This window comes from Leptospiraceae bacterium (assembly GCA_025059995.1).
Classification (GTDB): Bacteria; Spirochaetota; Leptospiria; order Leptospirales; family Leptonemataceae; genus SKYB61.
In genome coordinates this window covers 173,015-230,685 of the sequence record JANXCF010000001.1, presented here as the reverse complement: position 1 = coordinate 230,685, position 57,671 = coordinate 173,015, and the positions used below count along the sequence as shown (strand labels likewise).

Genomic DNA, 57,671 nt, shown 5'->3' with positions numbered 1-57,671 from the left:
AGAAAAGTATAATCTACGTATATTTTGTATTCTCTCTGTTGTTTTGGGTCCTGAGTTTTCTTCTTTATGAGATTGAGGACGTATTTTCTTATGATGAGAAAAAAAGAAATAATGACGAGCACATAAACAAAGTTCAAAGATAAATCTAAAATAAACTTGACCATTTCTAAATTCAGAATCTCCACCATAAAATCTTTTTTATAACAGAACTTACTGAAACAAGGAATTTTTACCAGCGCGCTCAAGTTAACTCATAAAGACCAATAAAGATTTTGATTTTCCAAACAACATACAGAGATATTGACAGATTGATTTTTTTATCATTAATAAACTCAACAAATATATACAAAGGGATTACTATATTTATCACAAATAGCAAATCAACAAAATTAGAATTAAGAGAACGGCTCAAGCAACTAATTTATAAAATTAGGGAATTGAAGTTTTTAGTGGTTTTTTTTATTTTTCGGGACTCCAAGAGCTTTATGAAACCCTCAAAAAACTCTACGAAGAAAGAAAATTAAACGATGAGCATATAAAAATTTTAGTTAGGTTCAAGTTAATAAAGGTTTGTATAGAATCCAAGAAGTTGCATGGAAAAATGAAATTCAGGAGTCATCTATTGAAGATTCTTGTTGTCTTAAAGAGATGCCATGAGTGAAGTTCGTGTCGATGACAAAAACACCCATGAACAAAATCGGTTTTTCGCAAAACTTCTGAAAGAAAGAAAACTCGTATCAAAAAAACGAAAGATCCCAACCATGCAAAACTCTATATTTTCATAATGAATGAAGAAATAAAGATAGTAAACAAAGAAATCACTACCTTCACGTTATTTTTATTTGCTCAACTTTACGACCTCACCGAAGAAGAAATCCTATTCGTCATGGTAAGATAACACCACAAAAAATCCAACTCAGCTCAAAAAAAACATCAAGTTCAAACAAAAGCCAAAAAAACGTGTTTCATCAAAATCAGGACGGCGCATTTTTACTTAATGCGAAACCTACGAAAGTTTGTTTTTGCTGTATGAAAATCCAACCAAACCTGACTTTACACAAAAAACGGAAAATTATGACAAACTCCCAAAAGAAGCACGAAATAGTTTAGATTTTTTATAAATTTTTTTATTTTTTCGTATGGATGCAACAAAATGCAAACGAATCCTGCGAGCTCACGTGAAATCATCATGGTTCAACAAAAGTGATCAGAAGAGTAAGGAATGATATTCCAGCAATTACAATCCATTGAAGAAAATCAAACCTCTTCTCTATCGACTCAAATCGCTGACTCATCACTTTAATCAACGACTCGAAGCGTGTATCCATCGCATGAAATCGATCATCCATCACTCTCATCAATGACTCGAAGCGTGCATTCATTGCATGAAATCGCTCATCCATCGTCCTCTGCAATGACTCAAAACGCTCATTCATCGCCAAAAATCGCTCCTCTATCGCTTTAAATCTCCCTTCTATCACCTCAAACCGTACACTCATCTCTCTCTGCAACGACACAAAGCGTGCTTTCATCTCTCTTTGCAGCGCCTCAAATCGATCGTTCATCGCATAAAACCGCTCGTCCATCGTCCTCTGCAACGCTTCAAATCGCTCATTCATCGCATGAAACCGCTCGTCCATCACTCTCATCAATGACTCAAACCTCTTGCCCTCAAGTTCCCTCAATGACTTCAGCTCCTTCTCTACCTTCAACAGCCTCTTCAATATAACACTCTTCCTCCCCTTCCCTATTCTCACTATTACCTCCTGCTTCTCTCTCAATAATTCCTCCAATATACTCGCTACCAGCGGTCTCAATTCCTCATGTTCCATACAACTACTGCTTACTCTAACCCCTTAAAATAAATCGTAAAGTTTTTTTTGACTCGTGCTTAAAGTTTATAAAGTGTTTGAGCTGAGTGTGTGTTTTCTTTCGTGCACTCATCAAAACCCTACAACAATCATGCTACATCCTGACTCAAATAAAAAACAAGCACAACTACTAGCTCTCGTATTGATGGTTTTTTCTCGTGAAGTAAAGACTCCTTCATCCCTCGTTCCCACTTCATGTCGTCTTATCAATCAATCATAATTATGATCACAAACACTGATTACGTTCTACTTCACCACTGACGAAAAAACATGCGGTTACGATGAGAGGAATAAGTTGGATTGAAAATGGGAAATGTTTTTGGATGATGGATCATAAAATTTCTTTGAAGATGTCTTGAGAAAAATAATTGTTGAAATCAATAAAATTATCAAGCTATACATCATTATGAGTTCTTTTGATTTAGAAAACCTTAAGAACTGGAAGATTCCCACAAAAAAGGGGACAAAATCGTGGAAGCAGGAAATTCTCGAGGAAATTGCTTTTTCTCTAAAAAAGTCTGAAGAACAACTAAGAAAATCATTAGATGAGTGTTCAAAAATTTATGAAAACTATCGAAATGCGAAAAGTTCAGAAGAAAAAACTCAATACCGAAATCAATACCAAATTGCAAGAGAAAAAGCCCTCACAGAAAAATGGAAATTCATGGTTCAAAGAGAAGCTATAGGTTTACGTTGGACTGATGAATTCGAGAAACGATACCCCACTCCACCGCTAATAGAAGATCAGTAAAACTTTCATTTTTTGTTTTCGTCCCCCTTCCCCAAAAAAAAGTTCCAACTATTTTGAAAAACTCCTAACGCTGTGCTTGTTATGGATTGGGAAATTTCTTCTAATACTTTTGGCGTTAATGTTTCATCAATCGCTTCTTTGAAACTTTTCTTAATTTCTTTTTTAAACTCAGGTAGTAATTCCTTCGCTGATTGAACAAAAGCCTGTTGAAGCTGAAGTTTGAATTCTTCAACTATTTTTGGAAAAAGTTCCTGAAGCTTGGATTTTAAATATTTCTGAATATACCAACGAAAAGTGAAAATTACTAACCAAGTTGTGAATATGCTCGTCAGTAAGCTCAAAGCTATCAAAAATAAAAAATCATTCATAAATAAAAAATCTAAATGAATCAAGAAATGTCAAATGTTTTGTTATGTTAATTTTCTTTCGAAATAGAGGAATGAACAACTCGATTTTTTTCAACGATTTTATAAAAGATTTAGATTATGATAAAATGAAGAAGATAATTTTTTGAGCCTAATTTTATCCAAAAATTGTTGATTTTATCAAAAAAAACAATATTGTCTCAAATGGAGGAATTAATGACCTCAGGTTCACCACTTGAAAATGAAAAGATTTGGGAAGATTTTAGAAAAAAGCTAAAAGAAGAAGTTCTGAACAGTGTAGAAGAGAAGATTAAAGCAGAATTTGATAAAAGACTAAATATAAAAAATAAAAGTTCAAGGGAGATGAAGATTTTAATCAAGAGGCTTGTGAAGATAGAAGAAGAACTAAGAGCACAAAGGGAGCTCCAAGACAAAAGATTTGAAGCTATTATTGCTCGGTTCGAAGCTATAGACGATAGATTTGAGTCCATGAATGCCCGGTTCGAAGCCATGAATGACAGATTCGAAGCCCTACAAAAAGAAATGAATGCCCGGTTCGAAGCCATGAATGACAGATTCGAAGCTATGAATGATAGATTCGAAGCCCTACAAAAAGAAATGAATATTCGTTTTACTGTAATCGAAAAAAAATATAATTTTCTGCTATGGTTTATTGCAACAGGTTTTTCGTTTCTTAGTGTTCTTATAACACTAATTAATTTGTTTGGTAAGTAAAAGCAATTAAGTTAAATTAGAATAAAAATATTCCCAAAACTTTTTTGATGAACTTGATTTTAATATCAACTAATAGTGTAAATATCTTGTCTTTAGTTTTAATTTTGATTAAATCAAATCATGGGCAGTATGTTGTTCTTTTACTTGTTCTTTTCAGTAATCCTTTTCATATTGATACTTTTTGAGTATATTCTTTATCGACGTTGGAATCGACGTATCCCATCTTCCAAACATCGTTTCGCTTTTTTTTTGTTTTATTGGATTTTGGCATTATTCAGTAATGGGTTTTTCGTGTTTTTGGTTCTATTTCGTTTTAACTTTCGAGTAGAATTTGAAGGGCTGTTTAAACATCTTTACTATTTGAGTCTTTCATGGAATTATTCTTTCTTTTTTGGATTCTTTTTGTGGGGGATTCTGTTTTTAGTTTTTTTTATAATCTACTATACTTGGCAAAACAGTAAGTTTCTTTTAAAATTTATAAATCCGATTTTCGTAAAATCTCAAAATCAAAACTCAAACATTCTTGTAAACTCCAAAGAAATTCTAAATCGAAAAACATTTCTGTTCACCACCACAGCAATAGCTATCGATACCATTCCTTTCATTGGAACCTCAAGCTCTTTATTCGGAATGTACGCAGGAACAAAGGATTTTGAGGTTTTCACAAGAGGTATTCCCATTCAAAACTTAGAATCAAATTTCAATCATTTTCGAATTGCTCATATTTCTGATTTGCATATTGGTTCGTTGATAACAGAAAAATATCTTACTCCTACAATTGAGATGATCAAAACACAAAAGCCTGACTGCATAGTTGTGACGGGAGATATTCTAGATAATTCCAAGTTGTATCTTTCAACTGTTGGATGGTATTTTCAGAAACTTTCTGAGATTGCCCCCGTTTATGCTATCTTAGGTAATCATGACCACATCGAAAATCCAAGATACTTGATACAAACATTACAGAAAGCTCGATCAAATGTATTGGTAAACGATTTTGATATCATTCAAAGAGGAAAAAATAAATTGATATTGATTGGTCTTGATTATCCTATTCAGCATCGTAGAAATAACTTATCACGTTTGTTTCTTTCAGAACTATCATTTAACGAGGTTTATCAAAAATTGCCTTTTAAAGACAAACCTATTATTGTTTTGAATCACCATCCAGGTGATTTTGAATACTTAAAAAACAAACCCATCCAGTTGGTTTTGGCTGGACACACTCATGGAGGTCAGATCATTCTTGATTCGAAGAAGGATATTTCTCTTTTATCCAATTTCATGAAATATCACGTAGATCTTTATCATGAAAATCAAGTTTATTTGTATGTGAATCGTGGATTAGGGCATTGGTTTCCTTTGAGGATTAATTGTCCACCCGAGATTACGATTCTAGAACTCTATAAGAAATAGACAACTCTGATGAGTTGAAATCACAAAACAATCGATATTTTTTATAACATATGCTAAATAAAAACAACAGACTGTGGTTTTTTGTTTTTTTGATTTTTATTGTTCATTTTTTAGTTACGAGTTGTCGCTTCTTCCACCAAAAACAAGAAAAGAATCGAACACTGTTTTTTTTCTTAAGAATCTTCACTGTTGGAGATTATTGGGCAAGGATATATGAATTTGATCCCCAAATTATTTTTAATCCGAAAAATATTTCATATTTACAAGAAGCTACTCCTGAAAATGTAGATCCCCAAAAACCAAAACTTATTTTGGTACCAGGCTGGGATTTTCGTGATCGTAGTTCGGTGAAACTTCCGTCCATAGATGAATTAAAGCAACGTGTTTTAACAAGGAATTGGGAACATCTTGTTTCTGAAAATGAGTTTATTTGGCTTTTACAAAACTATGAGGTTTTCACATTTGATTATTTGACTTCTGATCCCATTGATGTGAATGGTAAAAGACTAAGGGATTTGTTAGATAGGCTTTTTTTGAATTTTCAAAACCAAGTCATTATCTATGCTCATTCTATGGGGGGATTAATCAGTCGGTTTGCTCTCTACGAAGGAGAAAAACCAAACTATATCAAAGCGATCATAACCAATGGGACACCGTTTCATGGCTCTCCATGGGCAAGTCCCGAGTTTCAAAAAGATAAAACCCTTTTGGGATATATAGCTTCCTTTTTGACAGACACTGATGGTGGAAGAGACTTAGCTTGGGACAATTTCGATGGTTCTATCCCAAATGCTTACAACTGGAAGTTGTTTTTTATAAACCAGAGGACGGATCGAGATGATTTGATTTTTACTCTCTACGGTGAAATACCTAATGGAACAAATTTCGAAAGCGATTCAAAAAAGACATTTCAGACAATATGTCCTCTATTAAATGATTTTGGTCCTCATGATTGTATTGTTCCTACAAAAAGTGCATTACTAAATCCTTTCACTACCAAAGGTTTTAGACATTTGGGAAATTACGATCATTTAGATATCAATTGGCACACACCACAAATTAGAAGAAAACTTATTGACATCATTCAAGAATTTCAATAAAGTAGACTGATCAAGAAAATAAATAAAATTTGCTTAATCTTAGGGATAATAAAGTAATTATATGGTATAAATTTTGCTTTCAATCAATAGAATGAAAAGGAGGTGCTTATGTCAGCAGTAGTAAAGAAAGAATTAGAAGGCGAAAAAGTAGAAAAAGCAGAAAAAAGAAATCGATACTATATCCCCCCAGTTGATATATATGAAAACAACAATGAGTATATCCTTTTTGCTGAGATGCCAGGTGTAAACGAAGATGATGTAGATATCACCATTGAAAAAAACATTCTAACCATTCATGCGAAAGTCAATTTTACAGCTCCAGAAGGATATCGTCTTTTCTATTCTGAATATGGAATTGGAGACTACAAACGTTCATTTGAATTAGGAAATGAAATTGACCAAGACAAAATTGAAGCAACCATAAAAAATGGAGTTCTTAAACTCGTTCTACCCAAAATACAACCAAGTGTCAAAAAAATTCAAATAAAATCAATATAATTTTCCAAAAATTCACAAACAAACTCGATAGATGGGAAATCAATCCCATCTTCTTTATTTTCGTAAATCGCTGGAATGTTTGGGATGGGGCACCAAAGCCAGGGATTTGTTTTTCCGAAAATGGCTATTCCTGAAATTCCCATAAAAGAAGCCAGATGAGTTAAGCCTGAATCGTTCCCAATGTAAAATGTAGAATAAGATATTATCTTAATGAATTGAGATAGAGAATTTATCCTTTCGAACTTCACTTTTGGATGGTGGTTAAAAGAGCTAAAATGTTTAAAAATTCCTCTTTCCGCAGGTCCTTCTATCAAGACTAAGTTTTGGTTCTTCTGTAGAAGAAATTTACAAAGTTTTATAAAGTTTTCTAAATTCCAAATCTTTTCTTTGGAACCACTACCGGGGTGTATTATAATTGCTTTGCCTTGGGGAATATGTTTGATATGATAATATTTGTATAATACTGGTAAATCTAGAAAACCTAAGATTTCTTTCGTATAATAAAGTCGCAAAGGAATTAGGTAATCAGGTAATGTCTTCAGATATATAAGTTTTCTCCGATAGAGTCTTTCGATTTTATGGTAAAAATCCGTCAGTTTATGATAAATCAAAATGACATAACTAAAAGAGTTAAAAAAATCAACCAACTGCTCATCCAAAACAGACTCCCCTGCTTTTTCAACAAACAATGGAAGAAAGAATCTATCATCAAAAGATAAGGATTTCCCCAAATCGAAATAAGGTATGAGATTGATATAATCTGCATTTCCCACAAAAGTTACATCAAACTTATGAGCACATAAATTTTTTAACAAATCAAAAATAAGGATAGTATCTCCCAGAGCTCCAGGCTTGATAATTAAAATTTTCATCAATAGTGAAAAATCAATTCTTTATATTGCTGTATTTCATTTGCATCATAAGAACCAAAAACTTCTTTGATTGCTTTTTGTTTCTCTAATGTATAAATGCTTTTGCAAAGAAAAGAAAAAATCTTCACACCGCAGACATAATCATAATCTTTATTCAAAACTTCTCTTAGTGAAGCATAGTTTTGAAATAAAAACTCCTTTTTGTGAAAATACTCCAAAAACTTCAAGTAGGTCTCTTTGCTTAATTTAGAAGCTTTTCGAACTTCCTGATACCATTCATCTGGGATTTCTTTTTTTGAACCATTTTTGTATAATTCAAAATAAGAAATAAATAGTCTTTCAAAATAAAATATGCTTGATGGATTTTTTTTCTTTTTTTCTAAAATCTGTCTATTGGATTCGAAAAATTCAACAAATGACTTGTAATTTTTTGAAAAGAAATAATACCTTCCTATTTCTTCTATAAGGTAGTCTTTCAAAAGGCGATTTTGAACTTTATTGATTAAAGCTTCATCTTCAGATTGAAACGTTCTCGTAGTGATAAGAGAGGTGATATACTCTGCTATAAAGTTATCAGACACATTCTGTTGGGTTTGGTAAAACTCTTTTGCTAACTCCACTTCTAATTTTGGCAAATTTCGTTTGCGGACTTCTTTGAGGGATGTGATTATTAGGTCTTCGCGGTTTTTGATTAAGTTTAAAAAACGCTTTATGGTGAGATTTCTTTTATCTTGGAACTTTTCGTTTTTGTTATGAGTTTGTTCGTAAAAAAATAACAAATTCAAAAATAACTTGATCTCATCATTAAGCTCAAATGGCATGGGTTCATAAGATTGAGATTGTTCCAACGCCATCAAAAAACAAAACTCAGAAAAGTAATATTCCCGATTATAGAAAAAATAAATTCCACAATCATTCCAATCCGTCAAAGAAAGATTTTCTTTTGATCTATCAATTATATCAAAAGAATACGCTTTTTCGATTTTGAACTTTTCCTTTGAGTCCAAATGAAAAAAAAGAGAATTCCAAACAGGGTCCTTGAATTCTAACTTCTTTTTCATGTTTTGACACGAAGGAATCAAAGCAAGCATCAAAACGAAAATCAGGTAAATTCTCAAATTATTTTTCAAAACCATAATAAGAAATATCAATAAACCTAAGAAGGTATTTCAAGTAATCCCTATCATAGACGCCTGGATGGGGTATCATCAAAATTTCACTTTTTATGTGCAAATTCTCGTAAAACAAAATATCAATATCGATTTCACGAGGTCCGTAGCGAAAGCGTTCTTTTCTACCAATTTTTTTCTCTAATACTTTGACGAAATTAAGAAGTTCATAAGGATCCATTGATGTTTCTATTTCAATTACTTGATTGAGAAAATCAGGCTGATTTTCGTAAAGGATTGCTGGATTTTCTATCATGGGGGTGATGTTGAGAATGCGAAACTCAGGATTTTCTTTGATTTCTTTTATGGCTGATTCTATATATTGTTTTCGTGGTTCGATGTTTGAACCTAATGCCAGAACAACTCTTTTTTTTCTAACGATAGGATTTTGATTTTTTAAGTCTATAGTCGTCTGCATTGAGTTGGATTTCCAAGCACATTTCTTTAAGTCTACTATAAATCCTTCCATTCGAAATTTCTTTCCAAGCTTCCATTGGTTCATTTGATGTGAGAATGGTTAATAGATTTTTTTCGTATCTTGTATCAATCAAATCATATAATACGTTATTAACCCACGGAGTTTCCCGTTGAACTCCGAAATCATCGATAACCAACACTTCTACGTTAGCTAGTTCTTCTTCGATTTTTCTCCCTTCGCCGTAATATTCTGATTGAGGGTTAAAGCTGTCTCGTATTTTTCCTATGATGTCTCGAGAAATTTTTGCATATCGAACTCTGACTTGATACAAACGTATCAACTCATTCAATATGATACAAGCAAGAAAAGTTTTTCCTGTCCCAGTATTTCCATATAAATATAATCCATATTGATTTCCTCTTTTTTCTTTATAGTTTTTCAGAAGATTATGGACATTATCAATAGCAAAGTAATAGTCTTCATTTTCTAAAAATGTAGTATCGATCGAGGTTAAAAATTTATTTTTGTATCTTTCGGGTATCCCTGACTGCTTTTCCAATTGATGGATTTTTTTAAGAGCAATCCTTGCTTTTTTTGAGGGGCATTCCTTCATGCGATTTTCATTCGGATCGTAGTATTCGTATGGTGGGTTTCCATCACACAGCGTCATGTCTTCAACGCACTGGCAAAGACGATATATTGTTCCTACATTTGGATCTAAGGTTTCTTCTGTGATAATTCCTAATCCATGACAAATTGAACAATTTTCCTTACCATAATGGTAAGCATTTGTTTCTAAATCTTTTTTGATTTCATTGAAGATATGCTGCATTTTTTGTCATTACAAATTCTCATTTGAAACTCATCAAGCAATGATTTTTTTTGACATAAGCATTTATTTTTATTTTTTTAAAACCGATAGTGATTAGGGATATTTCATAGATGAGGTGGCTTTTATGAAAATAAAGGCATTGCAAATTTTGATTATTTTTTCGTTGGGGACAACATTGGTTGCTCAACAACCAGTTCAACCTGGTCAAGCACAACCCCAAGAGGCTCCTGCATTTCCTGGTCCGTATGAACCAACTCCCGGAGAATTGATTACCGAAGAAATTGATGAAGCACAATTGACTGATGAACAAAAGCGAATCCGTGCAAGAAACCTTCGCTCAGAAGAACTTTGGAAAAATGCTGATTATAGAGATTATGATCCATCATTTACAGAACTTTATAAACTTTCTAAGGCTTTTGCCAACAATAAATATCGACTTGCTTTATCTGCATTCCAAGCGGGGGTGAACTCCATCATCAAAATGAGAGAGGAAGAAGAACTCTTTCGAAAGAAAAGCGCAGAAACAAGAAGATTTAACGAAAAATGGTATTGGCAAGTTGTAGATAGAAAAGCTCAAGAAGAAAGACAAATCTATCAAATGAAACTCAAAGCAAAACAAGATGCTGTGACCTATTTTACAAGAGCCATTAATCATTTGGATGAAATTTTAAATCCTGAACTAAGAGAAAAAGAACCATTCAAAAGATTACTTTCTGCTGTTTATAGAAACTGGGTGATCTATCAATATGACTTAGGCAATATCCCTCAAACTATACCCATTTTAGAACATTATATCCAAATTGATGATAATGAAAAAGAATATCCTGCCCATAAATATTTGTCGCAAGCATATGCTTTCCAAGAAAAAATGATCATCAAATACGGAATGGGAACAGAAGATCAAATGCTTAGATATAGATATAAGAAAAATGTCCACCTCTTAAGAGCTACAGAATTGAAATACGGAAAAGAATCCGCCGAATACCGCCACGTTGTTTCTTTAGTAAATCGTGATGAAATCATATCCGTCATGCCATAACACCAACATCAAAAATCCCCACATTTTGGGGATTTTTTATTTCATTGAATGTCTTTAATTTTTTTTTCTATTTTGTTAAATTCATCGGGCTGTATTTTTTTGAAGTATGAAATCAACTCCAAAAAATCCTTCTTAAAAATGATGTTTTTTTCATAGCTCAATAAGGCTAATTCCCCCATATTGTGATACACGACGGGTAGTTTTATATTACTTTTCTCTAAGAGTTCGGTGGATTTGTGTGTGATTTTTTCTATCATCTTATACATTTCATCTTGATTTGGAGTATTATAGATTTTATGAATAAACACATTTTTAACAGGATTGATAGTTCGATGAATACGATGATTTTCTTTGACTAATTCATAAATTTCAATAGCCAAGTCACGATTTATTATCTCTTTATCTTTTGGTTTAAGATTATATAAAAAATTTACAATTTCTTCATCTGGGATAATTCCAGACAATAAAATTTGATAAAGAGTAAAAATTAGGTAGTCACTTTCAGAATTATCACCTATTAGAACTTCTTTACTATATGTTGGTTGCATTTTTCTCATATACAAAAGAACTTTGAGTTTGTAGCCTGTTTGCTCCATGATGGATTGTAGTGTTGCATTCAGAAATTTCATTGAGCGATTCAACATATCTTCGATGTTTTGGTTCATATAATCATTCAGATTAGTTAATATATGAAAAATTTTTGTAGATATACTAGAGATGGGATTAATTAACTTTTTTAAATAAATTCCATCTGGCGAAATTTGAAATTTCTTGAAGACACCTTCTAAAACCCTATGAAAAAATGTGGGCGATGCGGATATGAAAATCAAGGGATATTCGTATTTTTTGATCACTCTGTAATATTCATCCATACCAGGAATTGGCTTTTTGTTTTCTATTCTTTCTAATAAGGTTTCGAGAAGACCTTGACGACTTTCAAATTTTGTATTCAAGAATGTTTTATCAATATCAGAAATTATCACAAAACCCTCATAGTTCTTCGGAAGTATTCTTAATCTACCAAAACCGACAGGAATTCTTGGATCAAATAGTTTCTGTGGTGATAGATTTGCCAAATCAGCAAGGTTTTGACGTATAGAATCAATCCCTTTTATATAAGTTCTTACAAGGTATCTTCCAGATTCCAAACCCTCTTTGATTTTCTTCATAGGTAGTTCAAAATTTCCGCTACCATCACCAGCAAAGTTTTCGTAAGTAGCAATTGCAGGCATTTCTATCAGTTTGGCGATTTTTTCACTACCTTCATAGGGAATAATTTCTATCCGAATTCTTGGACTCCTAACAGGAGCCATGTTAATATCTTGAATGGCACGAAATCGATGGATTAAGTTTTCTGGTAACATACAAAATATATCCCATTCTTGATCCAAGTGGGTATCTAAAACAGGGATATCTATTATTTGACCTCTCACATAAACTCGATCCAGTTGACCCAGAGAACCGTTATAAATGGCAATTCTTTTTCTTCCTACTGCTGGTACTTGAAATTCATCACTCTGTTGAAATGATTTTTCCATAAAACAAACGTTCAAATTTCAGTTGATATTGAGTTGTGAATTAGATTGAAATAAAAATCAAGCAAATTTTGCTGGTTTAAAAAGAATGTCATCTCGTATTCCATTACCTTTATTCGTTTACTCAAAAAAATATAATTTTCATTTGGAAGGTCATGTTTTTCCTGCTATTAAATATTCATTAATTTACGAAAAACTAATTTCTGATCCAAGATTTTCAAAACATAAGTTTTACGAACCTACCTACGCTACTGTAGAACAATTGCAATTGGTCCATGACAAAGAATATATCGATGATCTAAGATTTGTTCGCTTTTCTAAAAGAGTTTATCGAAGCGAGCTCCCATTTACAAGAGAAATTATTGATGTTTTTTTCTTAGCAACGGGAGGAACTATTTTAGCAAGTGAACTCGCATTAGAACATGGAAGAGCCATCAATCTTTCTGGTGGATTTCATCATGCTTTCTCTGACCATGCTGAGGGTTTTTGTTACTTAAACGATGTTGCGATTGCCATTCGATATTTGCAGAAACAGAATAAAATCAAAAAGGCATTGGTGATTGACTTGGATGTTCATCAGGGGAATGGAACGGCAAAGATTTTTGAAAAAGATCGTAATAATGTTTTCACCTTTTCGATGCACGAAGAAAAGAATTACCCAATAAAAGAAAAAAGTTCATTAGACATTCCTTTAGAAACAGGTATAAAGGATCAAGAATATTTAAGTTTATTAGAAAAAGGTTTGGATTACATAAAAAGAAGATTCACACCTGATATAATTTTTTATGTTGCGGGTGTTGATCCTTATGAGATGGATCGTCTTGGAGGATTAAGCCTTACAAAAGAGGGTTTAAAGAAAAGAGACATTATGGTAAGAGATTTTATGCATGGGATTCCTTTGGTAACAGTTTTAGCTGGAGGCTATGCTATCAATACCCAAGATACCGTAGATCTTCACTTTCAGACTGCAGAAGTTATGGCTAATTTTTATTAAAGAACCTGATTATTAATGAAACACATAAAATTTTGAAACAAAAAAAACTAAAAATTTTTATTATGGGAATTTTTGGAAAATTAGAGGATTACTTCAAAAACAAAGTATCTGTAATGAAAAGTGATAAACCAAACATTTTAGATGATTTAACGGAGGCGGATATATTAGAAGATTTGCATAATAGACCCATTGTTCAAGGAAAATTCTTAGACAAAACCTATATTTTTGGAAAATTTTCAGAAACAGAAATCTATGAATTAATGGCATGGTCGGGTATATTTGAAAAGCTTCAAAAAAGAGGTTACCAAAACTACCAATTAGAGTTACAATATTTGTCAGACTTAGATCAAAGAATTCTCATCAAATGGCAAGATGAAGTTTTAATTCATATGAGATTAAAACTTTCTTCTTTTCGTTTTCGGTTTAGTCCAGGCGCACCATCAAAGAAATTACTTTTTATCGACTGGTTAATGACAAGAGATCCATTAAGAAAAAATGAAAGGAAAAGACCTTTATTTCAGGGTCAAGACTGCCCTGGTTTGGGTATCTTTAACGAAATTGCTGATTTTGTATTCAACTTGGCTATTGGTTTGAATGCTAAAGGAGCTTTCAACATTCCTGAATATTTCCACGATGCCGTATTGTTCCATAGGCAATTTCGATTCTATGATCCTGAAAGAGAAGCATTTTTTCGTGCGCTAGTTCGAGACTTGAGAAAATATGGAACAAGAAACATAACAGAAGCACTTTCTCAAAGTCGAGTTCTTGATCAAGACAACCAAACTGTTAGTTGGGTTCCAGGTGAGATGATCACATTGATTGATCCAGAGTTTAGTGATTTTGTTTGGAATAAAGATTATTTCAGTAAAGTTGTTCGTTATCTAAAAAGATACCACTTTCGAGTCATCGATAGTTAAAATCCTTTTGAAATATTATAAAAGTTACTTAATTTCTTACTTGAATATGAAGCCAATAAACAATTTTTATTCTTGTGGATGAAAAAATTCAGTTCTTGAGAAAAAAACTGATTGAGCTGACTTCAATTGGATTATATGCACTCAAAACTGGCACGGAAGTTGAAGATATGAATTTCGAAGAAATCCAGTTTTTAAGAGAAATCAGCAAAGACATAGTCCCACTTTACGTCAAGATAGGAGGTCCGGAAGCAAGGAATGATATTCGCTTTTTACTTAGTATTGGAGTAGATTGTATAATTGCTCCCATGATTGAATCACCCTATGCATTAAAAAACTTCATCAAAACAATAAAGGAATTACAAGAACAGCATGAGCGAACATGCAAAGCAGGAATCAACATAGAAACCATAACTGGCTATATGCAACTCAATGGAATACTAAATTCAGAATACATAAAAGACATACATCAAATCACAGCTGCGAGAACAGATTTATCAGGTTCATTAGAACTCCATCCTGATGATCAACGTGTGATAGAAATATGCAAAGAAATCATTCTAAATACAAAAAAAAAGAACATAACAACTTCATTAGGGGGAGCAATTCATCCCAAAATCATTTCAGTTTTGGTTCAAGAAATTCCCTCAGACTTTATTAACACAAGACATCTAATCATAAAACGAGAAGCACTACTAAAAAATTCTTCTGCAATTCTTGCCCGGCATCTCGAATTTGAACTTTTTTTGTATGAACTTTTATCCTCAACAAAAGATCCAATCAGAAAGAAAATCCATCAAAAAAGATATAACATCCTAAAAGAACGGTTATCATAAATGCTTCGACTTCTATATTTGTAAAATAATTTTTCATTCACTAAATCATTAACCTCAAATAAAAAAGAATTGCATGACTAATCATAAATTGATTCCATAATTTTAAATTTTAATTTGAGCAAATATGATTTACAAAATACTTAGCAAAAAGTTCAAAAATCTCCCAGGAAGACCTGCAGATTACGATTTACTTTTGTTAGCATTTGTAGACGTGATTTTACTTTTTTTTTCAAATTCTTATGGATTTTTGCTTCCAACGTTCATAAACTCCATCATAATAGTTTTTGATTTCATAACTATTTCTATCTGGGGTTTTGACTTATTTATTCGCTTGAGAAAAGAAAAAAAAGAAGAAATGAAATATAAGTACTTATTAAACCACTGGTATGAAGTTGCTGGTATTATTCCTTTTCAAGTTTTAAGACCTTTACTTCTTCTACGTGGTGTTAAGTTAGCTATAGCCTTTTATAAACTAGGTAAATCCGATGAAGAGATTTCCAAAGCTTTGACTAGAGAAATCACTTTTAAATTCAGAGATATTATCGTAGATACTATTGCTGATGCTGTGTTTCTTCAATCACTAAAGCGTGTTGAAGAAGTGATGGTTCGACTTAATTACTCCGAACTTGCTAGGGAAGCTTTCAAAAAATACGAAAACGAACTTGCCGATGTAGTAAAGAAAAGTCTTAATTCAAAAACTACTATCGGTGAGTTATCAAAACTTCCCTTTATGGGAAATATTGCCAACTACGCGGGAGAAGAAATGAGCAAAGTGATTAGCGAAATCATGGAAACAGAAGTATTCGGAAACATCATGAAAGAAATCACAAAAGGAATCCTAAAAGAAATGTATGAAAGAGTGCAAAAATTAGATATTGAACGAATCACAGGAAAAAAAGAAGACTGAATTTATAACTTTGACTTTCTAAAATACAATGTTTTTTCAACTTTTGCAATGAGGGTGTTAGTGAACTTCCCTTTGATTTCTATGGAAAAAACTTTTTCTATACTTCTTTTTTTAGCTAATCCATCCATAATTTCGTGAATATCATTATCTGTTATTTTGAACTCCGCATATACATTCTCGGTAGTAGCTCGAGCGAATTCAATACAAGCTTTTTTATCCCAAACAATGTAATCTCTCCCCAAAATCTTCAAGAACATATACATCAAAAAAGGATCTGTTAAAGCAAATAGAGCTCCACCAAAATGACTTCCTACGTAATTTTTATTGTAAAAAAACAAAGGCATTTCTACTCTCACATATCGATAGTCCTTCGTTATATCCGTTACTTTAATACCTAAAGTCCAAAAAACTGGATACAATGAAAAAAAAATTTCTGGAGGAAGTAGACTTTCTAAAATTTCCCAAATAAAAAAAGGCTTAGTATTTATGATCCTCTCTTTTGGTTTCATTCATACAATTGATTTTAAAGTCAATTTTTGTCTATAAAAAAACCCGTTCACTTAGATGTGAACGGGTTTGAAGTTTTAAGCTAATTTTTCTCTTCGATACCAATAGATCAAACCTAAGATACCACCAATGAGTATTATGCCTGGAATCACTACTTTATAGGTTATATTTGGATTTTGCAAGAGATAAGCGGCAATCGCAGAATCAGCATCACCAATATGTTTGATTCTTACATGAGTAATTTCAATATTGGCATCATAGCCTCGATCTGGTTGCCACATATCATTTAGCCATGTTATGTCCAACTTCACATGACCTTCTGGAAGATTAAGCATGGTTTTTCCAACAAGATATTTTCCTTGTGCTGCTGGAATGGTAATGTAATTAGACATACCATTAGCTGCTACCAAAACTTGGTATTCTTTATACTCAGGCATTAATGGCCAACCTTCTTTTGCATTCCCAGCCTTTACGTAAATTTCATATTTTCCTGATTTTGGTGTTTTGAGACAATAACTTACTGTCTGGTCTTGCCAATATGTATAAGCTGATGGAGGATCAATGCCAACGAACCATCTTCCATTTACATCACAAAAGTTACTTCCTTTTCTTGATAAAATTTGTTTTGGTTCTTTTTTAGGTTGATTGAGGATTAAAATTCTCTTTATTTGAATGTTTGCATCGAATTCATCGGGTTGCCATGCATCGTTTGTCCAGATTAAGTTGATTTCATTCTTTCCCTTCTTAAGTTCAATGTTTAAAGATCCTCTATGATATTTTTTATCATGGGCACGAATTAACATGGTTCCTAAGGTTTCTCCTGTATTGTTGTTTACTACTTTCACATTGAAGAAATGATACCAATTAGGTAGAGGTCCGTGAATATTTCTCGCTACGACTACCAATCGGAATTGTTTGGTATTACATGTGCTATTGATCGTTATTAAAAGATTTTGATATGCCCAGTAAGTATGAATTCCTTTTGCTTTGATGGTTTTTTTGGGGTTTTTAGGATGTGGTAGTAATTCTAAATCTGAATTGAACCAAGTTCCTTTTGTTGTATCAATCTTTACGATATTTGCTTTGCAACTCTTATTTACTTCTTCTACTACTACGTCTGGTATATACTCCTCATCTGCTAAATCCTCTTCTTCCATTTCCTCTTCCATTTTTGTTGCCATCTCTTCTTCTTGGATTTCTTCTTCAGTCATTTTTTCTTCTTGAGGTAGAACTTCTTGCTTACTGATTTTTTCTTCTTTAGAAGTAGTTTCAGTTCCTTCTCTACTATATTTTGGGTCTGGTAATTCTACTACTTCAGATTTCTCTGCAGATTGTGAAACAAGTTTATTTGATTCCACTTTGTGTTCGTATATATCCGCTGGTACAGGCTCATAGGGATTAACGATTGTTAATCTAACATCTACTTCAGCTTTTTCTTTCACAATTTTTTCAATGGGATCTTCAGCTACATCTCCCAAGCATGCATCATCCTCAGGAGGCATTACATGAAGACAATACTTTCCTGGAGGACAAACATAACTATTACATGGTTTTATTGGATATTCAGGAACTGGTAGCACTACTGGTTGATCAATTTGATCAACGGGTTGTTTTGGTAATTCAATTATGGTATCTCCACTACCCTCCTTGTCTTCACTATTTTCACCATCCCTTGGAACACCAGGCAATTCCACTTCATCTTTTCCCTCACCAGGTGGTTGTGGCATTGGGGGTATTTCTGGAATTTCGATAATTCCTACGACATTTTCTTCATCCCTTGACTCATCTGATTTTGAATCCTCTGAATTACTTGCGGATTCTTCTTCAGATGTACTTCCTGAAGTATTTTCCTGACTTGTTGTTGCACCTTCAGAAGTATTTTTTGAAACATCTATTTTATTTTTATCATCATTTTTGTCTGAATTTCTTGGCGCATCTTGATTTTCATTATTTGCTGTGGTTTCACTTTTTGATTCACCTTGATTTTTTTCATCTTTTTTTGGCAAATTTGCCGTATCTATTACACCATAATTATTACCCACTTCAATAGAAGGCGTCTGTTGAGTAGTCGTAGTTTCATTCGCTGCTGTTTTTGGATTTTCTGGTGAAACCAACGGTCCTCCTTCACCTGATGCTAAATTTGGCAAAAGCAATAAACCTGATTTTTTTCCACCACAATAACCCAAGCTTAACCCAACAACCACAAGGATTGTTAAGGTAAGCCACCTTTTCTTTGGTTTCATAAATCCCTCCTTTTTATAACTCTATACGAAATTTTTTGTTTTTCTCTAAGACTATTCAGTAAAATTTCTTAATTTTTCAAAATATTCTCTTTTTTTATCCACTTTTGAACAAATAGATACAATAATTGAGATTTATGTCAAAATATAAAGTAGTAAATTATACATCAAAAAACAGAACTTTTTTACTTAGCAAGAAAAAACAAGATTGACAAATTATATCTAAAAAAAAACATGTTTAGTAAGAGGGCCAGTAGCTCAGTCGGTTAGAGCACTTCTCTGATAAGGAAGGGGTCGGTAGTTCGAATCTACCCTGGCCCAAATAAAACAAAATGAAGTCAAAATCCGTAAAATTCTTACCATACAAGAAACCTTTTTTTAAAAAGGAAAACTTTAGTAAACCTTAATCTGTTTTAGGTTCAAATTGAGTTCATAATCTAAATTATGGATCCACTACTAGACGAAAAATTGATCGTAGTTTTATCGCAAATCGTTCCTGAATATTTTTTAGAAAACTATGATGTCATTCTAAAGAGAGAAGCATTCGGACCTTCCATGAATGAAGGTATTTGTTATGAGTTTTGTTCTTATACACTTTTTTATGGTAGAGTCAATGGGAGACTTTTTTTCGGAATGGACGGAGCTACTAAGCTCAAGCTACTTCCTCATTTGAGTAAACATTACTACTACGATATGTTTCAAAAAGGTATGGCTAATTCTTTATTATTAGAAACCTTGAACCAAATTGCTTCTCTTTTATCTCAAGAATTTTCGTATGCAAATATTGAATTTCAAATTCAACCACCAGAGTTATACAACCACAAGGTTTTTTATGTCGATTTTTCTCAATTCAGACAATACACTTTGATTTTCGATGCTTTCAAACACTCCTCTTTTCTCGGTAGGACTAATTTCATTTTCTTATTAGAAAAATAATCATTTCTTCATTACGTCTCGATAGCGGGATTCAAATTCATCACGGTTGATGATTTCGAAATATGTAGTCAATCCACTCACTTTAAAAATTTTTTCTATTGATGGTTTCAAATTTGCCACACACATATTCCCATTTAAACTCTGGATATAATTCAAAGACTTGATTAGAATACCAATCCCACTCGAGTCAATGTAGTTTAATTTGTCTAAGTCAATGCAAACATCTACATTGGATTCTTTTATGTTTTCCTCTAAAGAACTTTTTAAATCTAAAGATGTGTAAATGTCCAAACTTCCATCTAATTGGAAAACGAAACGATTATCTTTCCGATGGATCACGATTTCCATAAAATTTCCTTGTGGCTTTTTTCATTTCCTTTTTAATTACATTAATATGAAAAATCAATTCATTTTTGATTTGATATTTCTTTACAAAAAGAAAAATTGAGTCTAATGAGGAAAAATTCAAAGCTCTTATTTTTGATAATCTTATTGCTTACTACTTTTCAACTAAAATCACAAAATCCTTCATCCAATCCAGCAATTTCTCTTTTTGAGAGAGCTTACGACCTCGAGAAAGAAAATCCTAATCAATCAATCGAATATTACAATCAAGCTATACAAATGGGACTTCCTCAAGATTTAAAAAGAACAGCGATGTGGAGGTTGTATTTTATTTACTTGGAGAAAAAACAATTCATCAAAGCTTGGCAAATATTGTCTCAAATTCCCAACCGTTCCTCAGCAGAAAAAAAATTTTTCGAGGAAATGAACTACTATGCAAAGATAAATAAAGATGAATTCTTACAGCTATACAATGCCATTAAACAAAATTCTTTAAAAGATGTTAAAAGACTATTCAAAACAATCAATCCTATTCTCAAACAAGAAATTTTAGATTTTTATTCAGACACAAATGAAGATCTTTTAGAAGAATTAGTAAATGATCAGTTTCCCAATAACCCTATAGATACCAAATTATTTTTAGCTAATTATTTCATTGAAAAAAACAAACTCTCAAAGGCAGAAAATCTTTTGTTAGAAGTTAGTACCGATTATCAAAATGAACTAAGTCCTACATATAAAGAAAAAATTCTTTATTTGTTGGGGAAAATCAAAAGAGAACGCAATATGCTTGATGCCATACCCTACTTTCTTACAGCAGCGAATTACTCCCCCACTGTTAGAGATTATGAAAAACAATTAGCACTCGCTATGTATTCTTTATACCGAAGTGGATATGAAGAAGTAGCTTATAATTTAGAAGAGTATATTCATCATCTGCCCAATGAACCTATGCAAAAACTATTTATCCTTCTCATTAAAGCAGAGAAAGAACCCTCACAAAAAAATTTACAAGAACTAAAAAAACAAACTTTACAAATTTCTGAAAATTCATTCTTAAAAGAAAGAGCTCAAAAACTTCTTTCTCGTTATGAGTCTTACTAAATCATTTCTGTTAATATTACTCATTTTATTATTCCATTGTAATACACTTCATCCGAATAATTCAAATAAATCACAAGTAGTAGTATCTGAAGATAAAATTAAAATTACAAACGAAAGTATAGAATCAAAAGAAACTGAAAAGAGAAGCGAAATCACAGACACAATCAGCGAATCAGTTAAACCCCAATTAGTTACAAAAGAAGAAATAGAAATGATCAATCAATATAAAGATATATCAAAAAAAGAAGAAGAGGAATATCAAAACAAGTATCAATCATTTTTACCAATAAAACAAGCTATCATCAACCACAAACAACGTTCGGATTTACAGAATCAAGAATATGAAAAGTTTAGAACAGAAATCATAGCTAAGAAACTCGACTCTAAGCAAAGTAGGATTGAAAGGTTAAATCGTATAGACCCAGAAAGGAACGCCTTTTGGAGAAAAGAAGCCTATGAGCGCTTTCCTGAAAATTTGGTTTTTACTGTTGATGAGAGTACATCGTATTATATCTGCGAAATCCAAGATCCCATTGTTCATTTGCATCTGAAGAAATACCAATGTAACTCATTAGTAAAAAAAATTAATTATCAATTTTTACTAAATCGGAACTTTTTTGAGGAAGTTTCCATTTTCGAAATCTTACCATCACGGAAATCCTACTATATTATTCTTATAGAAAAAGGCAAAGTTTTGGAACGACTAACTTTACAAGATAATAAAAACACTACCTTTCAATTGGCATTCCTTGAGTATAATGGAGGCATTCTATTAAAACTTTACCTTTTCTCAAAACCAAGCTCAGCAAAAAGAATTCAATTTTTATTGATTTCACCTTTAGATTTAATTTTTCAAAACAAATTGTAGCAGAACCCATTCAAATTAGATTTAGATATTATAATTTCTTGTCACTGAGTTTTCTACTAAAAAAATCTCATTATGATCAAAGAAATTCATGAACATTTAGATTTTGATTTTCTTGAGCAAATTAAAAAAGGAAATCTAATGATTTCGATTTCCGGGATTCGAGCAAAATTACCAGAAGGGCTCAACTTAAATATGATTTTAAAGTTAATTGAGACATATGTTTTAACATCAGGAACTACGATCGTTTTAGGAAACGACGGCAGAGGAAGTTCACTCCTTCTCAGTTCTTTTATTGAGGGAATCTTATATTTTTATGGAAAAAGAATCATTAATGTTGGCATAGCGCCCACCCCTACTATCAAAGCAACATGCAACCTTTCCAAAGCCGATGGAGGAATTATTATCACCGCAAGTCATAACCCTTCTGAATGGAATGGTATTAAGTTCTTAAAAAAAGGAGGCGATTTTTTTGAGAATGAAGATTATTTAAATTTATTTATAAATTTTTCAAAAAAACCAAAACCAAAAGAAATTTTGTATGATGAACAACTTGATTTCAATGGAATAGAAGCTCACATTCAATCCATCATAGAGAAACTACCTAACTTAGAACAAATCCAAAAACAATCATATACGGTGCTTATTGATCCTGTAAATGCAAGTGGTATTTATGTTCTCCCAAAATTATTAGAAATTCTAAAATGCCGAGTGATTTCTATACATGATAAGCGATCAAAAACTTTTCAAAGACCACCAGAACCTACCCCAAAAGCACTATCAAAATTCAGTTCTATGCTGCAAAAAACTAAAGCTAGTGTAGGATTTGCGCTGGATCCTGATGGAGATAGACTTGTGATTGGTTCACCCACTAAAAAAGCATTGAATGAAGAATACACATTACCATTAGCTTATTTAGGAAAAAAAATGCAACTTCAAAAAAATTCGAAATTTGTAATTAATTATTCGACATCTAAGGCTTTAGAAAAAATTGCTTCAGTCGATGGACATCAAGTTTATCGAGCACCCGTTGGTGAAGCCAATGTTGTAAAAAAAATGAGAGAACTGAAATCCCAATTTGGAGGAGAAGGTAACGGTGGTGCGATTGATTTAAGTATTCCATCCAAAGGTCGAGATTCATTGGTTGGCGTTGCTTATGTTTTATCAGCTATGGCTGAAAAAAATGCTAATACTATCGATGAACTGCTTAATATTTTACCTGATATACATATTGAAAAACTAAAAATTCCATATGAATTTGATAAAAAAGATAAAATTGTTGAGGAAATAAAAGAATTCGTAGGTAACTATCCCAGTAAAGAATTGAAAAATTTTTCAAAAGAAGATGGCTACTTTTTTGAGTTTAAAGATGATAGTTGGATTCATGTCCGATTGAGTAATACTGAACCTATTATACGAATCATTTTTGAAGCAAACACAAAAAAAGAATTACAAGAAATAAAAAATTACATATCAAAAAAATACACTCAAGCTGAACTTTAAAATGGAGATTCATTTTCTAAACATTTTCTTTGTTCGCCAAAATCAGATTTTGTTAGATAATATCAACATTTCTTTAGATCAAAACCATTACGTAATTTTAGGACCGAATGGTTCTGGAAAAACAACATTACTCAATATTCTATCAGGTCATGAATGGCCATCAAAGGGAAAATGCATCATTAAAGAAAACCAAGTATTAACAACTCCACCATTGTTTAAAGATCAAATGGGTATTTTCTTGCCCAAAATTGCAGACTGGATTTTAGCATTTCATCCCAAAATGAGTGTTTTAGAAACCATATGCACAGGGTTTTATCAACAACTGGGGTACTATACAGAAGCTAAACCTCACCAAATAGATTTAGCCATAGAACTTTTAAAGAAATATCTTCCAAGCCTACAGGAAAAACATTATTACAAAAGCTTTCATACCTTATCCACAGGTGAGAAATATCGAACACTCCTTTTACGAAGTATAGTCAAAAATCCTAAAATTCTAATCTTAGACGAGCCTTTTGAAAATTTAGATATAAAAGGAAGAATAGAATTTGAAGAACTACTCTACGAAATTTCAAAATATACATCATTTATTATCATTGTTCTTCATCGCATTGAAGAAATACCTTCGTTTGTTTCAAAAAGCATTTTAATGAAGAACGGTAGAATTTTTCGATATGGAAATATCAAAGATACTTTGACATCTGAAAATTTATCTGAACTCTACGAACTTCCACTTGATATTCAATATCATGAAAATCGATACTATGCAATCATCAAATCTAAAAGAAGTTGAAATTATTTACAAAAATGATTTACCTATAAACGTTAAATTTCAAGGTAAATTTATTCACAGCATAAATCCTGGAGTTGAAGCCAAACGTCAGTTTGAACACTTTATCAAAAATATTAATGAAAAAAAAGAAAACATAATATTTTTTAAAATAGGCTTAGGCTTTATTATTGATGAGTTTATTGAAAAAACTTCTTTAAAGTTAATTTGGTTTGAACCCATAGAAAAAATTCGAAATGCTGCTATAGAAAGACTTTCAAAAACTATTCTTAATTTTTACGACATACAAAATAAAAGAATATTTATTCATTCAGAATTTAATTTAGAATACATAAAAAAACTAAATGAGTCAATCCTAAACTATGAAATATTTTTTTTGAAATCTTATTTAGATAAAAATGATTATGTTTTAATAGATTTATTTTACAAAAAAAAATTTTATTTCCAAGTAAATCTAAATACTCTAAATAAATTCGAAGATTTATGGATTTCAAATTTTTTTAAAAATCTTTTGTTTATTAATAAAGTATACCCCATAAATGTTTTAAAAAACATTATAGCGAATCAAACCCTGTTGATTGTTGCAGGAGGTCCTTCACTTGATGAATGGATTCCCATCATAAAAAAATACAAAGAACATTTCTGGATTCTCAGTGTTGATACGGCTTTGAATACATTGGTAAAAAATCAAATTATTCCTGATTTCATTTTGAGCGTCGATGCACAAAGTATTAATTACTTGTATTTAGAAAAATATACGGGTTTAGAATCAACCTTCATTATTGACCCCACCACATATTATCAATTGATAAAAAGAATAAATTATCAAAAAAAAGTTGTAATTTTTAGTAACTTACTACCTTTTGTTTCATATCTATTAGACAAAGCTTTTTCAGAAAAAGTTATAGAATTAAAAAGTGGTGGGTCAGTTGCAACGATCGCTTTGGATTTAGCTAGCTTGATGGGAGCCAATCCTATTTTCTTTTGTGGTTTGGATTTGAGTTTTCCGAAAAACTTGATTCATACCAAATTTTCGTTAGTCGATATGCGACATCTTTTTAAAACCAATCGCACTCATAGCTTTGAGTTTTTTAACTTCAAGCAAACTCGAGCATTAACAAAAAAATTTTGTTTTAATCACCAAAATCAAATCGTACTTACTAATGACAAACTTTTAATCTTTAAAAACTGGTTTGAAAAAAACTATCATTCATATAAAGATAAAAACATCTATGTCCTTTATGGAAATGGATGCATTATCCAAAATTTTCAGTATATCTTCAATGAAAATGGCTTTCATCAGTTGATCAATAAATCATTCATTAAATCATCTATAGAAGAAATTAAACAAAAGAAAAAAGATAATTTGAAAAAAACATATTACAAAATCATAAAAAATTTAATCGAAATGGATAAAATTATTAGTAATATTAATAAAATTTTATCAATAAAAGAAAAACTTACCTTTGAAAAATTACAAGAGATTCACATTCTAGAAGAAAAATTGAAATCATATGAAGAACTTCAGATGATTATTATAAATGAACCCCTAAACAATTTAACAACAAATACCTTCAAAGAAAATATTCAGATTTCAAAAGAAATTTATGAGAAAATACAGATAGGTTTAAGAAAGTTAGTAAAAAAAGTTTATAAATCTCTTCATATTTCACATATAATCGATGACAAAGAATAGTGATGTAGAAATAAATTCAACTTCATTGATTGATAAGAGAAGAAGGAATGAGAATAAAAATTCCGTAATTTCAATTTTTTTATGAAAGACTCATTTTTACGAAAGCTTTCTTTATAATCTAAATCATTTCTTGATATTATGTAAAAATAAGTATCTAAGCTTTTAATCTCATCTACTTCTAGCCCCTCAAAAACATTTAAATATTTTTTTGACAAACTTATTAAATAATTATCCATAAAGAACTCAATATCCAATGGATATTCATCAAAATTGAGTTGTCTATAGAAATTGAAATTTTCATCAAACATTAATATTTTCTTTTCTTTCGGAACAACCACAAATAATTTATCATTTATTGCTTTCAATTTCGTTGCATATCTTGCTTTCTCTAAAATGTATTCAAACCCCTTTGAGTCTTTTTTTATAAATAGCACTCCCTTTCGCCAAAAAAAGATAGAAAATCCATTATAGTTCAAACCCACCATTTGATCCTTAAAAATTGTAATTGATATGAGATTTTTAAACTTGGGACTTCTAAATCGATTTTTATAAATCAAGCTCTTATTTTTTAACTCATAAATTTCAATCGAACGTTGTGTTTTTAATGCAATATTAAGTAAAAAAATTTCCTTCTTTTTATTGTCGTAAGCAATTGAAACAGGTTTTAGTGGATAATCATCTCTGTTCATTATAGGTATCTCTGTATATTCAAATGAAGATTTTTTCAATTCTATCAAATATATTTTCGATTGATTCAAGAATTCATTTCTATAGTCCTTCAAAAAAGGATTCATTTGAATTGCTAACCATTGATTTTCACTTATCTTTATGCTATCTATAATAGATTGTATTTTTTGACTTTGACAATGTTGCATTTGTTGAATTTCAATGGACTTGCATTTACTAAGAGAAAAACTTAAAAATATTATTTTTAAAGTGATAAGAATGGAATTTTTGTAAATTTCCATTGGATGTTTCCACTTCTACTTGTCGTTTGAACAAATGCCCAGTTCGTAAAATATTCTTGAAACGCTATTGACTCAAATTTCTCTTTTTTGTATAAGTCCTTAACAAAAAAATAAAAATCTTCTTTTATAAAATTAAATTGTTGGATACTCACGAGATTTAATGCTAAAGTGGCTCTTTCTATGGTAAATGGTTTTTTCCATATTTTTGCTTTCCACTCATATGGTATCTTCATTTCAAATTTTTTTGTTAAATCTGATAAATCAACTTCATCAAACAAACTTACTATCCAACGTTCATATCGTTGTTCCGTATCAGGAATAACGTAGTTTTTCACTATGTCTAAATTTTTTGATCTAATTTCTGTTATAAGTGAGTAACCTTTCATTCTAAGAATTTTGTAATCTATAAAACAGAAAAGAAATAGTTGGTAATATATTTTATTTGTTCGAAACGAAGGAGAGTAGTTCTGAGTTGCATTTTTTAAGATCTCATCATTTGTAGCTCCTCCAGAATAAGATGCTAAAATACGTAGCTCTAATCCCAAGTATTCATCGTAGAAAGGCTCAATTTTTAAGAATGCATAATACTTTTTTTGTCCTAAAATGAATTCCTGATTCACAACTTGAAAATTTTGATCAAAATTAGGAAAATTCTCAACTAGAATCTGATAAATCTGAAATGCCTCTTCAATATCAAAGTTTATTAAAGAAACAGAAGGGAACTCAATTGTTTTTCCGACTTCTACAAAATTATGTTTTAAGCTATCAAAATAATACATTATCCACGAAATATTTCTGTTGTTGTTTGTATTGTTTTTTTTTCAATTTCAGTTTCGAGCCGTTTGAGTATCTTTTTTTGAGATACTAATATGTATGATAAATAAAAGGAAAAAAGAACCAACGTCAGGAATATTACAATTAGTAAACGATTAAGACGCTTTTGTGATAATTCTATAGCCTTGATATTCGCAAGCTGATCATACAAAGAAAATATAATTTCTAATTCTTTTTCTTTTGAAATGTACTTGTATCGTATATAACTTATTAAACTTTCTACATCTTCTTTTGTAAGTGTTTCTATAATTTCCTTGCGCTTTTCTATATTCGAATTTATAATTGCTTGAAGTTTCTCTTCTAATTTGGCTGCATTTAAGTCATTGCCAGTTATTATCTTGATCGGCATGAGAATTAATACCATAAAAATTATAATTTTATTCATTAAAAATCTCCTAATCTGATATCATTAAATTTTTATAAATTTCTTTAATTTTTTCATGTTGATAAGTTATATAAAAAATCACCCAAAAGAAAAAATGATATCCAAAAACCGAAATCCAAAACGTGATTTCAATTTCTTTTGATAATGTATGTAAAACTGGTCCTGGATGAGTATCAGGAGTTAAAATTCTAATTGAAAACCACGTAAGTATTGATGCAAGAGCTGAGAAGATGGTCATTATAGCGCTATAGGTTCCTCTCTTCATTGGATTATCAGTAAACGTTCTCACAATAAAGAAACTACTAATTGCTAAGGCTAAGATAAAAAAGCTCATCAACCTAGGATCTTTCCAATTCCAATATGTTCCCCATTCTGTAGAAGCCCAGATGGGTCCAGAAATAATAACTCCTAAAGAAAATATAAATGCAGTCCTCATTGAGGAAACAACGACAATATCATACAGCGACTTTCTTTTTATTAAATACAAAATAGCTGAGATTACACCGATAAATGGTGAATACATTGCTACCCAAGCTACTGGAACATGGATATAAAAAATCCTATGAGCTTGACCTTGGGAAACAATCACCGGAGGATAAGTAAGTGACAATATGGTTACTGGAATGAGGATAAATGAAAAAGCAACATTTAGATAAAAAAAAAATTCCTTTCTAACTCTCACCTTTATTATCCTTCTTCAACACTCAAGTTAGTGTATATGAAAATTCCTGTTAGGATATATATAAGCAAAACAACCAATGGTAAAGTCAAAATTTTATAGTCTATAAAGTAAACAATATTTATGTCATCAACGAATTTATTCAAAACACTAGTGTAAATGATGAAAACTGGTACTGAAACAGGGAAGAAAATTGCTGGAAGAACTAATTCCCTCATACGATTACCCGAAGACATCAAACTGATCAATTCGCCAATTGAAATCAGATTCAAAATGTATGGAAAAAGAAGTAAAAAGAAAATCATTTCATTCTGTTCATATTCTAACTGTCCAACGAGCAGAATTTTATATATTAGTTGGTAAAACATCAAAATGAGGAAAATTAGCAAAGCTTTTATGGCAATTTTTGCAATATAAAAAATTGATCTAGGCATAGGACTCATTAGTTGGATTTTGTATGCTCCTGCTTCTTTCTCTCTTTGTAAAGATTTTCCGGTCATTAATATTACCATAAAAAACACAGAGAGAAAAAGTAAACCCCAATAATTCTTCTTCTCCAGAAAAATTTCACTTTTTAAAGAATAATAATACAAAACAGCTAAATATATTCCGTAGAAGAACAAAACCAAAATTATTTGTAATGATTTCAATTGATGTTTAAACTCCCATACAACAGCACTCAAAAAATACTGAATTGACAAAGGAATTTTCATAATTACATAGACATTATGGACAGAAATCTAAGATGGGAAAAATTTACAATTTCAAATTTAACCAATATTCTAACGTTTACTATAGCATTAGTTAATATATTAGATATCATACTTAATATATCATATCCTGCTTTTCAAATTCAACTACTTTTTACTGACTTATGGTGGCAGATATTTCTTTTTCCTTTTCGTATAACAAAAGATTTACTTTCCTTGATCTTTTTTCTTTACGTTTTTTGGACTTTCGGAAACACATTAGAACAAGAAATGGGTTCACCAAAATTCAATCTTTATGTCTTTTCGGGATATCTTTTTATTATCATAGGAACCTTTTTTTATCCTATTGATGCCTATTTCGTCTATTTATCTATATTTTTTGCATTAGCGTATTTATACCCTGATATGGAAATTTTATTTTTCTTTTTAATTCCGATAAAGATGAAGTGGATAGGAATAATAACTGTTTTGTTAATTGTATTTCAAGCCATTTCATTTTCATTAAGTTCAGGTTCTATCCTTCCTATTTTGAGTATTTTGTTTGGAAATTTGAATTTTATTATTTTTATTCTAATTCCAAGTTTGAAGATAAGACATAGACTTCGTTAATAAACTATAAACCAGCTTTATATTTAAATTCTCTGTATAAAAATTCAGTTCTCATATAATTTTGGATTTTCTAAATCTTTTTTATGATCTGAAAAAAATTTCCTAAACTTAAAAATCAGAGTATGGAATTCCTAATAATTCAAGTATTCGATCAAATTCATCTAAGTTTGCATAATGTATGACTATTTTACCAGAACCACTATTCTGATGTTGTATCTCAACCTTTGTAGTAAATTTAGCTCGAAGTTTGCTTTCTATTTTGATAAGGGTGGGATCTTTAAAATTTTCTTTTTTACTTCTTTTATTCTTTGGGTCAGTAAGTTTTGCCACTTCTTCTTCAACTTTTCTTGCACTCCAATCTTCATTTATTATTTTTTGAGCTAATTGAATCATCATTTTCTTGTCCGCTATAGAAAGTAAGGGACGAACTTGACCTGCAGTGATTTTCTTTTCATTTACTAAATCCTGAATTTCTTCTGGTAGTTTTAATAGTCTAAGTAAATTTGAAACCGTAGACCTATCCTTACCAACTTTTTCTGCTACTTGTTTGATATTCCATTTTGTTAATTCAATTAGCTTTTCATAAGCTTTAGCTTCCTCTATTGGAGTCAAGTCCTCTCTCTGTATATTTTCTATAATTGCCATTTCTAAACTTTTTATTTCATCCAAGTCATTTTTGATTATAGCTGGAATTTTTTTAAATCCTGCCATTTTTGCCGCTCTCCAACGTCTTTCTCCTGAGATAATCACATAACCTTCATCTTTTTTTCTGACAATGATGGGTTCAATAATTCCTACATTCTTTATAGTTTCAGCAAGTCCTTCTAATTCTAACTCGTTTATCTTTTTTCTTGGCTGGTCAGGATTCGGAATTATACTATCTACATCTATGTATTGATACTCAGAGATAACACCATCTTGAATAGATGTTATCTCTGGTAACAAATTTGCTAAACCCTTCCCTAAAGATTTCCTTTTCTCCATTTTACCCTCCTTTTGTTCTTGTTATTAACTCTAACGCAGCTTTCTCATAAGCTTCTGCTCCTAAACTATCAGGTGCATAAGTAAAAATGCTTTTACCAAATGATGGAGCTTCTGATAGCTTTACATTTCTTGGTATAATGACATCAAATACTTTATCTTTAAAATGGTTACGTACATCATCAACTACCATCTTAGATAAATTTGTCCTTTGATCAAACATTGTAAGCAATACCCCAACTAATATTAGAGAGGGATTTAAAGATATTTGGACTCTACGGATTACTTTTATCAATTGAGTTATCCCTTCCAGTGCGTAATATTCTGTTTGAAGTGGTATTAATACTCCATCAGCCGCACATAGAGCATTGATTGTTAAAATCCCCAGATTAGGCGGACAATCAATAAGAATATAATCATACTTCTCTCTTACTTGATTTAATAAATTTTTTAAACTTTTATATTTATTTTCAGACTCTAATAAATCTATTTCTAATCCAGCTAAGTTCATATTTGCTGGTAAAATCGAGACATTCATCTCCTTTGTAGTCAAGATACATTCATAAATTGAGATTTCATTTATCAAAACTTCATAGATAGTTCTTTCTAATTTGTGAACTTCTATTCCTAATCCAGATGAAGAATTTCCTTGTGGATCCATATCCACTATTAATATGTTTTTTCCTATCCTTCCTAAATAAGATGATATGTTGATCGTGGAAGTTGTTTTTCCTACTCCACCTTTCTGATTTGCTATTGCTATTATATACGCCATTTTTCCATCTCTCTTAAAAGATTTTTCCATTGAACAGGTTTCATTTTTTTTCGTTTATCTAAATGTGAAATAAGAATCAGCTTTCTCTCACCAAGAAACTCGAGCGATGGAATGGTTTTAATTTCATCTATCATTAAATTATTCTCTCTTAAGTAATCAATTTCTTTACTAGAAATATCTAATCTTCCAGCAAAAATTCCCAAAAAATTTTCAAAAGCATGCCTTACTAAAACTGCGTTAAAAGGGAAAGGTATTAAAGCTCTTGTTACAACAACATTTGCTTTTAAATCAGTTTCTTCTATTCTTCTATAAATAAATTTTATTCTATAAGCATTTTTTTCTGAACAGAAATTTTCCAACAAACTCAACTTTCTTTTTGAGGCATCTAATAAAATTACTTCCTTAGGTTTCTCAATTAAACAATAAAACAAATAACCAGGCAAACCAGCACCACTTCCAACATCTAATACTCGCGTTTCATGTGAAACGTAATTCCCTTCTACTAAAATACTTATGTATACCATGCATTCGTATACATGTCGTATTGCTATTTTTTCTATATCATTTTTAGAGAAGAAGATACCCCTTTTTGAATTCTCAAATAAAAAATTATAGAAGTCGTTTACTAAGTTGTATTCAAATTTCTCTATGACTCGATTTATATAAGTAAAATCACAATCATATTTTAGAATCTCAAATTGCCTCAACAAATCAGTATAAAAATCCATATGCTTAGATTATATTTTATTGTCACTTTGAAAAACAAAAAATTTCAAGTTCGTAATGAATGCATTTAAAATTACATTCATAATACTCTTTGCACTTTTAGCTCAATTTTCATATTGTAAAACATCAGAAATTCATTACATAAAATTTGTTACATTAAATCACGAAGATGAAGGGTTTCTAGATAATCATACTTTGCAAAGTATTGGTACTTCGGAGTTACGTCATGATGCTGCAAGTAAAAAAGATATTTTCCAAAACTGCTTAAATAGAGCTGAATTTATGGCAAAAGAAAGAATGGTCTTTTTAATTACAAATGCTTATCTTTCTTTAACAAATCACAAATATCATCCTAACATTTATTCTAAGCCAGATTTGATATACTGGGGCATTCGATTTGAAGAACTTTTGAATTATTCTTATGTAGCATCAAAGTTTATTTATGAAAACAAATGTAAAATTATTTTAAAGCTTAATAAACAAAATCTTCTGAAAATCATAAAAAACTATAAGATGTAGTCTTTTCTCTTTTGAGTCCTAAGCGAGTTTTCTACTTTATAAAGTAAATTTGAGTCTAGTTCCTTTATATTTTCAATTCCGTAAAGCTTCATAAGATAGTAAAGTTCATTTTTATATTGTCTTAATAAATGCCGTCCTGCAATATCACCTCCACCAACAATAGCTATGAGAAATGGTCTTCCTACTAATACTCCATCAGCTCCTAAACATAACATCTTAAACACATCACTTCCTGAGCGTATTCCTCCATCAGCTAAGATTTTAATTTTTCCTTTTACTTCTTTTGCTATTTCTGGTAAAATCCTTGCAACTCCTGGTATATTATCTAGAATTCTACCACCATGATTTGATACAACTATTGCATCCGCCCCTATTTCAATGGCTTTATAAGCATCATCTAATGTTAAAATACCTTTGAGAATGAAAGGAAGTTTTGTTTGTTTACGAATGTATTTTAATTCTTCAACATTACGTGATCTACCTTTCTCTTTTCTCAACAAAAAAGTTTTGAAAAGAAAAGCATCTATATCTATACCGACTGCTAATAATCCAATTTCTTCTGCATAACGAATTCTTTTGATAATTTCATCATCATTATCTCTTGGTTTTAATATAGCGATAGCATTACCAAAAAATCTTTCTATCACTTGAAATATTGTTTTATAGCGCTCAGGTGTGATACCATCGCCAACCCAAGTGATTGTATTTTCAGTTCTTGTTATTTTCAAAAAATTTTCTACGATTTCTTCTTCGCTGATCGCATTTTTTAAATTCGTTGAAGCTCCCGTCATAGGAGCTATCATGATTGGAACATCAAATTTTCTACCTAAGAATTCAAAACTTAAATCTGGTTCTACATCACGATGAATATATCTTGGCAAAATTTTATATTCCTGTAAAGAACGAATGTTATCAATAAAAGAAAATTGATTTCCTACGCCACCCATCCCGGGAACTCCGCTTGCACAATTAGTTCCATCACAAACTTTACAAACCCAACAAACATCATTTGGAAAACGTTTACGAGCATTATTCTCAACTTGAGTCCAGTCGATTCCTTCGAGTTCATCTATTTGAATTTGTATATAGGATCGTGCTTTTTCAGCTATATTTATGGCTTGCTCTAATGTTTTTGCTTTTGCTATGATATGTCCTATTTTATCAATATTACTTGTTGGTTTTTGTAAAATAGTTCCAATCTTTTTAGTTATGATAATATCACATATACCATCTATCCTTTTTGCTTCTTCTACGCCATCAATTGAAATCAACTTTCCTTGAGAGGAAAGCAAACTTCTTTCAATGCAAACAAACTCAAAATTCTCTTCTATTGGTTCAGGTTCTTCTCCCATAGCAATTTGTATGGCTCGCCTATAGAGTTTTACCCCTGATGATATTGGATAAGTATGAGAAGACATAAACCCTCCAGAGAGTCTTGCTGCAATTTCTCCTACATATATACCTCTTTCTGTAACTTTTAAATCCCCTTTCGCTGCACCAATATCAATTCCAATTGCTCTTATGGCTCTTTTCATTGTTTCTTTCGCTTCATCAATAATGGATTTTGGTAATGACGATGGCATATTATGACCAATTTCTATAAAGTAAGGCTCTCCTGTGATGACTCTATCTGCAATCCCTGTTATCATGATTTGATCTTTCCAAATCAATGCATCGATTGAAAGTTCTGAACCATCCAAATATTCTTCTAAAATTAATTCACCAGTAGGTGAAAATGCTTTACTATGATGATAAGCTACGGGTATTTCCTCTCTTTTCGAAATTTTAATTACTCCTCTTGCACCCATATTTTCCGTTGGTTTCAGAACTGCAGGAAACCCTATTTTATCTATTGCTTTATACAAATCTTGTAGATTCCATATAGGTTCAAAGTTGGGGACTAAAACTTGGTGTTGTTTTAGTGCTTTTCTCATCAATACTTTATTTGTAGCCGCTTCAGCAACAGAATATCGTATACCTGGCAATTTCAATGCATTAGCAATTGCTGAGACTGATTTGGTCGCATCTGTTCCCGCAGTTATCACACCATCAATTTTTCTTAATTTGGAAAGTTTAACAGCTTCTCGAACACATCCTTCTACATCACGCGTGCTCATGACAACAGGATGATCTGCTATTAACATTCCAGGTGCTTGAGGATCCATATCCATTACGATTGTGAATAACCCCATTTCTTTTGCAGTTTCAATTAAAGGAACTTGGAGAATTCCCCCTCCAATGATAATCAAAGTTTTTTTCTCATAAGTTTTCATAACTCACCTTTTAATTTGATGGAAATTTTCATTAGTAATAAATTGAAAATATAAAATATTTTTTTATTTGCCACAAATCAATAAAATACTTTTTTGTTATAACAAATCCAGTTCAAGCTCAGTTTGTAACTGCAATTATGAATGAAAAATATACTATACCTAATCATTTCGATGTGATTGTAGTAGGTGGTGGACACGCTGGCAGTGAAGCAGCTCACATCACTGCAAAAGGAGGAATGAAGACTTTACTTATTACTATGAATCTTGACACAATCGGTCAAATGTCATGTAATCCTGCCATAGGTGGAATTGCAAAAGGACAGATTGTGAAAGAGATTGATGCTCTTGGTGGAATAATGGGGAAAATTATCGATAAAACTGGTATCCACTTTAAAATGCTGAATCGTTCAAAAGGACCTGCTGTCTGGGCACCAAGAGCTCAAGCTGAGAAAAAAGCATATCAAAATCATGTAAAGTGGCATTTAGAAGCAACACCAAATTTGTATTTAAGACAGGATACTGTAGAATCTCTTTTAATTGAAGATAATGTTGTAAGAGGCGTCATAACGGGAAGAGGTCATACACTGTATTCAGACTTTGTAATTTTAACAACAGGAACTTTCTTACGCGGATTGATACACATAGGTGAGTTTCAAGCAAGAGGTGGAAGGATTTCAGAACTCGCAGCCATGGGATTAACAGAAAGCTTAATCCATTATGGATTTAAAGTTGGAAGGCTCAAAACAGGAACCCCACCCAGAGTTCTTAAAAAAACGATTGATTTTTCTAAAATGGAAGTTCAACCACCCGATGAGGATCCCATCCCCTTCTCTTATAGCACTGAAAAAATTACTCAAAAACAAATAGACTGCTACATTACTTATACTAACGAAGAAGTTCATAAGATCATATTAGCAAACTTACATCGTGCACCTATGTATAATGGACAAATCCAAAGCATAGGTCCAAGATATTGTCCAAGCATCGAGGATAAAGTTGTTCGATTTCATGACAAACCAAGACATCGAATTTTCGTAGAACCAGAAGGTGTAAATACAGGCGAAGTTTACCTAAATGGTATTTCCACGAGCTTACCAGAAGAAATTCAATGGAAAATAATTCGTATGATACCAGGTTTAGAAGAAGCAGAAATCATGAAGCCTGCGTATGCTATTGAATATGATTATGTAGACCCCAGAGAACTCACACCTGATTTACAGACCAAAAAGATAAAGAATCTTTATTTTGCAGGACAAATCAATGGAACAACTGGATATGAAGAAGCAGCGGCTCAAGGGATCATGGCAGGAATTAATGTTCTTTGCTCTTATCGAAAGGAACCGCCTCTCATTCTTTCACGAGCAGAAGCATATATTGGTGTGTTGATTGATGATCTTGTTTACAAAGGAGTTGAAGATCCTTATAGAATGTTCACAAGTCGAGCTGAACATCGTTTACTGCTTCGACAAGACAATGCTGATTATAGATTAATGAAATATGCTTATCGATTAGGATTAATTTCAGAAGATGAATACCGAAAAATGCAAGATAAATATGACAAAATGTATGATGTAAAAAGAAAACTATTCTCTGTTGGTATTAAACCAACAACTGAATTTAAACAGTTACTCAAAGAAAAGAACATAGAAGATATACCACAACATTATGGAAAAACTGCGGGTGAATTTTTAAGACGACCTGAGTTCGCTATAGAGGACTTTGCTATTTTTGTCCCCGAGGTAATGGAATTGAAAGAAGACCTAAGAAAGGTAATTGAGCTAGAAATCAAATATGAAGGTTATGTAAAAAAAGAACTTGAACTTATTGAAAGAAGAGAAAAGATCAAAAAAACTGCTATACCAGATGATTTCGATTACGAAAAAGTTGTAGGACTAAAAAAAGAAGCAATAGAAAAATTAAAAAAATTCAAACCAAAAGACTTAGAATCAGCATCCCGTATCTCAGGAATTGATCCCCCCGATATAGATTTGTTGTATCTAAAAATCCAGCAAATGGCGAAATAAAGTTCTTTATTAAGTGTGAATTCTATAAAGTTCTTGATTCTATTTCTTTTGTTTTTCTATCTTTCATACAATTGTTTTTTGTACTTCATTCAGGACAAAATACTTTTTTACCCTGTCCCTTATAATGAAAGGGAAATTCGCACCATAGAAAAAACATATCCTTTTACGTTTAAAACTTTCTACATCAACGAAAAGAAAATTACTTATTGGGAAAGTAATAATCATAATACCAGACATGTTGTATTTTATTTTGGAGGAAATGCCGAGAATACAAATTACACTTTGATGGAAATCTCAAGCTTCAATAGAGCTCTTGAATTCAGATGGATTCTACTTAATTACCCTGGATACAATGGATCATCAGGAACGCCTTCAGAATCTTCATTTTTTGAATATGCAGAACTTCTATATCATCACATTGTGCAAAATCACAACTATGAAAAAATTTCTTTTATGGGAAGAAGTATTGGTAGCGGGGTTGCCTCCTATTTGGCATCTAAAGTCAAAGCTTCAAAATTAATTTTAATTACTCCTTTTGATAGTGTAGAAAATTTAGCAAAAAAATATTATCCTTTTACTTTATCGCAACTTGTAAAACACAAATTTCTTTCTTACAAATACATTCAAAATGTGTCAATTCCTATACTTATTTTAGCTGCTGAGAATGATGAAGTTGTCCCCTTATCTTCTACAAAGAATTTAATCCAATACATTAGTGATCAAAGAAAGATGGAATTTTATATTCTCGATGATACAACACACAATACCATTAGCGACCATCCCGAATACTGGAAGTTTATTTATTATTTTTTGATAAGTTAATCCCTAATTTACAATAAAAAACTTCGATGTGAAGTCATCCCAGAAAGATGGTAACTCATCAAAAGGATTAGGCATCGTTTTATCAGTGATGTAAATAAAACCTATGTGTTTCTCCTCAACATATAAGAGCATTTTTTCTAAATCTTTTTTATCAGCGCTATGAATTATCATTGCGAAGTGCTCTTTTGAATATTTTAACTCATTATCTCTTGGTGAGAAAGATGTAAGCTTATTTGGATCTTCTTCGTATACAACGTTTATATCTGCTATGTCATAGAATTCTGATTCGGGGAATACTCCATGATTCAACACTACTTTTAAATTGCTATTTATTCCTTTTACGTAATTGTAGATTTCTTGATAATAGCTTAAACTGTCCTTGTTACTTGATGCTTCATCGATAAAAAAACCTTGAATTCCTCGAAATAAAATTCTCCATTGTTGAATATCATTTTTCACACTATCTATGTTTCGTCTTCCATAGTCTGTAGGAACATAACCTATAACAATCGCATTCTTTTCTACTAATTTTCGATTCCAATACTGATATTGAGGATATAACCAATCGCTTGAAGTTCCCGGACCGTTGGATGGATTGAGAATTACAACAAAGTTCTCATTAACTTTTTTTAACAACTGATTCCAAAAGTAGGAGTCATAAAAATACGCTGGTATGAGAATTTTCATACTTGATTTGAATTCTTTTTTTTCTTCTCCTATAATTACTGGAGAGGGTTGTAAAAGTAAAAGCAATGCTAATGTTTCTTTCTCTCTCTTTTCTTTTTTCTTTTTTGGATTTGGATCATTGCCTGTGGATTTTTGAATCTGAGTGCAGTCAAGCAACAATAAATGCAATGTTAATATAACAATTAATTTATGAACTCTCATATACTTCTCCTTAATTTCCATAGTTTATAATTAATGCATTCCAAAACTCATCATCTGGAAATTCCTCAAAATTTCCTTTGTTTGATAAGTAAATTGTATAGATATTTTTTTCTTTTGATCTTTGGATGATAGAGTTTATATTCTCCAATTGGACATTTCTAACTACTATAGCAAAATCTTCGTTCTGAAATAAACTTTTCCATGGCAGAGAGTTCCATTTTGTAAAAAAGCCTTCTAGCATACTCTCAGTTTCTACGAAAAGCAAATTGATATCTGCAATTGAAAAATAAGAGGTATCAGGAATACTTCCATGTCCTAATACCACAAAAGAGTTGGGATATCTTGACTTCACATAATCATAAAGTTCTTTATGATATTCATATAAATGCTCGATTTCTCCTGTGTCAGGATTATACTTCGCATAAAGACTTGAAACGCGAGAAAAATAAATACCACGAACTTTGCCAGAATAATTATAAAACAAACCATCAATTTTAGTTTTAACATCTTCTTTATTCACATTCCCATAGTTCGTGTCTACATAAGCAATGGGTATAGCTCCTTTTAATGCCAGTCTTCCTAAAGCATCAGTATAGTCAGAATTCTCTTGATCGTAAGGAGGATATACAATCACATAATAATTAGAATTCGCTGCTGATATCAGTTTAATCCAGTATTTTTTTGGTTCTTGATCATCTTCTTGCCACATTGCTGGATATATAGACATCATTACGAGTGCCTTCAATTTCTTTGAACTTTGATTAGTTGAGACAGGATTTTCTTGATTAACAGAAAATTCTATGGTTTGTATCGCAGTAGTTGTTTCCTCGGCGTGATTTTGATTCAACAAAAGTAATAACCACCACTGGTTCTTCTTCGTTTTCTTGCATGACAAAACGCTAAATACTTGCAACAACACCAATAAAAACAAGATTTTTCTTTTCATATTCTATTAATAGTTAACGTATAAAGAAGATTTTTTTAAAATTACATAGTAAAATTTTTTTGTATTTTTTATTTAATTCTGTATTAATACTCTTTTGTTTTACCTTAAAATCTCTATAGTTGAAATAACTATGTTTTTGTATATCTCTTTAGTAAAGCTTTTAGGTTTCTGTTGTTATATAAACTCAAGTTTTGGATTTCAAGCTGTCCTATACGATCCTCTTCGGTAAATAAAGATGCTGTTTTTTCCATAGATAATAACTCTGGATGATAATTCCCATTTTTTGCTTCTGTTCTTAGGATGATGTAATTATTTCCTCGATCCAGTTCGATCAGCACCTTTCCACTTATAATCTGAGACATTTTAAATAGGGATTCTTTAATAATTTCTGCGTCAAAATCATACCATTTTCCTTCATATAGGAGTCTTCCTAATTTTCTTCCCAAATGAAAATACAAATCAAATGCATCTTCATCCAAATAAATTTGCAAAAGTCTTTCATAAGCAATGTGGATTAATGCCATGCCGGGAGCTTCATAAACACCTCTACTTTTGGCATCAATAACACGATTTTCAACCATATCACAAATCCCTAAACCATGCCTTCCAGCAATTTCATTTGCTTTCTTAAACATCTCAAACATGGAAGAAAACCTTTCATCGTTTATTGAAACTACAATTCCCTCTTGGAATTCAATCTCTACTTCTTCTTTCTTTACAGAGAAATCATCTCTCCAAAAAGGAACTCCCATTATAGGTTCAACTATCTTGAGGGATTTATCTAAATACTCCAAATCTTTAGCTTCATGAGTTGCTCCTAAAATGTTGGAGTCAGTGCTATAGGCTTTTTCTACTGATGCTTTATAGGGTTTTCCTTTCTTCTCTAAATACTCAGCCATTTCTTTTCTTCCACCAAACATCTTCACAAAAGCTGGATCCAACCAGGGCTTGTAGATTTGAACTTCAGGATAAAATAGTTTTGCATAACGAAAAAAGCGTTGGATATCATTCCCCCGATGTGTGCTTCCATCACCAAAAATCGATACCCCATCCTTCTTCATCACTTCCATGATAGCTTTTGTTGTTACAGCTCTCCCGATTGGTGTGGTATTATAGTACTTCAATCCACCAGACTGGACGTGAAATGCTCCGCATTGAATGGCTCTCATTCCTTCATTTGCTATGGCTTCTCTACAGTCTAAAACTACAGCTTTTTTAGCTCCATATTCATAAGCGATTTTTGGAATGCTTTGGATATCAGGTTCATCAGGTTGTCCTAGATCTGCCGTATAGCAATAAACTTCAACTTCATTTTCTGACATCCATTGAGTAGCTGTTCTCGTATCTAAACCACCTGAAAATGCCAGAGCTACTTTTTGACCTCTCGGTAAATGTTTTAAGATACTTCCCATGCTGCCAATATTTTCATGAAAACTTTTAGGTAAAGTTTCAAAATTGTCATACTTGATTTTCAATTTTGGATTTACTAATATGGTTGAAGGATATTCTTTTACACGATGATTCCTAAAATTCTTTTTTATAGTAGTCAAAGTTATGATGTCGAATTTTTCAAAAAGTGGAATAAAAACTTCCAATTTGAACTTGAATTTGTGAATCTTCCCTTGAATGAAAGAACGGCTTCTCTTAGTAATGGCTATCACGCTGTTTGTATCTTCGTAAATGATATAGTGAATGAGAGTATTGCTAAAACTCTTTCTAATAATGGTGTTTCTTTGATTGCTTTAAGATGTGCCGGTTTTAACAATGTAGACATCGAAAGCACATCAAAACACAACCTAAAAGTAGTTCGGGTCCCTGCGTATTCCCCAAATGCCGTTGCTGAACATGCAGTAAGCCTGATTTTAACGTTGAACCGAAAAACCCACAAAGCATATAATCGAGTCAAAGAACTAAATTTCTCATTAAATGGTCTAATGGGTTTTGATTTGAACCAAAAGGTTGTGGGTGTGATTGGCACGGGGAAAATCGGAAGTGTTTTTTCAAGAATAATGAGGGGGTTTGGATCAAGAGTTTTGGCTTATGATATCATTCAAAATCCTGATTTGGTAAAAGAAAATATAGTTGAATATGTAGATTTGGAGACTCTTTTTCGGAATTCAGACATCATTTCCCTACACTGTCCATTGACACCAGAAACAAAATACATTATTAACGAAAAAACCATTTCTCTTATGAAAGATGGAGTGATGATCATCAATACAGGAAGAGGCGCATTGATTGACACCAAAGCTGTAATTCAGGGTTTAAAGAAAAGAAAAATCGGCTATTTGGGGCTTGATGTTTATGAACAAGAAGAGAATCTTTTTTTCAAAGATCATTCCCACGAAATTATCGAAGATGATCTGATTGCTCGATTGATAACCTTCCCAAATGTCTTGATTACCTCTCATCAAGCATTCTTTACAGAAAATGCCCTAAACGAAATAGCTCACACAACATTAAGTAATATTTATAATTTCTTTATAAAGAAGCAAATTGTCAACGAAGTAAAGTAAAAACGTTTGATCCCGAACTTCGAAAGAAAAATTCTGAATTATGCGAATCAAGGAGATAATCGATAAGTTTCTCAAAAAGAGTTTGATTTCCTTTGCCGAAAGCCAATCTATTTCTTCTGAGATCATCCAAGGAAAATCCATCACTATTGAAATCCCAAAAGAAGAATCTTTCGGTGACTATACATGCACAACAGCAATGAACAAAGAACTCAGAAACTTGTTCCAAATACGAAATCCCATCGAATTTGCTCAGAAATGGATACCCTTTATCAAAACTACCAAGTTGTCAAAAAGCGAATTGATACTCGATGATCCCTTTTCATTTTTTGATGATGAAATAGGTTTCGACGATCTGTTCGAAAATGTTCAAGTTGCAGGGGCAGGCTTTTTAAATTTTTTTGTTCAATCTAAACTTTTACTTTTCTTTCTTTTTCGATGTTTGAGTCATAATCATGATTATGGGAGATTTAAAAAAGAAAAACCAAGAAAAATCATTTTTGAGTTTGTCTCGGCAAATCCCACAGGTCCTTTGAATGTTGTTTCTGCACGAGCTTCAGCCCTGGGTGATAGTTGTTGTAATCTTTTGGAGGCTATAGGTGATTCTGTTTTCCGAGAGTACTACGTGAATGACTATGGAAATCAAGTAGAGCTCCTTGGAATTAGTTTTCTTTTTCGTTTTTTAGAACTCAAGAAAATTCCGTTGAAATTTTCCCAAAAAAATCATGACAAAGTCATTTATCCCCAACAAGAAGGTTTGCCCTTTCCTTCTGAAGCCTATCATGGTGAGTATATCCAAGAAGCTCTCATCGAAATTCTAAAACATCATCCCATTTCTATCTCTGAAAACGAAATTCAGCGTTTGAAGAAAATCTCTCAAAACCCAAATCTGACTGAGGAAAATCTAAAAGAAATCTTAAATGAAGAACTTTATCAAATAGCGAAAAAATTTTCAAAACTTGCAACAGAGTATTTTCTTCAAAAACATAAGGAGGACTTGCAAAAATTTCGAGTCCATTTTGAAAATTTCTTTCTGGAAAGTTCACTCCATGAAAGTGGTAAAGTTTTTTCAATTGTCGAAAAACTAAAAAACCACACTTATGAAAAAGACAAAAAAATCTTTTTTAAGAGTTCTGATTTTGGAGATGATCAAGATCGAGTGATTATTCGTGAGAACGGAAAGCCTACTTATTTACTTGCTGACATCGCTTATCATTACGAAAAAATCCAACGAGGATTTGATACCATCATCAACATTTGGGGACCCGACCATCATGGTTATATCCCTCGAATGAAAGGAGCTATGCAAGCTTTAGGTTTTCCCAAAGAAAACTTTCATGTCCTGATAGCTCAACAAGTCACACTTCTCGAAAACGGAAAACCTATCGTGATGAGCAAAAGAGCTGGGAAGATCATCCAAATGAAAGAGTTATTAGAAGAAATTCCAATTGATGTTGCAAGGTATTTTTTCTTAATGAGATCTTTTGAGTCCCATTTGGAGTTTGATATTGACGAAGCAAAAGACACCTCTGAGAAAAATCCCTACTACTATGTTGCTTACTCTCATGCTAGGATACACTCAATTTTTAGAAAAATAGAAGAAGAAAGAATTTTCGCAATAAAAGAAGAAGCTTTTTTTGATAAAGAAACATTATTCCAACTAAAACCACGCTTAAATTTCTACGATTTTTCTTCCCAAACTGCTTTCGAAAAGCAAAATTACCAAAGGAACTTGCTTTTGAAGATAGCTCGCTATCCTGATGAAGTCTATGAATCCGCAACTTCTTTGGAACCTCACAGGCTTTTGTATTTTCTCTATCAAATTGCCAATGATTTATCCAAGTTCTACATTAAGAAAGAAAACAAAATCATTGAAAAAAACGAGGAAGAAGGAATAGTATTACTTTCAATCCTACTTGGAGTGAAAATTTGTTTGAAAAATGGCTTGGAGCTTCTGGGAATGGAAGCACCTAATAGATTAGAAAAAACTAATCTTCAAATAACGAAAGAAGATCTGTTGTAATTTCTGACTCGTAATAAAAAACATTTGACATTAATTGAAAATACAAATCTTTTTGGTATTCTTTGAACTGATAATATATAAACAAACTTCCTAAGATTGCAAATCCGATCAAAATGCTACGTATTAAATATAAATTTTTTTTATAAATGTATCTAATAAATATTTTTCTTGCCATCTTTTTTTCCCATTTTTCGTCATTTCTTCTGGTTTCGATTTCTTTCCATGATTTTGATTTTTCTTTCATAAAGCTATCCCTTTTCGAATTTCTGGATTTTGGCTTTAATCCGAAATAAGTTTGATTTTATTGTCCCCTCTTTCTGATTTAGTTGTTTTGCGATTTCTTTCAAACTAAAACCATTTAAGTATAAGTTCAATATATTTCTTTGCAGTGAATTCAAATATTTTTTGTTAAGAAATTGTTCTTTTGTTATAGAAATTTCTGTTTTTTCAGAAATGAAATTTTTTGATTTCCAAAATTCTTTTAGTTTTTCTTTTTTTTGTCGCTCTTTTTTGAGTTTTTCGTTATATCTCAAAGTTTCATTCTTCGCAATTTGATATAAATATGTCGTGATTTTGCTTTTGTTTCGAAATTTATCAGACCCTAAAGACAGCAATAACCTTACATAAACGTCTTGAAAAATATCGTCTATGTAAGGTTTTGCTAAATCATCTGCGTATTTTTGAATTACAGATAAAACCAGATTCTTTGTCTTTTTGACGAGTTTTTCTATCTCTTGGGAAGACATCAATTCACCTTCGATAGTATTTTTCAAATCTCTTCTTATGTTCTTTCATGAGTTCCACTAATTCTTTTCTTTGTTCTGGACTCAAGTTTAGATAGAAAGGATAAAGATCCTCGATATCTTGTAACCGATTTTCCAACATTTTTGCGTGTAAGGATCTCACTTCGTTTTTCAAAACTTCTTTGTCCAATTTTCCTGACTCTAGTTGAGACAAAAATCCATCCTCAAACCAAAAAGGGACTTTTCGTTGGCTTTTACTTCTTTCTAACATTTTTTGTTTGATTTGTTCTAGTTGGGCTACTTGTGTTTCAGTTAAGTCCAATTCTTTTTCTAAGTATTTTATCATTTTGTTTAGTCTTTTCTCTGGAGGATAGTGATGTCCATAGCAATTACTAAAAATCCACGTGAAACCCAAAATCACGATGATGGTTATTTTTGTTTTCATGCCCAATATGACCTTATTCTCGCATAAAAAGTTCCCGTCCTTTTTTCGAAAAGTCATCAAAAAATACCGATAATCGTAAAAATGTCCATTGCAATTTCTATTATAAACTACAAAGGAGGAGTAGGGAAGACTACCCTAACTTTGAATTTGTCTTATGCATTATCCAGTATTTTTCAAAAAAGTGTTCTGATGATTGATTTAGACCCTCAATGTAGTTTATCTATCAGTGCAGTCAAAGATACGGAATGGGTGGAACATATCGAAAACAAGGGCTCTATTATCAGTGTAATTGAAGCCTTTTACAAGGGGAAATTGTCTTTTGATCCCGATTGGTTGATTTCTATCAAACAATCAAAAAAAACCTACCTTCTTCCTGGACACTTGAATTTGCCCGAATATGAAATGAAATTAGTTTATCAAAAACCTTTATATATGTCAATTGAAGAGTTTGAATCTCAGAGATTTTTCATTTTGCAAAAATACCTCAAATCTTTAAAAGATGAATTCGACTTTATTTTTTTTGATTGTCCACCGAATGTTTATGTTTTATCTCGCAATGCCATTTTAGCCAGTGATTTTTACGTAATACCTACCATTCCTGATTTTGTCTCGAGTTTTGGTATTCCATTCATTCACAAACACATAGAAGAACTAATACATAGCTGGTATGGAAAAACGAAATTTTTAGGGATCATTTTGAATAAGGTTCGAACTCAAAGACAAAACCTCATCAAAGAATTTCAAATTGAATATGAGAAAATTTCAGAGAAATTCCCCAACAAAGTCTTTGAAACTTTTATCTCCGATCGCATTCTGATCTCAAGCATCATGAGAAGAAAAATCAATATTTTCAATGAAAGTTCAAAAAAATACCAACCCCTCCAACAAGAATTTCGAGCCTTTGCTGAGGAAATAATGAGAAGAATAGAAGCAAACCAAAAGAAATAAAATTTTTTGATTGTCCTCGGGAAAAGAAAAAAGTATCTTAAAGATAGGAAAAAAGATAAGCAATCATAAATGTTTTTTTTCCAAAATCCGATACAAAACCTGAGGTGCTAAGATGAGAGATATCTTTAAAATTTTTATTGGTTGTCTTATTCTAATGTCATTTTCATTATATCCTCAGCAGACACCACAAGATCAACCAACAACTAATGTTCCTCAAGCTATTCAGGACAGCCCTTTGATTCAGATCGATCTTGAGGATTTCGAACAAGCAGAGGACTGGCTTGCTAAACCTACTTCACCATTAGGTGAAACCAAGACATTAAAACTAGTTCAAAGAGGAGAAATCCGAGCCACAGACGACGAAAATATGCGTCCCCCCGAAGGAGAAGCTCTCTCAGTTGACGTAGACCCCAACAATCCTAATCACGTGTTGGGTGTGAAAACTTATTTCGTTAATCGTGGATTCGATCGAGTGGAAGTTAAGCCACCACATCCCTATGTCATCAAAGGGAAAGTAAGACAGTTTTCTATATGGGTTCTAGGACGAAATTATAGGCATACCATGTATCTTAAAATTCGCGATTATAAAGGAAACTTTCATTCCATTAAATTAGGTAAATTGAATTTCTTTGGATGGAGAAAGTTTACTGTTTCCGTTCCTGGATGGATACCTCAAAGTACTCGTTTTGCCATGATAGATAAGAACCTACAATTTATTAGTATTTATGTTGTGAGCGATCATCATGAGGTTGGTGGTGAGTTTTATTTCTATGTGGATGGACTTAAAGCGTTGGTGGATAGATCAGAACTCGTTTATCCTGGTTCCGAAATCAAAGATAATTGGTAATTTTAAAAAATTATGAGAGGTTAAAAAATGAAAAAGAAACTCCTTTTGGAATCGTCGATAATCGTTTTTTCAATCATATCCATTTTGTTGATTGATGGTGTGCGTGCGGGAGTGGAAACTGCGATCGGAAGCGATGTTTCAGCAAGTGAAGTTAGAGCTGTGACGGTCGAAAGTTGGGACAGGGATTTTTCTGGTGGTGGATATGGATGGGAGGTTCATACCGATAAAGACACAAAAACAAGAGGTCCCTATCAACCGATTGCATCAAACCTCCAAGCAGAAAGGGAAGTAAAGCTCATAAGAGGTACTCCTGCTGACATCAGGTACAATATTGACCGTGAAGATGTACGCATTTTAGGAGTCAAGTTTGCATTTACTTTTCCAGGCTATAATGTTGTGACTATTCGTCCCCCAGCTGTTGACCAATACATCGTAGAAAGACCAAGACCTTACCTTAACGAGCTTGCTCTCGTAGAAACTTATAAAGCTCGTTCTTGTTATCAAAATCCCGCATTATCAACAGTTTTTAGAACCCAACGAGCTCAAATGATCGATTGTGTTGTCGGCATTGAACTTCCAGGCGAGGTTCAAAAGATTTCTGTTTGGGTGCTAGGGAGAGGGAATGAATACACGCTTGAGGGTTGGATTGAAGATTGGCGGGGTGATACCCACATTTTGAAGTTTGGTTCTTTAGATTTTGTGGGATGGCGTCCGTTAACGGTAAACATACCAAGAAATATACCTCAGTCAGTAGAATCATACCCTCAAATCAAGACCTTAGTATTTAAACAATTTAAAGTGAGATCAACTCCAGAGACATCGTTAGAAACTGTTTACCTTTTCTTTGATGAGTTAAGAATCCTCACTAATATTTTTGAACCTTACTTTGATGGAGCTCAGATCGATTTTGATAAGGCTGATTGTGAAACCAAAAACCGTTTGATACGTATCTTAAGGCAACACGCAAGAAATCCTGAGATTTACGAACTCAGAGATTGTTCGAAAGCTCCAGGTCCAGCACAACCCTTACCAGAACAACCCCAACAAACACCCACAAGGTAGATAGTCTCCTATCTACCTTTTAACAAACATAGGCGCTTCTACTTTTTCTCTTACTTCTTTTCCACATAACTCTTCCACAAGTGATAAAGCAAACTCAAAAGAAGTTCCGGGTCCTTTACTGGTGTAGATGTTTCTACTTTTTACCACTCTTTCATCGACATATTTGCCAGTATAATTACTTGGTAAAGTTGAGGGATGTAGAGTGAAGACATCGTCTTCATGAAGGATATTATGCTTTAAAAGAACATTAGGAGCTGCGCAAATTGCTCCAATCACTTTGTTTTTTTGATGTAATCGCTCAATGATTTGTTTAATTCTTTCATCATTTTCTAAACGTTTTGCTCCCTCTGAACCTCCTGGTAAAACGATAGCATCATACTCCCAATCTTTTACTTCATCTAAAGTATAATCGGCTATGTGTTTTGTTTTTCGAGATGCGACAATCTCTTTTTTATCTAAGCCAGCAACGATAACCTCAACTCCAGCTCTTCTTAAAACATCAATTATGATAATACCTTCCATTTCCTCGAAACCATCTGCTAAAGGAACCAAAACACGAACCATAAGAAACAACACAATAAATGGAACTCTTTGTCAACTAAGAAAAAAATATTCTCATTTTCGTTTGACAAATAATTAAAAACAAACAGAGTAAACATTAAAAAAGCTTCGAGATAATGAAATCCACCATAAAAGCGTTATACTATTTCTTTAACCCAAAGAGTTCCATTCACGATCCATTACAACAAATCTTCTTCTTTTACGATATAGCAACAACTAATCTTAGACGGTTGATTAAATTTTCTTTGGTGTTATCTATTGTATCAATCATTTTGTTAATCTGGGATTTATTTCGATTTCTTGACGGTTCTATGGATGAAATATCAAAATTACTCTCTATTTCTCACCTCTTATTTCTAATCTATTGTTTAATTACATTCATAACATCAAAAGTAATCTTAAAGAAGCTGAAGGAACCTAAGATATTTCGAATATATTTTATTCTCAATGTTTTGTTTTTGTTTAGCATACTGATTTGGATGACTCTTTTGGATCAGTTGGCAAATGGACAAATCACAGTGATACTTATGGGCTATTTTGGAATATCTGCATTGTTATATCTTTATCCTATTGACAGTTTAATTCTATACTCACTAAGCTCAACCCTTTTGTTTTATCTTCTTCCCTACTTCCAAAAGAATGATCAAATACTTCTGGCTCATTTTGTCAACATTCCTATTTTGAGTTTTATTTCATTTCTTGTTTCGCAGTTTTTCTTTCAAAGTAAAGTTAAAGACTTCCTTAAAAACATAAAGTTAGAAGAAGCCAATTCAGAGTTAGACGAACTTATTCATAAAGTTCTTCCTGTTCAAGTTTCTTATAAATTAAGAAAGCAAACTACTATCGAACCTGTTCTATCAAGAAATGTCACTATTGGCTTTATTGATATTGTTTCTTTTAGCACTATAATGGAAAATACATCGATTGATGTTGTTCTAAATATTTTAGATGAACTATTTCGTGAATTTGATGTGATAATAAAAAAACACAATTTAGAAAAAATCAAAACTATTGGTGATAGTTATATGTTTGCTGGTGGTTTGTTTTCGGATAAAAACCAGACCAAAGAAATGATTGAAGCCTCATTCGAAATTATTGAACTCATAGAGAAGAAGCAAACAGATCTCCAGAAAAGAACAAACTTTAAATGGTCAGTTCGAATAGGTATTGACAAAGGAGACGTTATTTCAGGAATCATTGGAAATTGGAGGTTTGTTTTTGATGTATGGGGAAATACCGTAAACATAGCTGCACGCTTAGAAACCCTATCCCTTCCGCAAAGAATTCACATTTCCAAAAACGTATATGAAGAAGTCAAAAATTTTTCAGAGTACACTTTTGAAACACGAGGAGTTATTCCCATCAAAAATATTTCTTCTATTGAAACATTTTTTGTTTTTAAAAGAAAATAATTGACATAAAAAATAGATTAATATAATTTGTAAAATATGAAATGGCTGATAAGAACATTCAATCAAATACTTCTAATACTTTTGCTTAAAACTTCAATTATCCCATCAGAATTCAATACACTAAATCTGAATTCCATAGATCATTGGAACATTCGGATCTCAGATATAAGCTGGGAGTCTGCAACCATCAGAAATGCTTTCCAAATCTCATATATAAAGCTTTTCGATAACCTACTCAAAGGAAAAGTTAATTTGAGTTTATATACTCTCCCAACTACAATCAAAGCCTCTGGATTCCAACTTTCTACACCTGAGTGTTCAGAAAACCAGTGTTCTGATTTTTATATTCAAATTCATACATCTGGTTCTCGGCAAATTTTTGGATTAGAAACTGTCGTTGAAACTTTTCAAAACAACTTCGGCAATATTTCTGTTATCCTTACTAATTCAAAAGTGGGTTTTTATCCTTCTTATAATCAAACACTTAACAATGTTTCCTTCGGTTATCATAATGATTTTTTTCTCTTCCAAGAAAACCCTTATCTAAAAAACATTGGTTTTCGTATTGGTTTAGGATTAGACTCTTCTCAATATGGCTACACCGCAAGAGGATTAGACACCTCAGTCGTATCGTTGATACAAATTACTAACACCAATCCTCCAACGATCAATGCATCTACCCCAATTCTAACGAATTCATTCTTAGAACAAAAATTAGATTATACGGAGTCATTCCTAAAATTAAGAGTTGGAATTAATTATTTATTAGAAATTTTAGGCTCACATCAGTTTTTTTTCAACATAGACCCCTATATAGGCTATGGAGCTGTTAGCTACAAAAGAGTAGACCGAACAAGGAATTTAGAGATTTTCAACCTTTTAAACAATCCTAATGTAAACTTTTTTACGATTTCCTTTTTGCTTCCGAGATCTAGGCTCACTGATGGTCCTGCATTATTGGAAGTCCCGGGATACGAAGCGTCTTTTTCATATGGCTATAAAATCAACCCAAAACACATCGTTCGTGCTGTTTATCGCTATAAACAAGAAACTCATAAACTGAAAGCTCCAAAAATCGAACCTGAGGAGAATATAAATCTAACAGGACTATTATTTGGAGACATCACACCTATTTTGTTATCAGAGTTAAAAATATTAAGCTTTCTACCTAAAAACAAAGATGTAGTGAGCGAGGTAGGTATTGAATATTCATTTCAGTTTTGATCTAAAATAGCGTAGGATGAAACCACCAAACGTTCAAACCAAAGATGAGATATCCAAAAATATCCGTTATCTCCCCACTTTTTGCCAGCTGAGTTTTGAGCGATATACTTTCTTTTCTCTAAGTTATAACCAACCACTCCAATAGTGTGTTTTCCAATCAGTCTACCCTTCGGAGTGTATTCTTTTTCTTTTAAATTCAAAAAGTTTTCTGTAATAAAAATCGTTGCAATCAAGATGTTGTTTTGATAAATTAGTGTTGCTATTTGAAACACATCCGTAGGATCAATCCTTGCAAAGCCCTTGATTCTATAGCTTGAGGCGGAATTAATGACTTCTGGTGTGGGCTGAATTCGATAATCATATTCAATGTAGGGAAATAAAGTTTCTGAGGGACAACCTGTATCTTTCAGTAAATACAAAGCATCAATCACTTCTATTCCTTCGTCTTTGCCATTATTTAAGAGATTATAAACAAAAGAAGGAGAACATATATATTGCTTATGACCTTTTCTTTGCATATGATAACTCATAGTCAAGTATCCTACAGCAAAAGCAGTGCTTGATGCTTGTCTTCCCTGATCCCTCACATCCGGCAGGTCTTTTAAAACATACTCCACTGGAAGATTTACATCTCTTGACAAAATCAAAAGAGGTATTTCTTTTTCTCTATCTAACCATCTGGGACCTACCGAGATTTCATGGATACTCCATTCTTTTTGAGAATACGATGAAGTAAATTCAATCCGTTTTCCTTCTTCATCAACAGTCACACAAGAAACGAAAATCAAAAGAACAAGTAATCTCTGGGTTTTCATATGTCTTGATTTTATTTTCTTTTATTTTCTTGATTTGATTTAAATAAAAAAATTTTCAACAAATGTGAGGATTTTACGCATTGCCACAAGAGGCTCACACCTTGCCGTCGCTCAAGCAGAGTATGTTCAAGAAAGACTCAAAGAACTTGGAGTATCAAGCGAACTCGTAATCATAAAAACAACAGGAGATTTGAACTACGCCTCATTCACTGAATTAGCAAAAAGAGGTGATGAAACGAAAGGACTTTTTACCAAAGAAATCGAAGAAGCTTTACTCAAAAACACTGCTGATATTGCTGTCCATTCCCTTAAGGACTTGCCTACGAAATCCCACAAGGGCTTAATTGTAGCTGCTTTGCCTCAACGCCTTGATTATCGAGACTACTTGATTTTTCGTAAAGACAAAAAATCTCAAGATCAGCTCCCATTCATAAAAAATGATGGGGTCGTTGGAACTTCCTCTTTTCGTCGGAAATCCATGCTACGTTTTTTCTTCCCTTCTTTAAAAACCAAAGATATTCGAGGAAATGTCCCTACTCGGATAAAAAAGCTTTTTTTTGATGATATTGATGCCATTTTACTTTCTGGAGCAGGATTAGAAAGACTCTCACAAAAGTCTGACTGGATAGACGAAAAATACCTTTCTGAAATCGAAATCGTGCCCTTAGATGCTGAGGTTTTTCCCCCTTCGCCAGGACAAGGAACAATAGCTGTTCAATGCCGTGAGTCAGACAAAGAAATCATCGAACTTCTAAAACAAATCCACGATCCACAAATCGAAAATATCATCCACATAGAGAGAGGTTTATTAGCAAAATTAGAAGGTGGTTGTCACTTGCCATTAGGAATCCATTCAAAATATTCTCAAGAGCATTCGCTCTATCAAGCTAACTTGTTTCTGGGAAAAGAATATCCTTATAGCAAAAAGAAAAAAGACTTTTATTTAAAAAGATACCACAAGGACAGAGCCCTACTTGTCGAATTTTTACATGAAGAAATCACTGAGGATTTGCCGATTGTTCTTTTCGGAAAAGAAGAAAAACTTAATGAAATCAGCAAAAAATTTCTCACCCAGAGTATTTTGTATTTTCCTATAATGGAAGTTAAGCATTACAAAGAAATCCAAAAACATGTCTTAATCTCATCACCCATAGAAAAAGAAAGTATTCATCGGATTTACGCAATCTTTAGCGTAGAAGGTATCAAAAGTTTAGAGCATCATAATTTCGAAGATTCTCCTTTAATCTTTGTAAACGGGAAGAAAAGTAAAGAAACTTTATTGAACTTGTTTCCTGAGCTGAAAGAAAATGAAGTTTTCATAAGTCATGATGGAACGGCTTTTGGAATTGCTGAAATGATTATGGCTTCATACAAAAATCAACCAAAGATTATCTATGCCATTACAGCAAAAGAAAGTAGAAACGAGTTTTTTGATTTCTTAATGAATCATAACGACAACAACACACATTTAGAACAATGGATAACTTATGAAATTCAAAGTAGAACTCTGACAAAAGAAGAGCTTGACTCTATCCCAGAGAAAGCATATTTAATTTTTGGAAGTCCATCTTTATTTGATGCATTTTATTCATCCCTAAAAAATCACAATTATTTTATCGAAGAAAAAACGAAAAAATGGAGACTAATTTGTTTAGGAAAAACCACATTCCAACATATCTTGAGAAAAGGTTTTAGTGTTTACGCAATGTCCTCTGAGCCAAGTTATGAGAAAATTATTAAAGAATTTTTATAAAATAAATTAATAAATAATATAATCTTTTAATTCTTCTTCGTTCTTTTTCAAAATATAATTTTGTATGACCATCTCAATCACTTCTGGAGTGCATTGTTTGAACCACCTGCCTTGAGGATAAATACACATGATAGGACCTTCCTTGCAAACCCGCAGACAATTTGCTTTTGTTCGAAACACTTTTCCTGACTGAACCAAACCTAATTCTGATAGTCTTTTTTTCAAATATTCCCAAGAACGTAATCCTTCATCTTTACTTACACATTTAGGTTCAGTTTGGTCTGCACACAGAAATATGTGATACTCCAAATTCTCTACTTTTAACTTTTTTAATATTTCTTTTGCTTCATTCATAAATAATTTTTATAAAATTTTATAATAAATTTTTTAAAGCACTATCTATATCTGGATATTGAAAAACGAAACCTTCTTTCTGAATTCGGCTTGGAATTACTTTTGCACCTTCGAGAACTATTTGAGACATCTCACCTAAGATTAGCTCTAAAGCAAAATCCGGTATGTTAGGAAATATCATGGGTCGATTTAGGTATTTTGCAGCTTTTTTCATTAACTCCTCAAGAGTAACAGGATTTGGCGCTGTGCCATTATAAACCCCACTACTTTGTGGATTCTCCAAAATAAAATCAAAAATCCTAACCAAGTCATCAATATGAATCCAACTCACGTATTGTTTTCCTGAACCTGGAACAGTTCCAACGAACAACTTGATGGGAAGTATCATTCTGGGAAACCCACCTTCATTTTTATCCATTACGAAACCTATTCGGATATGAGCTTTTCTGATATGAGGATGTAGATTGATGGATGCTTGCTCCCACTGAACACAAGTTTCTGCTAAAAAACCGGTTCCCGGTGGGCTATATTCATCCACTTCTTCCGTTCGATTTCCGTAATAACCCGTTGCCGATGCAAAAATCACAACCTCAGGTTTTTGTGACTGATGGTTTTGGTTGAGAATTTCTGATAAAAATTTCGTTGATTTTACTCTGCTTTCTACTATCAATTTTTTGTAGTTTTCATCCCAACGTCTTTCAGCAATGTTAGCACCACTAAGATGTATCACAACATCCGATGATAAGAGCTCTTGCTTTCCCTCGTCGGAGATCTGCTGATTGCTGGGATCCCAAAAATAAATTGGGACATTTGCTTTTTTGTTCCTACTATGAGATAGATAAAGAACTTTATGATTTTTATTTATAAAATATTCCGTCAATTTTCTTCCGATAAAACCTGTTCCTCCTGTGATGGTAATCTTTTTCATGTTAATCAATAATAAGTAAATTTTAGTTTTGTCTATTCCTTTTTCACGCTAATTCATCTGGATGAATCTTCTCTTTTGACTTGATGACCCCATCACTTGCTAAACAATAGGGACATCCATAAATGTGAACCTTTCGTTTTTTTCTTGGATCATCGATGGGTTCAAACGCTGCGATTAGATAATCGTTTTTATTTAAAATAGTTCCACAAATGGGACAAATCCTTAGTCTTTTCTCTGTTGGTTTTTGTTGATTTTCTTTTAATGTTTTGTTGATAGCTCTCCTCAAACTTTCAGACGTAATGGGTTCGTTTTTAACAATATTCCTATGCTTTGTTTTATCAACGATATCTAAAAAATACAAAATCACCAATACCGAAATCAATATTCCAAAGATTGTAACGAAGAATGTCATCGATTTTTGATAATCTTTTGTAAATCCAAAAGAAATTTTTTCTTCAATTCAAATTCACTTTTTTCGTTTAACTCTGAGTTTTTGTTTGGACTGATGGGAGTTTTTGGAGTGGTTTTTGTTTCCTTTTTTCTTTTTGTAGGATGAAGCTCTTTAATTCCTCTTATTGTTTCATCTATATCTCTTTTCATTGAGTCATTGATGATTGTAATTTGAAACAATATTTCCTGAAGAACCAGTTTGTTAGGAACACTCACATAAAGGGTTTTATTTTTGACAAATTCCATTTTTACTAAGCTAGCATATCTTCCGAAAAATTTTTTCCAATGTTTCTCCAAGTATTCTTCGATTTTTCTATCTGCACTTTCCTCACCAAAAAGCAATTCCAAAACCTTCTCTTTTTCTTTTCTTGTTAACCTTCTTGGTTTGAATTCCGTGTATAAATGGTCAATATTCATTCATGACCACTCCGTTTTGAATCTCAAATACCTTTCCTTTTTGTCCCTTCAATCTTTCTAAGATCGCTATTTCTTCACTAATGGCAGGAATAGTAAAAAATGCTTGTCCTACTTCCCCAATAGATTTAATAAAGTAGGTTCTTCTTTTACTGTCCAATTCTCGAAAAACATCATCAATAAAAAGAATGGGTGGTTTTTTGTATTTTGCGGTTAACAAATCATTTTTTGCTAACTTCATAGAAATCACGCATGTTCGTTTCTGACCCTGACTGAAGGTAAACGAAATATCTTTTCTTTTTCTCTTATCAAGAAATAAAAATTTATCACGATGAACTCCCATCGTCGTTGTTCCCATCTTTAAGTCCTTGTAGCGATTGTTAAGAAATCCTTCTTTGAAAGTCTCAAGATCTGGCTGCTCTAATTCAACAGAAATCTCATCTTTTGAATCAGAAATTTCCGTTATCCTTCTCTCGAAGTATTTTTGAAAATCTCTCAAATAATTTATTCTTTTTTCCATGATTACCAGGGAATAGTTTATCAATCGTTCATCCCAAATATCGAGCTCCTGATAATTCCCTTTTTTTTCTATGATTCTTCGTAAAAGTTCATTTCTTTGTTTGAGGGTTTTTTGATAATCATTTAATACCTTCAAATAATCGCTATCTAAAATTGAAAAAAGATAATCAAAAAAGGTTCTTCTTTTAGGAATAGAGTCAGCATAATCAATATCCTCAGGCAGGAAAAAAACTCCGATAATGTCTGTTATGATTTCTGAGATTTTTTTTACGTTTTTGCCGTT

The 57,671-nt window shown here is 32.1% G+C and carries 62 protein-coding genes and 1 tRNA gene (2 of these 63 running past the window's edge); 30 read left to right on the top strand and 33 right to left on the bottom strand.

Features of this window, described 5'->3' with window-relative positions:
- Positions 1–164: the 5' portion of a mechanosensitive ion channel family protein gene (locus NZ853_01090; protein ID MCS7204273.1), read on the bottom strand. The gene continues 688 nt to the left of window position 1, outside the view; the window shows 164 of its 852 coding nt (coding positions 1–164); the start codon lies at positions 162–164; its stop codon lies off the left edge, out of view.
- Positions 165–653: 489 nt separating this feature from the next.
- Here NZ853_01090 and NZ853_01085 point away from each other — a divergent pair, with 489 nt between their 5' ends.
- Positions 654–785 (top strand): hypothetical protein, encoded by a 132-nt coding sequence (locus NZ853_01085; GenBank protein ID MCS7204272.1) that lies wholly within the window; start codon positions 654–656, stop codon positions 783–785.
- 402 nt (positions 786–1,187) lie between these two features.
- Here NZ853_01085 and NZ853_01080 read toward each other — a convergent pair whose 3' ends face one another.
- Positions 1,188–1,499: a hypothetical protein gene (locus NZ853_01080; GenBank protein MCS7204271.1), complete on the bottom strand. Its 312-nt coding sequence runs from the start codon at positions 1,497–1,499 to the stop codon at positions 1,188–1,190.
- A 778-nt stretch (positions 1,500–2,277) separates the two neighbouring features.
- Here NZ853_01080 and NZ853_01075 point away from each other — a divergent pair.
- A complete protein-coding gene (locus tag NZ853_01075) occupies positions 2,278–2,622 on the top strand; it encodes a hypothetical protein (GenBank protein ID MCS7204270.1) in 345 nt (114 codons plus the stop codon).
- A 5-nt stretch (positions 2,623–2,627) separates the two neighbouring features.
- On the opposite strand, the gene NZ853_01070 is transcribed toward NZ853_01075, so the two are convergent.
- Positions 2,628–2,990: a hypothetical protein gene (locus NZ853_01070; GenBank protein MCS7204269.1), complete on the bottom strand. Its 363-nt coding sequence runs from the start codon at positions 2,988–2,990 to the stop codon at positions 2,628–2,630.
- Positions 2,991–3,203: 213 nt separating this feature from the next.
- Between NZ853_01070 and NZ853_01065 the strand changes: the two genes are divergently transcribed.
- From NZ853_01065 to NZ853_01050, 4 genes are all read left to right on the top strand, one after another.
- Entirely contained in the window at positions 3,204–3,722 is a 519-nt protein-coding gene (locus NZ853_01065) for a hypothetical protein (protein MCS7204268.1), read from the top strand.
- 129 nt (positions 3,723–3,851) lie between these two features.
- Entirely contained in the window at positions 3,852–5,138 is a 1,287-nt protein-coding gene (locus NZ853_01060; GenBank protein MCS7204267.1) for a metallophosphoesterase, read from the top strand.
- A gap of 50 nt (positions 5,139–5,188) precedes the next feature.
- A complete protein-coding gene (locus tag NZ853_01055) occupies positions 5,189–6,238 on the top strand; it encodes a hypothetical protein (GenBank protein ID MCS7204266.1) in 1,050 nt (349 codons plus the stop codon).
- Positions 6,239–6,346: 108 nt separating this feature from the next.
- Positions 6,347–6,736: an Hsp20/alpha crystallin family protein gene (locus NZ853_01050; GenBank protein MCS7204265.1), complete on the top strand. Its 390-nt coding sequence runs from the start codon at positions 6,347–6,349 to the stop codon at positions 6,734–6,736.
- On the opposite strand, the gene NZ853_01045 is transcribed toward NZ853_01050, so the two are convergent.
- Genes NZ853_01045 through NZ853_01030 form a run of 4 tightly spaced genes read right to left on the bottom strand, consistent with a single transcriptional unit; the run spans position 6,718 to position 10,027 of the window.
- Positions 6,718–7,608: a glycosyltransferase family 9 protein gene (locus NZ853_01045; GenBank protein ID MCS7204264.1), complete on the bottom strand. Its 891-nt coding sequence runs from the start codon at positions 7,606–7,608 to the stop codon at positions 6,718–6,720. The genes NZ853_01050 and NZ853_01045 overlap by 19 nt on opposite strands.
- A complete protein-coding gene (locus NZ853_01040; GenBank protein ID MCS7204263.1) occupies positions 7,608–8,669 on the bottom strand; it encodes a hypothetical protein in 1,062 nt (353 codons plus the stop codon). The genes NZ853_01045 and NZ853_01040 overlap by 1 nt, the downstream gene beginning before the upstream one ends.
- Before the next feature lie 58 nt (positions 8,670–8,727).
- Entirely contained in the window at positions 8,728–9,195 is a 468-nt protein-coding gene (gene folK / locus NZ853_01035) for a 2-amino-4-hydroxy-6-hydroxymethyldihydropteridine diphosphokinase (protein MCS7204262.1), read from the bottom strand.
- Positions 9,152–10,027, bottom strand: coding sequence for an ATP-binding protein (locus NZ853_01030; protein ID MCS7204261.1), 876 nt, complete (start codon positions 10,025–10,027; stop codon positions 9,152–9,154). Before NZ853_01030 ends, folK begins: the two co-directional genes overlap by 44 nt.
- Positions 10,028–10,151: 124 nt before the next feature.
- On the opposite strand from NZ853_01030, the gene NZ853_01025 reads away from it, so the two are divergent.
- On the top strand, positions 10,152–11,066 hold the full coding sequence (locus tag NZ853_01025; GenBank protein MCS7204260.1) for a hypothetical protein: 915 nt from the start codon (positions 10,152–10,154) through the stop codon (positions 11,064–11,066).
- A gap of 41 nt (positions 11,067–11,107) precedes the next feature.
- On the opposite strand, the gene NZ853_01020 is transcribed toward NZ853_01025, so the two are convergent.
- Positions 11,108–12,604 (bottom strand): hypothetical protein, encoded by a 1,497-nt coding sequence (locus NZ853_01020; protein ID MCS7204259.1) that lies wholly within the window; start codon positions 12,602–12,604, stop codon positions 11,108–11,110.
- Positions 12,605–12,689: 85 nt separating this feature from the next.
- Between NZ853_01020 and NZ853_01015 the strand changes: the two genes are divergently transcribed.
- The 4 genes from NZ853_01015 (at position 12,690) to NZ853_01000 (ending at position 16,252) form a co-directional block, all read left to right on the top strand.
- A complete protein-coding gene (locus NZ853_01015) occupies positions 12,690–13,595 on the top strand; it encodes a histone deacetylase (protein MCS7204258.1) in 906 nt (301 codons plus the stop codon).
- Between the two features lie 62 nt (positions 13,596–13,657).
- Complete coding sequence (locus tag NZ853_01010) at positions 13,658–14,512, top strand: hypothetical protein (GenBank protein ID MCS7204257.1); 855 nt, start codon at positions 13,658–13,660, stop codon at positions 14,510–14,512.
- Between the two features lie 74 nt (positions 14,513–14,586).
- Positions 14,587–15,345 carry an aldolase/citrate lyase family protein gene (locus tag NZ853_01005; GenBank protein ID MCS7204256.1) on the top strand — a complete coding sequence of 253 codons (759 nt, stop codon included), beginning with the start codon at positions 14,587–14,589 and terminating at the stop codon, positions 15,343–15,345.
- A gap of 124 nt (positions 15,346–15,469) precedes the next feature.
- Positions 15,470–16,252, top strand: a complete 783-nt coding sequence (locus NZ853_01000; GenBank protein MCS7204255.1) for a hypothetical protein — start codon at positions 15,470–15,472, stop codon at positions 16,250–16,252.
- A gap of 2 nt (positions 16,253–16,254) precedes the next feature.
- Here the strand turns inward: NZ853_01000 and NZ853_00995 are convergent, their stop codons facing one another.
- Complete coding sequence (locus tag NZ853_00995) at positions 16,255–16,761, bottom strand: DUF4442 domain-containing protein (protein MCS7204254.1); 507 nt, start codon at positions 16,759–16,761, stop codon at positions 16,255–16,257.
- A gap of 75 nt (positions 16,762–16,836) precedes the next feature.
- Entirely contained in the window at positions 16,837–19,002 is a 2,166-nt protein-coding gene (locus NZ853_00990; protein ID MCS7204253.1) for a hypothetical protein, read from the bottom strand.
- Positions 19,003–19,246: 244 nt separating this feature from the next.
- Here NZ853_00990 and NZ853_00985 point away from each other — a divergent pair.
- Together NZ853_00985 and NZ853_00980 are read left to right on the top strand one after the other, a co-directional pair.
- Positions 19,247–19,320 (top strand) — tRNA-Ile (locus tag NZ853_00985).
- Between the two features lie 123 nt (positions 19,321–19,443).
- Positions 19,444–19,935, top strand: coding sequence for a chemotaxis protein CheX (locus NZ853_00980; protein MCS7204252.1), 492 nt, complete (start codon positions 19,444–19,446; stop codon positions 19,933–19,935).
- Here NZ853_00980 and NZ853_00975 read toward each other — a convergent pair whose 3' ends face one another.
- Complete coding sequence (locus NZ853_00975) at positions 19,936–20,283, bottom strand: STAS domain-containing protein (GenBank protein MCS7204251.1); 348 nt, start codon at positions 20,281–20,283, stop codon at positions 19,936–19,938. It abuts the gene before it with no gap.
- Between the two features lie 105 nt (positions 20,284–20,388).
- Between NZ853_00975 and NZ853_00970 the strand changes: the two genes are divergently transcribed.
- The 5 genes from NZ853_00970 to NZ853_00950 all read left to right on the top strand — a co-directional run bounded on the left by NZ853_00970 (position 20,389) and on the right by NZ853_00950 (position 26,238).
- A complete protein-coding gene (locus tag NZ853_00970) occupies positions 20,389–21,384 on the top strand; it encodes a hypothetical protein (GenBank protein MCS7204250.1) in 996 nt (331 codons plus the stop codon).
- Positions 21,371–22,252 carry a hypothetical protein gene (locus tag NZ853_00965; protein MCS7204249.1) on the top strand — a complete coding sequence of 294 codons (882 nt, stop codon included), beginning with the start codon at positions 21,371–21,373 and terminating at the stop codon, positions 22,250–22,252. The genes NZ853_00970 and NZ853_00965 overlap by 14 nt, the downstream gene beginning before the upstream one ends.
- Positions 22,253–22,324: 72 nt before the next feature.
- On the top strand, positions 22,325–23,752 hold the full coding sequence (locus tag NZ853_00960; GenBank protein ID MCS7204248.1) for a phosphoglucosamine mutase: 1,428 nt from the start codon (positions 22,325–22,327) through the stop codon (positions 23,750–23,752).
- A 1-nt stretch (position 23,753) separates the two neighbouring features.
- Positions 23,754–24,545 carry an ATP-binding cassette domain-containing protein gene (locus tag NZ853_00955; GenBank protein MCS7204247.1) on the top strand — a complete coding sequence of 264 codons (792 nt, stop codon included), beginning with the start codon at positions 23,754–23,756 and terminating at the stop codon, positions 24,543–24,545.
- On the top strand, positions 24,502–26,238 hold the full coding sequence (locus NZ853_00950) for a DUF115 domain-containing protein (protein ID MCS7204246.1): 1,737 nt from the start codon (positions 24,502–24,504) through the stop codon (positions 26,236–26,238). The genes NZ853_00955 and NZ853_00950 overlap by 44 nt, the downstream gene beginning before the upstream one ends.
- Here NZ853_00950 and NZ853_00945 read toward each other — a convergent pair.
- The 5 genes from NZ853_00945 to NZ853_00925 all read right to left on the bottom strand — a co-directional run bounded on the left by NZ853_00945 (position 26,205) and on the right by NZ853_00925 (position 29,817).
- Positions 26,205–26,927 carry a hypothetical protein gene (locus NZ853_00945; GenBank protein MCS7204245.1) on the bottom strand — a complete coding sequence of 241 codons (723 nt, stop codon included), beginning with the start codon at positions 26,925–26,927 and terminating at the stop codon, positions 26,205–26,207. The genes NZ853_00950 and NZ853_00945 overlap by 34 nt on opposite strands.
- Positions 26,928–27,169: 242 nt before the next feature.
- A complete protein-coding gene (locus NZ853_00940; protein ID MCS7204244.1) occupies positions 27,170–27,985 on the bottom strand; it encodes a hypothetical protein in 816 nt (271 codons plus the stop codon).
- Positions 27,985–28,425, bottom strand: a complete 441-nt coding sequence (locus NZ853_00935; GenBank protein MCS7204243.1) for a hypothetical protein — start codon at positions 28,423–28,425, stop codon at positions 27,985–27,987. Before NZ853_00935 ends, NZ853_00940 begins: the two co-directional genes overlap by 1 nt.
- Positions 28,426–28,435: 10 nt before the next feature.
- Positions 28,436–29,107, bottom strand: a complete 672-nt coding sequence (locus NZ853_00930; protein MCS7204242.1) for a cytochrome c biogenesis protein — start codon at positions 29,105–29,107, stop codon at positions 28,436–28,438.
- Positions 29,108–29,112: 5 nt separating this feature from the next.
- Positions 29,113–29,817, bottom strand: a complete 705-nt coding sequence (locus NZ853_00925) for an ABC transporter permease (GenBank protein MCS7204241.1) — start codon at positions 29,815–29,817, stop codon at positions 29,113–29,115.
- A 15-nt stretch (positions 29,818–29,832) separates the two neighbouring features.
- Here NZ853_00925 and NZ853_00920 point away from each other — a divergent pair, with 15 nt between their 5' ends.
- On the top strand, positions 29,833–30,423 hold the full coding sequence (locus NZ853_00920; GenBank protein ID MCS7204240.1) for a hypothetical protein: 591 nt from the start codon (positions 29,833–29,835) through the stop codon (positions 30,421–30,423).
- Positions 30,424–30,531: 108 nt separating this feature from the next.
- Here NZ853_00920 and NZ853_00915 read toward each other — a convergent pair whose 3' ends face one another.
- Genes NZ853_00915 through NZ853_00905 form a run of 3 tightly spaced genes read right to left on the bottom strand, consistent with a single transcriptional unit; the run spans position 30,532 to position 32,907 of the window.
- Positions 30,532–31,407, bottom strand: coding sequence for a ParB/RepB/Spo0J family partition protein (locus NZ853_00915; protein MCS7204239.1), 876 nt, complete (start codon positions 31,405–31,407; stop codon positions 30,532–30,534).
- A gap of 1 nt (position 31,408) precedes the next feature.
- Complete coding sequence (locus NZ853_00910; GenBank protein ID MCS7204238.1) at positions 31,409–32,179, bottom strand: AAA family ATPase; 771 nt, start codon at positions 32,177–32,179, stop codon at positions 31,409–31,411.
- Positions 32,167–32,907, bottom strand: coding sequence for a class I SAM-dependent methyltransferase (locus NZ853_00905; protein MCS7204237.1), 741 nt, complete (start codon positions 32,905–32,907; stop codon positions 32,167–32,169). The genes NZ853_00910 and NZ853_00905 overlap by 13 nt, the downstream gene beginning before the upstream one ends.
- 55 nt (positions 32,908–32,962) lie before the next feature.
- Between NZ853_00905 and NZ853_00900 the strand changes: the two genes are divergently transcribed.
- Complete coding sequence (locus tag NZ853_00900) at positions 32,963–33,424, top strand: hypothetical protein (protein ID MCS7204236.1); 462 nt, start codon at positions 32,963–32,965, stop codon at positions 33,422–33,424.
- Here the strand turns inward: NZ853_00900 and NZ853_00895 are convergent.
- A complete protein-coding gene (locus NZ853_00895) occupies positions 33,412–35,697 on the bottom strand; it encodes an alpha-hydroxy-acid oxidizing protein (protein ID MCS7204235.1) in 2,286 nt (761 codons plus the stop codon). The genes NZ853_00900 and NZ853_00895 overlap by 13 nt on opposite strands.
- Before the next feature lie 137 nt (positions 35,698–35,834).
- Here NZ853_00895 and mnmG point away from each other — a divergent pair, with 137 nt between their 5' ends.
- Together mnmG and NZ853_00885 are read left to right on the top strand one after the other, a co-directional pair.
- Positions 35,835–37,721 (top strand): tRNA uridine-5-carboxymethylaminomethyl(34) synthesis enzyme MnmG, encoded by a 1,887-nt coding sequence (gene mnmG, locus NZ853_00890; GenBank protein ID MCS7204234.1) that lies wholly within the window; start codon positions 35,835–35,837, stop codon positions 37,719–37,721.
- 15 nt (positions 37,722–37,736) lie between these two features.
- Positions 37,737–38,543, top strand: coding sequence for an alpha/beta hydrolase (locus tag NZ853_00885; GenBank protein MCS7204233.1), 807 nt, complete (start codon positions 37,737–37,739; stop codon positions 38,541–38,543).
- A gap of 3 nt (positions 38,544–38,546) precedes the next feature.
- Here NZ853_00885 and NZ853_00880 read toward each other — a convergent pair whose 3' ends face one another.
- From NZ853_00880 to argG, 3 genes are all read right to left on the bottom strand, one after another.
- Positions 38,547–39,431, bottom strand: a complete 885-nt coding sequence (locus tag NZ853_00880) for a spherulation-specific family 4 protein (protein MCS7204232.1) — start codon at positions 39,429–39,431, stop codon at positions 38,547–38,549.
- Positions 39,432–39,441: 10 nt separating this feature from the next.
- Positions 39,442–40,377: a spherulation-specific family 4 protein gene (locus tag NZ853_00875; protein MCS7204231.1), complete on the bottom strand. Its 936-nt coding sequence runs from the start codon at positions 40,375–40,377 to the stop codon at positions 39,442–39,444.
- A 128-nt stretch (positions 40,378–40,505) separates the two neighbouring features.
- Positions 40,506–41,789 carry an argininosuccinate synthase gene (argG, locus tag NZ853_00870; protein ID MCS7204230.1) on the bottom strand — a complete coding sequence of 428 codons (1,284 nt, stop codon included), beginning with the start codon at positions 41,787–41,789 and terminating at the stop codon, positions 40,506–40,508.
- Positions 41,790–41,894: 105 nt separating this feature from the next.
- Between argG and NZ853_00865 the strand changes: the two genes are divergently transcribed.
- Positions 41,895–42,893: a 2-hydroxyacid dehydrogenase gene (locus NZ853_00865; GenBank protein MCS7204229.1), complete on the top strand. Its 999-nt coding sequence runs from the start codon at positions 41,895–41,897 to the stop codon at positions 42,891–42,893.
- A gap of 40 nt (positions 42,894–42,933) precedes the next feature.
- The gene (locus NZ853_00860; protein MCS7204228.1) at positions 42,934–44,913 is read left to right on the top strand and encodes an arginine--tRNA ligase; all 1,980 of its coding nucleotides are present in this window, start codon (positions 42,934–42,936) and stop codon (positions 44,911–44,913) included.
- Here the strand turns inward: NZ853_00860 and NZ853_00855 are convergent.
- From NZ853_00855 to NZ853_00845, 3 genes are read right to left on the bottom strand one after another with little or no spacing between them, the layout of a single operon-like run.
- On the bottom strand, positions 44,879–45,157 hold the full coding sequence (locus tag NZ853_00855; protein MCS7204227.1) for a hypothetical protein: 279 nt from the start codon (positions 45,155–45,157) through the stop codon (positions 44,879–44,881). The two genes, NZ853_00860 and NZ853_00855, sit on opposite strands and share 35 nt — an antisense overlap.
- A gap of 4 nt (positions 45,158–45,161) precedes the next feature.
- On the bottom strand, positions 45,162–45,659 hold the full coding sequence (locus NZ853_00850; protein MCS7204226.1) for a sigma-70 family RNA polymerase sigma factor: 498 nt from the start codon (positions 45,657–45,659) through the stop codon (positions 45,162–45,164).
- Between the two features lie 4 nt (positions 45,660–45,663).
- A complete protein-coding gene (locus tag NZ853_00845) occupies positions 45,664–46,101 on the bottom strand; it encodes a Spy/CpxP family protein refolding chaperone (protein ID MCS7204225.1) in 438 nt (145 codons plus the stop codon).
- An 81-nt stretch (positions 46,102–46,182) separates the two neighbouring features.
- Between NZ853_00845 and NZ853_00840 the strand changes: the two genes are divergently transcribed.
- The 3 genes from NZ853_00840 (at position 46,183) to NZ853_00830 (ending at position 48,958) form a co-directional block, all read left to right on the top strand.
- Positions 46,183–47,049 (top strand): ParA family protein, encoded by an 867-nt coding sequence (locus NZ853_00840; GenBank protein ID MCS7204224.1) that lies wholly within the window; start codon positions 46,183–46,185, stop codon positions 47,047–47,049.
- A 112-nt stretch (positions 47,050–47,161) separates the two neighbouring features.
- Complete coding sequence (locus NZ853_00835) at positions 47,162–47,896, top strand: flagellar filament outer layer protein FlaA (GenBank protein ID MCS7204223.1); 735 nt, start codon at positions 47,162–47,164, stop codon at positions 47,894–47,896.
- A 27-nt stretch (positions 47,897–47,923) separates the two neighbouring features.
- Entirely contained in the window at positions 47,924–48,958 is a 1,035-nt protein-coding gene (locus NZ853_00830; GenBank protein MCS7204222.1) for a flagellar filament outer layer protein FlaA, read from the top strand.
- A 12-nt stretch (positions 48,959–48,970) separates the two neighbouring features.
- Here the strand turns inward: NZ853_00830 and NZ853_00825 are convergent, their stop codons facing one another.
- Positions 48,971–49,522, bottom strand: coding sequence for a DJ-1/PfpI family protein (locus NZ853_00825; protein MCS7204221.1), 552 nt, complete (start codon positions 49,520–49,522; stop codon positions 48,971–48,973).
- Between the two features lie 113 nt (positions 49,523–49,635).
- Here NZ853_00825 and NZ853_00820 point away from each other — a divergent pair, with 113 nt between their 5' ends.
- Positions 49,636–50,931: an adenylate/guanylate cyclase domain-containing protein gene (locus NZ853_00820; GenBank protein ID MCS7204220.1), complete on the top strand. Its 1,296-nt coding sequence runs from the start codon at positions 49,636–49,638 to the stop codon at positions 50,929–50,931.
- Between the two features lie 36 nt (positions 50,932–50,967).
- Entirely contained in the window at positions 50,968–52,155 is a 1,188-nt protein-coding gene (locus NZ853_00815) for a hypothetical protein (protein MCS7204219.1), read from the top strand.
- On the opposite strand, the gene NZ853_00810 is transcribed toward NZ853_00815, so the two are convergent.
- On the bottom strand, positions 52,146–52,970 hold the full coding sequence (locus NZ853_00810; GenBank protein MCS7204218.1) for a C1 family peptidase: 825 nt from the start codon (positions 52,968–52,970) through the stop codon (positions 52,146–52,148). The genes NZ853_00815 and NZ853_00810 overlap by 10 nt on opposite strands.
- A 64-nt stretch (positions 52,971–53,034) precedes the next feature.
- Here NZ853_00810 and hemC point away from each other — a divergent pair, with 64 nt between their 5' ends.
- Positions 53,035–54,723 (top strand): hydroxymethylbilane synthase, encoded by a 1,689-nt coding sequence (gene hemC, locus NZ853_00805; GenBank protein ID MCS7204217.1) that lies wholly within the window; start codon positions 53,035–53,037, stop codon positions 54,721–54,723.
- Positions 54,724–54,729: 6 nt separating this feature from the next.
- On the opposite strand, the gene NZ853_00800 is transcribed toward hemC, so the two are convergent.
- The 5 genes in view from NZ853_00800 to recF are tightly spaced (at most 43 nt apart) and all read right to left on the bottom strand, a layout consistent with a single transcriptional unit that may run on beyond the window.
- Complete coding sequence (locus NZ853_00800; protein MCS7204216.1) at positions 54,730–55,077, bottom strand: (2Fe-2S) ferredoxin domain-containing protein; 348 nt, start codon at positions 55,075–55,077, stop codon at positions 54,730–54,732.
- Between the two features lie 19 nt (positions 55,078–55,096).
- Positions 55,097–56,005, bottom strand: coding sequence for a TIGR01777 family oxidoreductase (locus NZ853_00795; GenBank protein MCS7204215.1), 909 nt, complete (start codon positions 56,003–56,005; stop codon positions 55,097–55,099).
- Positions 56,006–56,048: 43 nt separating this feature from the next.
- On the bottom strand, positions 56,049–56,417 hold the full coding sequence (locus NZ853_00790) for a hypothetical protein (protein MCS7204214.1): 369 nt from the start codon (positions 56,415–56,417) through the stop codon (positions 56,049–56,051).
- Complete coding sequence (locus NZ853_00785) at positions 56,414–56,872, bottom strand: DciA family protein (protein ID MCS7204213.1); 459 nt, start codon at positions 56,870–56,872, stop codon at positions 56,414–56,416. Before NZ853_00785 ends, NZ853_00790 begins: the two co-directional genes overlap by 4 nt.
- Positions 56,862–57,671, bottom strand: partial view of a DNA replication and repair protein RecF gene (recF, locus tag NZ853_00780; GenBank protein MCS7204212.1) — the 3' portion only. 303 nt of this gene lie beyond the right edge of the window; only the last 810 of its 1,113 coding nucleotides appear in the window; its start codon lies beyond the right edge, outside the window; its stop codon occupies positions 56,862–56,864. Before recF ends, NZ853_00785 begins: the two co-directional genes overlap by 11 nt.

Excerpts from the sequence above, each read along its gene's own strand:
- NZ853_01030 (MCS7204261.1), bottom strand. The coding sequence starts at position 10,027 with ATGCAGCATATCTTCAATGAAATCAAAAAAGATTTAGAAACAAATGCT.
- NZ853_00835 (MCS7204223.1), top strand. The coding sequence starts at position 47,162 with ATGAGAGATATCTTTAAAATTTTTATTGGTTGTCTTATTCTAATGTCA.
- NZ853_01075 (MCS7204270.1), top strand. The coding sequence starts at position 2,278 with ATGAGTTCTTTTGATTTAGAAAACCTTAAGAACTGGAAGATTCCCACA.
- NZ853_01060 (MCS7204267.1), top strand. The coding sequence starts at position 3,852 with ATGTTGTTCTTTTACTTGTTCTTTTCAGTAATCCTTTTCATATTGATA.
- mnmG (MCS7204234.1), top strand. The coding sequence starts at position 35,835 with ATGAATGAAAAATATACTATACCTAATCATTTCGATGTGATTGTAGTA.
- NZ853_00970 (MCS7204250.1), top strand. The coding sequence starts at position 20,389 with ATGAGGAAAAATTCAAAGCTCTTATTTTTGATAATCTTATTGCTTACT.
- NZ853_00845 (MCS7204225.1), bottom strand. The coding sequence starts at position 46,101 with ATGAAAACAAAAATAACCATCATCGTGATTTTGGGTTTCACGTGGATT.
- NZ853_01055 (MCS7204266.1), top strand. The coding sequence starts at position 5,189 with ATGCTAAATAAAAACAACAGACTGTGGTTTTTTGTTTTTTTGATTTTT.
- NZ853_00815 (MCS7204219.1), top strand. The coding sequence starts at position 50,968 with ATGAAATGGCTGATAAGAACATTCAATCAAATACTTCTAATACTTTTG.
- NZ853_00980 (MCS7204252.1), top strand. The coding sequence starts at position 19,444 with ATGGATCCACTACTAGACGAAAAATTGATCGTAGTTTTATCGCAAATC.
- NZ853_00975 (MCS7204251.1), bottom strand. The coding sequence starts at position 20,283 with ATGGAAATCGTGATCCATCGGAAAGATAATCGTTTCGTTTTCCAATTA.
- NZ853_01025 (MCS7204260.1), top strand. The coding sequence starts at position 10,152 with ATGAAAATAAAGGCATTGCAAATTTTGATTATTTTTTCGTTGGGGACA.
- NZ853_00945 (MCS7204245.1), bottom strand. The coding sequence starts at position 26,927 with ATGAACAGAGATGATTATCCACTAAAACCTGTTTCAATTGCTTACGAC.
- argG (MCS7204230.1), bottom strand. The coding sequence starts at position 41,789 with ATGGGAAGTATCTTAAAACATTTACCGAGAGGTCAAAAAGTAGCTCTG.
- NZ853_00990 (MCS7204253.1), bottom strand. The coding sequence starts at position 19,002 with ATGAAACCAAAGAAAAGGTGGCTTACCTTAACAATCCTTGTGGTTGTT.
- NZ853_00915 (MCS7204239.1), bottom strand. The coding sequence starts at position 31,407 with ATGGAGAAAAGGAAATCTTTAGGGAAGGGTTTAGCAAATTTGTTACCA.
- NZ853_01065 (MCS7204268.1), top strand. The coding sequence starts at position 3,204 with ATGACCTCAGGTTCACCACTTGAAAATGAAAAGATTTGGGAAGATTTT.
- NZ853_00860 (MCS7204228.1), top strand. The coding sequence starts at position 42,934 with ATGCGAATCAAGGAGATAATCGATAAGTTTCTCAAAAAGAGTTTGATT.
- NZ853_01085 (MCS7204272.1), top strand. The coding sequence starts at position 654 with ATGAGTGAAGTTCGTGTCGATGACAAAAACACCCATGAACAAAATCGG.
- NZ853_00955 (MCS7204247.1), top strand. The coding sequence starts at position 23,754 with ATGGAGATTCATTTTCTAAACATTTTCTTTGTTCGCCAAAATCAGATT.
- NZ853_00900 (MCS7204236.1), top strand. The coding sequence starts at position 32,963 with ATGAATGCATTTAAAATTACATTCATAATACTCTTTGCACTTTTAGCT.
- NZ853_00790 (MCS7204214.1), bottom strand. The coding sequence starts at position 56,417 with ATGACATTCTTCGTTACAATCTTTGGAATATTGATTTCGGTATTGGTG.
- NZ853_00840 (MCS7204224.1), top strand. The coding sequence starts at position 46,183 with ATGTCCATTGCAATTTCTATTATAAACTACAAAGGAGGAGTAGGGAAG.
- NZ853_00940 (MCS7204244.1), bottom strand. The coding sequence starts at position 27,985 with ATGTATTATTTTGATAGCTTAAAACATAATTTTGTAGAAGTCGGAAAA.
- NZ853_00935 (MCS7204243.1), bottom strand. The coding sequence starts at position 28,425 with ATGAATAAAATTATAATTTTTATGGTATTAATTCTCATGCCGATCAAG.
- NZ853_01045 (MCS7204264.1), bottom strand. The coding sequence starts at position 7,608 with ATGAAAATTTTAATTATCAAGCCTGGAGCTCTGGGAGATACTATCCTT.
- NZ853_00795 (MCS7204215.1), bottom strand. The coding sequence starts at position 56,005 with ATGAAAAAGATTACCATCACAGGAGGAACAGGTTTTATCGGAAGAAAA.
- NZ853_00925 (MCS7204241.1), bottom strand. The coding sequence starts at position 29,817 with ATGAAAATTCCTTTGTCAATTCAGTATTTTTTGAGTGCTGTTGTATGG.
- NZ853_01015 (MCS7204258.1), top strand. The coding sequence starts at position 12,690 with ATGTCATCTCGTATTCCATTACCTTTATTCGTTTACTCAAAAAAATAT.
- NZ853_00965 (MCS7204249.1), top strand. The coding sequence starts at position 21,371 with ATGAGTCTTACTAAATCATTTCTGTTAATATTACTCATTTTATTATTC.
- folK (MCS7204262.1), bottom strand. The coding sequence starts at position 9,195 with ATGCAGACGACTATAGACTTAAAAAATCAAAATCCTATCGTTAGAAAA.
- NZ853_00825 (MCS7204221.1), bottom strand. The coding sequence starts at position 49,522 with ATGGTTCGTGTTTTGGTTCCTTTAGCAGATGGTTTCGAGGAAATGGAA.
- NZ853_00895 (MCS7204235.1), bottom strand. The coding sequence starts at position 35,697 with ATGAAAACTTATGAGAAAAAAACTTTGATTATCATTGGAGGGGGAATT.
- NZ853_01070 (MCS7204269.1), bottom strand. The coding sequence starts at position 2,990 with ATGAATGATTTTTTATTTTTGATAGCTTTGAGCTTACTGACGAGCATA.
- NZ853_00905 (MCS7204237.1), bottom strand. The coding sequence starts at position 32,907 with ATGGATTTTTATACTGATTTGTTGAGGCAATTTGAGATTCTAAAATAT.
- NZ853_00920 (MCS7204240.1), top strand. The coding sequence starts at position 29,833 with ATGGACAGAAATCTAAGATGGGAAAAATTTACAATTTCAAATTTAACC.
- NZ853_01010 (MCS7204257.1), top strand. The coding sequence starts at position 13,658 with ATGGGAATTTTTGGAAAATTAGAGGATTACTTCAAAAACAAAGTATCT.
- NZ853_00960 (MCS7204248.1), top strand. The coding sequence starts at position 22,325 with ATGATCAAAGAAATTCATGAACATTTAGATTTTGATTTTCTTGAGCAA.
- NZ853_01050 (MCS7204265.1), top strand. The coding sequence starts at position 6,347 with ATGTCAGCAGTAGTAAAGAAAGAATTAGAAGGCGAAAAAGTAGAAAAA.
- NZ853_00995 (MCS7204254.1), bottom strand. The coding sequence starts at position 16,761 with ATGAAACCAAAAGAGAGGATCATAAATACTAAGCCTTTTTTTATTTGG.
- NZ853_00785 (MCS7204213.1), bottom strand. The coding sequence starts at position 56,872 with ATGAATATTGACCATTTATACACGGAATTCAAACCAAGAAGGTTAACA.
- NZ853_00810 (MCS7204218.1), bottom strand. The coding sequence starts at position 52,970 with ATGAAAACCCAGAGATTACTTGTTCTTTTGATTTTCGTTTCTTGTGTG.
- NZ853_01080 (MCS7204271.1), bottom strand. The coding sequence starts at position 1,499 with ATGAGTGTACGGTTTGAGGTGATAGAAGGGAGATTTAAAGCGATAGAG.
- NZ853_00865 (MCS7204229.1), top strand. The coding sequence starts at position 41,895 with ATGATTCCTAAAATTCTTTTTTATAGTAGTCAAAGTTATGATGTCGAA.
- NZ853_00950 (MCS7204246.1), top strand. The coding sequence starts at position 24,502 with ATGAAAATCGATACTATGCAATCATCAAATCTAAAAGAAGTTGAAATT.
- NZ853_00850 (MCS7204226.1), bottom strand. The coding sequence starts at position 45,659 with ATGTCTTCCCAAGAGATAGAAAAACTCGTCAAAAAGACAAAGAATCTG.
- NZ853_01040 (MCS7204263.1), bottom strand. The coding sequence starts at position 8,669 with ATGAAAAAGAAGTTAGAATTCAAGGACCCTGTTTGGAATTCTCTTTTT.
- NZ853_00830 (MCS7204222.1), top strand. The coding sequence starts at position 47,924 with ATGAAAAAGAAACTCCTTTTGGAATCGTCGATAATCGTTTTTTCAATC.
- NZ853_00910 (MCS7204238.1), bottom strand. The coding sequence starts at position 32,179 with ATGGCGTATATAATAGCAATAGCAAATCAGAAAGGTGGAGTAGGAAAA.
- NZ853_00855 (MCS7204227.1), bottom strand. The coding sequence starts at position 45,157 with ATGAAAGAAAAATCAAAATCATGGAAAGAAATCGAAACCAGAAGAAAT.
- NZ853_00880 (MCS7204232.1), bottom strand. The coding sequence starts at position 39,431 with ATGAGAGTTCATAAATTAATTGTTATATTAACATTGCATTTATTGTTG.
- NZ853_00800 (MCS7204216.1), bottom strand. The coding sequence starts at position 55,077 with ATGAATGAAGCAAAAGAAATATTAAAAAAGTTAAAAGTAGAGAATTTG.
- NZ853_01020 (MCS7204259.1), bottom strand. The coding sequence starts at position 12,604 with ATGGAAAAATCATTTCAACAGAGTGATGAATTTCAAGTACCAGCAGTA.
- NZ853_00820 (MCS7204220.1), top strand. The coding sequence starts at position 49,636 with ATGAAATCCACCATAAAAGCGTTATACTATTTCTTTAACCCAAAGAGT.
- NZ853_00875 (MCS7204231.1), bottom strand. The coding sequence starts at position 40,377 with ATGAAAAGAAAAATCTTGTTTTTATTGGTGTTGTTGCAAGTATTTAGC.
- NZ853_01000 (MCS7204255.1), top strand. The coding sequence starts at position 15,470 with ATGATTTACAAAATACTTAGCAAAAAGTTCAAAAATCTCCCAGGAAGA.